This window comes from Reichenbachiella sp. (genome assembly GCF_033344935.1).
Classification (GTDB): Bacteria; Bacteroidota; Bacteroidia; order Cytophagales; family Cyclobacteriaceae; genus Reichenbachiella.
In genome coordinates this window covers 230,687-288,357 of the sequence record NZ_JAWPMM010000001.1, presented here as the reverse complement: position 1 = coordinate 288,357, position 57,671 = coordinate 230,687, and the positions used below count along the sequence as shown (strand labels likewise).

General features: G+C 41.1%; 51 protein-coding genes (2 of these 51 running past the window's edge). 14 read left to right on the top strand and 37 right to left on the bottom strand.

The genetic code is table 11. The features are described 5' to 3' along the window. On the top strand, positions 1–166 hold the 3' end of the coding sequence (locus tag R8N23_RS01225; protein ID WP_318169739.1) for an MBL fold metallo-hydrolase. It extends 725 nt beyond the left edge of the window; only the last 166 of its 891 coding nucleotides appear in the window; its start codon lies off the left edge, out of view; it ends in the stop codon at positions 164–166. An 18-nt stretch (positions 167–184) separates the two neighbouring features. Then, positions 185–904 carry a 3'-5' exonuclease gene (locus tag R8N23_RS01220; RefSeq protein WP_318169738.1) on the top strand — a complete coding sequence of 240 codons (720 nt, stop codon included), beginning with the start codon at positions 185–187 and terminating at the stop codon, positions 902–904. Between the two features lie 8 nt (positions 905–912). On the opposite strand, the gene R8N23_RS01215 is transcribed toward R8N23_RS01220, so the two are convergent. The 4 genes from R8N23_RS01215 to mfd form a co-directional block, all read right to left on the bottom strand. Continuing rightward, positions 913–1,569: a hypothetical protein gene (locus tag R8N23_RS01215; protein WP_318169737.1), complete on the bottom strand. Its 657-nt coding sequence runs from the start codon at positions 1,567–1,569 to the stop codon at positions 913–915. 42 nt (positions 1,570–1,611) lie between these two features. Further along, positions 1,612–2,199, bottom strand: a complete 588-nt coding sequence (locus R8N23_RS01210) for a DUF2867 domain-containing protein (RefSeq protein WP_318169736.1) — start codon at positions 2,197–2,199, stop codon at positions 1,612–1,614. 53 nt (positions 2,200–2,252) lie between these two features. Next, entirely contained in the window at positions 2,253–2,879 is a 627-nt protein-coding gene (locus tag R8N23_RS01205; protein WP_318169735.1) for a 2OG-Fe(II) oxygenase, read from the bottom strand. Positions 2,880–2,956: 77 nt separating this feature from the next. Next, positions 2,957–6,319, bottom strand: a complete 3,363-nt coding sequence (mfd, locus tag R8N23_RS01200; RefSeq protein ID WP_318169734.1) for a transcription-repair coupling factor — start codon at positions 6,317–6,319, stop codon at positions 2,957–2,959. 419 nt (positions 6,320–6,738) lie between these two features. Here mfd and R8N23_RS01195 point away from each other — a divergent pair, with 419 nt between their 5' ends. Then, entirely contained in the window at positions 6,739–8,103 is a 1,365-nt protein-coding gene (locus R8N23_RS01195; protein WP_318169595.1) for an IS4 family transposase, read from the top strand. Positions 8,104–8,595: 492 nt separating this feature from the next. Beyond that, positions 8,596–10,059, top strand: coding sequence for a M64 family metallopeptidase (locus tag R8N23_RS01190; RefSeq protein WP_318169733.1), 1,464 nt, complete (start codon positions 8,596–8,598; stop codon positions 10,057–10,059). Between the two features lie 140 nt (positions 10,060–10,199). Here the strand turns inward: R8N23_RS01190 and R8N23_RS01185 are convergent, their stop codons facing one another. Next, the gene (locus R8N23_RS01185) at positions 10,200–12,122 is read right to left on the bottom strand and encodes a S9 family peptidase (RefSeq protein ID WP_318169732.1); all 1,923 of its coding nucleotides are present in this window, start codon (positions 12,120–12,122) and stop codon (positions 10,200–10,202) included. A gap of 186 nt (positions 12,123–12,308) precedes the next feature. Between R8N23_RS01185 and R8N23_RS01180 the strand changes: the two genes are divergently transcribed. From R8N23_RS01180 to R8N23_RS01170, 3 genes are read left to right on the top strand one after another with little or no spacing between them, the layout of a single operon-like run. Continuing rightward, on the top strand, positions 12,309–14,657 hold the full coding sequence (locus R8N23_RS01180; RefSeq protein ID WP_318169731.1) for a P-loop ATPase, Sll1717 family: 2,349 nt from the start codon (positions 12,309–12,311) through the stop codon (positions 14,655–14,657). Between the two features lie 3 nt (positions 14,658–14,660). After that, positions 14,661–14,870, top strand: a complete 210-nt coding sequence (locus tag R8N23_RS01175) for a hypothetical protein (protein ID WP_318169730.1) — start codon at positions 14,661–14,663, stop codon at positions 14,868–14,870. 34 nt (positions 14,871–14,904) lie between these two features. Next, entirely contained in the window at positions 14,905–15,675 is a 771-nt protein-coding gene (locus R8N23_RS01170; protein WP_318169729.1) for a S1/P1 nuclease, read from the top strand. A gap of 319 nt (positions 15,676–15,994) precedes the next feature. Here the strand turns inward: R8N23_RS01170 and R8N23_RS01165 are convergent, their stop codons facing one another. The 23 genes from R8N23_RS01165 to R8N23_RS01055 all read right to left on the bottom strand — a co-directional run bounded on the left by R8N23_RS01165 (position 15,995) and on the right by R8N23_RS01055 (position 36,707). Beyond that, complete coding sequence (locus R8N23_RS01165) at positions 15,995–16,939, bottom strand: threonine/serine dehydratase (RefSeq protein WP_318169728.1); 945 nt, start codon at positions 16,937–16,939, stop codon at positions 15,995–15,997. A gap of 42 nt (positions 16,940–16,981) precedes the next feature. Continuing rightward, positions 16,982–17,815 (bottom strand): glycerophosphodiester phosphodiesterase family protein, encoded by an 834-nt coding sequence (locus R8N23_RS01160; protein ID WP_318169727.1) that lies wholly within the window; start codon positions 17,813–17,815, stop codon positions 16,982–16,984. Between the two features lie 71 nt (positions 17,816–17,886). Continuing rightward, complete coding sequence (locus R8N23_RS01155; RefSeq protein ID WP_318169726.1) at positions 17,887–18,690, bottom strand: MIP/aquaporin family protein; 804 nt, start codon at positions 18,688–18,690, stop codon at positions 17,887–17,889. Then, entirely contained in the window at positions 18,690–19,193 is a 504-nt protein-coding gene (locus R8N23_RS01150) for a hypothetical protein (protein WP_318169725.1), read from the bottom strand. Before R8N23_RS01150 ends, R8N23_RS01155 begins: the two co-directional genes overlap by 1 nt. A gap of 6 nt (positions 19,194–19,199) precedes the next feature. Further along, positions 19,200–19,958 (bottom strand): exodeoxyribonuclease III, encoded by a 759-nt coding sequence (locus R8N23_RS01145; RefSeq protein ID WP_318169724.1) that lies wholly within the window; start codon positions 19,956–19,958, stop codon positions 19,200–19,202. Between the two features lie 8 nt (positions 19,959–19,966). Beyond that, positions 19,967–20,719, bottom strand: a complete 753-nt coding sequence (locus R8N23_RS01140) for a TMEM175 family protein (protein WP_318169723.1) — start codon at positions 20,717–20,719, stop codon at positions 19,967–19,969. 52 nt (positions 20,720–20,771) lie between these two features. Then, the gene (locus R8N23_RS01135) at positions 20,772–21,668 is read right to left on the bottom strand and encodes an ROK family protein (RefSeq protein ID WP_318169722.1); all 897 of its coding nucleotides are present in this window, start codon (positions 21,666–21,668) and stop codon (positions 20,772–20,774) included. Between the two features lie 11 nt (positions 21,669–21,679). Continuing rightward, complete coding sequence (locus R8N23_RS01130; RefSeq protein WP_318169721.1) at positions 21,680–22,135, bottom strand: hypothetical protein; 456 nt, start codon at positions 22,133–22,135, stop codon at positions 21,680–21,682. A gap of 17 nt (positions 22,136–22,152) precedes the next feature. Beyond that, positions 22,153–23,802: a glycerol-3-phosphate dehydrogenase/oxidase gene (locus tag R8N23_RS01125; RefSeq protein ID WP_318169720.1), complete on the bottom strand. Its 1,650-nt coding sequence runs from the start codon at positions 23,800–23,802 to the stop codon at positions 22,153–22,155. 72 nt (positions 23,803–23,874) lie between these two features. Continuing rightward, positions 23,875–25,359, bottom strand: a complete 1,485-nt coding sequence (glpK, locus tag R8N23_RS01120) for a glycerol kinase GlpK (RefSeq protein ID WP_318169719.1) — start codon at positions 25,357–25,359, stop codon at positions 23,875–23,877. 162 nt (positions 25,360–25,521) lie between these two features. Next, positions 25,522–27,909 carry an ABC transporter permease gene (locus tag R8N23_RS01115; RefSeq protein WP_318169718.1) on the bottom strand — a complete coding sequence of 796 codons (2,388 nt, stop codon included), beginning with the start codon at positions 27,907–27,909 and terminating at the stop codon, positions 25,522–25,524. Positions 27,910–28,049: 140 nt separating this feature from the next. Next, positions 28,050–29,291 carry a PDZ domain-containing protein gene (locus R8N23_RS01110; RefSeq protein WP_318169717.1) on the bottom strand — a complete coding sequence of 414 codons (1,242 nt, stop codon included), beginning with the start codon at positions 29,289–29,291 and terminating at the stop codon, positions 28,050–28,052. 89 nt (positions 29,292–29,380) lie between these two features. Further along, positions 29,381–29,911 carry a dihydrofolate reductase family protein gene (locus tag R8N23_RS01105; RefSeq protein ID WP_318169716.1) on the bottom strand — a complete coding sequence of 177 codons (531 nt, stop codon included), beginning with the start codon at positions 29,909–29,911 and terminating at the stop codon, positions 29,381–29,383. Next, positions 29,908–30,375, bottom strand: coding sequence for a RidA family protein (locus tag R8N23_RS01100; protein ID WP_318169715.1), 468 nt, complete (start codon positions 30,373–30,375; stop codon positions 29,908–29,910). Before R8N23_RS01100 ends, R8N23_RS01105 begins: the two co-directional genes overlap by 4 nt. Positions 30,376–30,434: 59 nt before the next feature. Further along, entirely contained in the window at positions 30,435–31,394 is a 960-nt protein-coding gene (locus R8N23_RS01095) for a hypothetical protein (protein ID WP_318169714.1), read from the bottom strand. Positions 31,395–31,507: 113 nt separating this feature from the next. Next, complete coding sequence (locus R8N23_RS01090) at positions 31,508–31,840, bottom strand: hypothetical protein (protein WP_318169713.1); 333 nt, start codon at positions 31,838–31,840, stop codon at positions 31,508–31,510. Between the two features lie 105 nt (positions 31,841–31,945). Further along, positions 31,946–32,302 (bottom strand): TfoX/Sxy family protein, encoded by a 357-nt coding sequence (locus tag R8N23_RS01085; RefSeq protein WP_318169712.1) that lies wholly within the window; start codon positions 32,300–32,302, stop codon positions 31,946–31,948. Beyond that, a complete protein-coding gene (locus tag R8N23_RS01080) occupies positions 32,302–32,970 on the bottom strand; it encodes a DUF2461 domain-containing protein (protein ID WP_318169711.1) in 669 nt (222 codons plus the stop codon). Before R8N23_RS01080 ends, R8N23_RS01085 begins: the two co-directional genes overlap by 1 nt. A 79-nt stretch (positions 32,971–33,049) precedes the next feature. After that, the gene (locus R8N23_RS01075; protein ID WP_318169710.1) at positions 33,050–33,865 is read right to left on the bottom strand and encodes an RNA polymerase sigma factor; all 816 of its coding nucleotides are present in this window, start codon (positions 33,863–33,865) and stop codon (positions 33,050–33,052) included. 7 nt (positions 33,866–33,872) lie between these two features. After that, positions 33,873–34,289, bottom strand: coding sequence for an MgtC/SapB family protein (locus tag R8N23_RS01070; RefSeq protein ID WP_318169709.1), 417 nt, complete (start codon positions 34,287–34,289; stop codon positions 33,873–33,875). A gap of 140 nt (positions 34,290–34,429) precedes the next feature. Continuing rightward, positions 34,430–34,786, bottom strand: a complete 357-nt coding sequence (locus tag R8N23_RS01065) for a DoxX family protein (protein WP_318169708.1) — start codon at positions 34,784–34,786, stop codon at positions 34,430–34,432. A 105-nt stretch (positions 34,787–34,891) separates the two neighbouring features. Next, a complete protein-coding gene (locus tag R8N23_RS01060) occupies positions 34,892–35,587 on the bottom strand; it encodes a LytTR family DNA-binding domain-containing protein (protein ID WP_318169707.1) in 696 nt (231 codons plus the stop codon). After that, complete coding sequence (locus R8N23_RS01055) at positions 35,580–36,707, bottom strand: sensor histidine kinase (protein WP_318169706.1); 1,128 nt, start codon at positions 36,705–36,707, stop codon at positions 35,580–35,582. Before R8N23_RS01055 ends, R8N23_RS01060 begins: the two co-directional genes overlap by 8 nt. A 207-nt stretch (positions 36,708–36,914) precedes the next feature. On the opposite strand from R8N23_RS01055, the gene R8N23_RS01050 reads away from it, so the two are divergent. Together R8N23_RS01050 and R8N23_RS01045 are read left to right on the top strand one after the other, a co-directional pair. Further along, entirely contained in the window at positions 36,915–37,799 is an 885-nt protein-coding gene (locus R8N23_RS01050; RefSeq protein WP_318169705.1) for an ABC transporter ATP-binding protein, read from the top strand. A gap of 2 nt (positions 37,800–37,801) precedes the next feature. Beyond that, positions 37,802–41,359, top strand: a complete 3,558-nt coding sequence (locus tag R8N23_RS01045; protein ID WP_318169704.1) for an ABC transporter permease/M1 family aminopeptidase — start codon at positions 37,802–37,804, stop codon at positions 41,357–41,359. 44 nt (positions 41,360–41,403) lie between these two features. On the opposite strand, the gene R8N23_RS01040 is transcribed toward R8N23_RS01045, so the two are convergent. Beyond that, a complete protein-coding gene (locus tag R8N23_RS01040) occupies positions 41,404–42,084 on the bottom strand; it encodes a hypothetical protein (protein ID WP_318169703.1) in 681 nt (226 codons plus the stop codon). A 60-nt stretch (positions 42,085–42,144) separates the two neighbouring features. On the opposite strand from R8N23_RS01040, the gene msrB reads away from it, so the two are divergent. Further along, on the top strand, positions 42,145–42,627 hold the full coding sequence (gene msrB, locus R8N23_RS01035) for a peptide-methionine (R)-S-oxide reductase MsrB (protein ID WP_318169702.1): 483 nt from the start codon (positions 42,145–42,147) through the stop codon (positions 42,625–42,627). Here msrB and R8N23_RS01030 read toward each other — a convergent pair whose 3' ends face one another. Further along, on the bottom strand, positions 42,628–43,407 hold the full coding sequence (locus R8N23_RS01030) for an SDR family oxidoreductase (protein ID WP_318169701.1): 780 nt from the start codon (positions 43,405–43,407) through the stop codon (positions 42,628–42,630). Positions 43,408–43,501: 94 nt separating this feature from the next. On the opposite strand from R8N23_RS01030, the gene R8N23_RS01025 reads away from it, so the two are divergent. Continuing rightward, positions 43,502–45,049 (top strand): peptidase, encoded by a 1,548-nt coding sequence (locus R8N23_RS01025; protein ID WP_318169700.1) that lies wholly within the window; start codon positions 43,502–43,504, stop codon positions 45,047–45,049. 116 nt (positions 45,050–45,165) lie between these two features. Continuing rightward, on the top strand, positions 45,166–48,447 hold the full coding sequence (locus tag R8N23_RS01020) for an amidohydrolase family protein (protein ID WP_318169699.1): 3,282 nt from the start codon (positions 45,166–45,168) through the stop codon (positions 48,445–48,447). A 161-nt stretch (positions 48,448–48,608) separates the two neighbouring features. Here R8N23_RS01020 and R8N23_RS01015 read toward each other — a convergent pair whose 3' ends face one another. The 4 genes from R8N23_RS01015 to R8N23_RS01000 are packed head-to-tail and all read right to left on the bottom strand — an operon-like array spanning position 48,609 to position 51,124. After that, positions 48,609–49,022 (bottom strand): VOC family protein, encoded by a 414-nt coding sequence (locus R8N23_RS01015; protein ID WP_318169698.1) that lies wholly within the window; start codon positions 49,020–49,022, stop codon positions 48,609–48,611. Positions 49,023–49,027: 5 nt separating this feature from the next. Next, positions 49,028–49,840 (bottom strand): mechanosensitive ion channel family protein, encoded by an 813-nt coding sequence (locus R8N23_RS01010; protein ID WP_318169697.1) that lies wholly within the window; start codon positions 49,838–49,840, stop codon positions 49,028–49,030. 31 nt (positions 49,841–49,871) lie between these two features. Beyond that, complete coding sequence (locus R8N23_RS01005) at positions 49,872–50,753, bottom strand: hypothetical protein (protein WP_318169696.1); 882 nt, start codon at positions 50,751–50,753, stop codon at positions 49,872–49,874. After that, the gene (locus R8N23_RS01000; protein WP_318169695.1) at positions 50,750–51,124 is read right to left on the bottom strand and encodes a hypothetical protein; all 375 of its coding nucleotides are present in this window, start codon (positions 51,122–51,124) and stop codon (positions 50,750–50,752) included. The genes R8N23_RS01005 and R8N23_RS01000 overlap by 4 nt, the downstream gene beginning before the upstream one ends. 211 nt (positions 51,125–51,335) lie before the next feature. Between R8N23_RS01000 and R8N23_RS00995 the strand changes: the two genes are divergently transcribed. Then, complete coding sequence (locus tag R8N23_RS00995) at positions 51,336–53,561, top strand: PHB depolymerase family esterase (RefSeq protein WP_318169694.1); 2,226 nt, start codon at positions 51,336–51,338, stop codon at positions 53,559–53,561. Positions 53,562–53,617: 56 nt separating this feature from the next. On the opposite strand, the gene R8N23_RS00990 is transcribed toward R8N23_RS00995, so the two are convergent. Together R8N23_RS00990 and carB are read right to left on the bottom strand one after the other, a co-directional pair. Further along, positions 53,618–53,878 carry a DUF4834 family protein gene (locus R8N23_RS00990; protein WP_318169693.1) on the bottom strand — a complete coding sequence of 87 codons (261 nt, stop codon included), beginning with the start codon at positions 53,876–53,878 and terminating at the stop codon, positions 53,618–53,620. 12 nt (positions 53,879–53,890) lie between these two features. Next, a complete protein-coding gene (gene carB / locus R8N23_RS00985; RefSeq protein WP_318169692.1) occupies positions 53,891–56,707 on the bottom strand; it encodes a carbamoyl-phosphate synthase large subunit in 2,817 nt (938 codons plus the stop codon). Positions 56,708–56,883: 176 nt separating this feature from the next. Here carB and R8N23_RS00980 point away from each other — a divergent pair, with 176 nt between their 5' ends. Continuing rightward, entirely contained in the window at positions 56,884–57,306 is a 423-nt protein-coding gene (locus tag R8N23_RS00980; protein WP_318169691.1) for a hypothetical protein, read from the top strand. Between the two features lie 156 nt (positions 57,307–57,462). On the opposite strand, the gene R8N23_RS00975 is transcribed toward R8N23_RS00980, so the two are convergent. Beyond that, positions 57,463–57,671: the end of a pyridoxal phosphate-dependent decarboxylase family protein gene (locus R8N23_RS00975; protein WP_318169690.1), read on the bottom strand. 1,210 nt of this gene lie beyond the right edge of the window; 209 of the gene's 1,419 nt are visible here — the last part of the coding sequence; its start codon lies off the right edge, out of view — the gene reads right to left on this strand; its stop codon occupies positions 57,463–57,465.

Genomic DNA, 57,671 nt, shown 5'->3' with positions numbered 1-57,671 from the left:
TGGTCTGAGCAATGAAGAAATGGTACCACTTTTTATGGCATACACCGCTGATCAATTGCGTGAAGCTGGATTGAGTGAGCCAACAATTGAGTTGTATGAAGCAGCCAATCCATCTTGGATGAGTGTGGCTGGGCTCGTGAGATATTGGACTAAAAAAGAAAGTTAAATGTAAAATCAACCGATCATGAATAACCTAAAGAATCTTGTCTTTCTAGACATTGAAACGGTATCAGGTTCTCCCACCTTTGAAACATTGGAGCCGGCCATGCAAGAATTATGGGAAAAGAAAAGCACTTTTCTGAGAAGAGAAGACGACATTCCGCTGGACAAGCTTTATTTTGATAAGGCAGCTATTTATTCTGAGTTCGGAAAAATCATTTGCATTTCGGTCGGCATACTATACCATGACAAAGAGGATCAATTGAATATTCGAATCAAGGCGATTCGATCAGATGATGAAAAAGAACTGCTAGAAGAGTTTGTTGCTTTAATGCATGACAAAATGGATGAAGATAAAATCCAACTTTGTGGTCACAACGCCAAAGAGTTTGACTTTCCATATATCTGCCGACGCATGTTGATCAACGGTATTGCCTTACCGCCATATCTACAACTCTCTGGGAAAAAGCCCTGGGAAATCAAACATCTTGATACGATGGAAATGTGGAAGTTCGGAGATTACAAGAGCTTTACTTCACTGGCGCTACTCACAGAAGTGTTTAACATTCCCTCTCCGAAAGACGACATAGACGGCAGTGATGTGAACCGGGTGTATTATCATGAGGAGGGATTAGAAAGAATCGCTGAATATTGTAACCGAGATGTTCTAGCTACTGCTCAGGTGTATTTGAAAATCCAAGGTTTGGAATTGATTGAGGAAGACAAAGTTCAGTTTGTGGAATAATGTCCTCATTAATCATGGGGAACATAAAATCGATAGACGGTAGTGGTATCTGTTTGGTTAAGTCTTAAACGATTAGGCGAGGAATTATTATTTTGTTGACTAAGCCGCTGAATACTTTTGATTAATCCCTTAGATGGGTCGGAAGAGAAAAGACTTACTCCCTGTGGCTCTTTCATATAGTTTTTGAAATTGTCCAAACTATTCATTTCGGGCACATAGCCTTTCTTGTACAGTAGGGTCGAAAACGCTACATTCTGAATAGCATTAACCTCTTCCTCCGAATACTTTACTTCATGTTCAACAATTTCCTGTTTGAGTTCTTCTTCAAGTAGATAGTCTCGAATGATTATTTCATCCATCAGATTTTCTTTCTTTTTCATATAGACCCGTATGGGTTGAAGTGGGCTGGCGGCAATGAGCAAGCTATACCTTTCAAAATTGATATGGGAAAAAGTGAGAGTATCACCGATATGCACAGAGATGGAAAAATTTCCATCCGCATCTGCAATGACTTGCGTTTCATTTCCTACAATGTGAGCAAATGATATGGGTAAGAAACGCTCTGCATCCACTATTTGGCCGAACAATATGTTGGAGGTGTTTTGAGCTTCTGCTGGGATACCAAGCAAACCTAGTACTGATATTAAAGTCAGCGTTTTGAGCATTTAGAGGATTGGTTTTTATCCCTAAATGCAAAAAGGACTGAGCTAGGTGTATTTCTGGTTCCATTGATTGGCCAGCATATTCAATAAAGCAGGATACACAATCCAATGTCTAAAGGGTTTGATTACCAGCATATAGACTTGACCAAACAGACCATTCGGTTTTACATAAATCGCCATGCGTGCACTAGCCGCTTGGTCATCCACCACTTTAGCTAAATGTATGGCTGCCTGTACAGTTTTGTTTTCTATTTCCAACATCACCTCGTTTTCTAGTTGGTACACCAAATCGAAGTGCGAAAAACCTCCTTTCGGTAATTCATCTACAGGAGTTTTGGTTTTTTCTGCGAATCGTTTTTTGAGCACGCCAGGTGGAAGTTTTTGGTTTGTTATGTTTGGATCTTCCCAACCAAACACACGGCCGAGCCAGTTACGAAATTGAAACAATAACCCGGCAAATCCTTGAGTGCCTATTTGGCTAATGGCCTCTACGAAAGTATCTTGAATGTTGCGAATCGGAGTAGCGGAATTAATGTGGATGGGAAGAAGCCAGACATCTTCTATTCTAAACCCATTAGTTATTTGGTGCGCCTGCCAAGGTTGGCTTTCATGGCTTGATCGTAGGTTATCCATGTTTCAAGTTTGGTTATTAGGTATTACGATCTAGCTCTGCAGAAGATGTCGTTTTAGGCCAAAAAAGTCAGCCCTGGTGGTTGATATAACAGCCAGCCCGTCAGACTATATCGGTCCACATTTGTTTCTAATACTTCATGCTCTACCAGGTCGCTGCGCATTAATACTACCCGTTTGGCAATTGGTGCTATTTTCCTTTCTTCTCCATTGAGATATACTTTCAGTTCTCCACCGTCCCCCGCTGCCCAATCCTTATTCAGATAAAGAATCATGGAAATCAATCGGTTGCTTCGATGATTGAATTGGTCGAGATGTCTTTTGTAGAAAGTACCTTTTGGGTAGTGCGCCATGTGAAATTCTGAGCCTGACAAACTAAGAAAGCAATATCTATTCAGTCGGGCAATGGCTTCATCTACTCGTGCAAAAAAATCAGAGAGCTCCGTATCCTTTTCACGATTTAACCATCGGATATAGTCTCCCCTTATCTGGCTTTTGAGCTGGAATTCAGTGCCGGTTCCGATACCTGCTTTCTTAAAATCATTCTCGTTCAGGTGGTCCTGAAAATATGAAAGAAAAATATCCAGCTCGCGATCGTTGATGAAATCATCGATCACCAGATAGTTTTCTTCGGACAAAGTATCAACCCAGTCGATCCAAATGTCCTCATGATTGTTTGTCAATGTCTATGTGAAAGAACGGCGCGAAGCTAGCGTGCTTTTACCTAATGGAGGCTGATAATGAAAAAAGAATGCAAAGTCTATTTTCCCTTTAGGCTCACCCAAATATTATTGAGCTGCTCCACTGCCTTGTCGATAGTTTCTATATCGGCCATCACGAGCATCAGTTTGTCTTTGATCTCTTTGAGTTGATAGGTTTTTGGATGCTGCTGTACATAGCCGATGATATGTCCAAAGGCTGCAGACTGATAGTAGGCATCATTGTCCTTTGGCGGGAAGTAGCAACGCATTCGGCCATTTTTCAGTACCAGCTTTTCAAAACCTAAATCAATGGACAACCAGCGAAGTTTTACCGTTTTGAAAAGGTCTATAACAGATTGAGGAATTTTTCCAAACCGGTCTAAAACCGACTGCTCAAAAATATTGAGTTCTGCTTCAGATTTGATATTGTCGATCTGTGTGTAGATACTTAGCCTTTCGGTAATGTTTTTGACGTAATCCTCCGGGATAAGAATTTCCAAATCCGTCTCTATGATGCAATCCGAAACCAGTGCCTTCACATCCACCGCTTGATCTTCGAATAGGTCCTTGAACTCATTTTCTTTAAGATCGTTGACCGCCTCGTCGAGAATTTTGTGGTACATGTCAAAACCGATATCAGAAATGAAACCACTCTGTTCACCCCCGAGCAAATTACCAGCACCACGAATATCCAAATCTCGCATGGCCACTTTAAATCCATCTCCCAAATCAGAAAACTCCTCCAAAGCGCTGAGTCGCTTTCTCGAATCCGACGACAAGTGAGAAGTAGGTGGTGTGATCAGGTAGCAAAAGGCCTTCTTGTTGGATCGCCCAACACGACCACGCATCTGGTGGAGATCTGACAATCCGAAATTTTGCGCATTGTTGATAATGATGGTGTTGGCATTGGGAATGTCGAGCCCACTTTCGATGATATTGGTGGAAACCAGCACATCGTACTCACCCTCGATAAACTTAAGCATGGTTTTTTCCAGCTTCGGCCCTTCCATCTGGCCGTGGGCATAGCCCACCCTCGCGTCTGGCACCAGTCGGTGAATCAGGTTGGCCACACTTTCGATATCGCTGACTTTGTTGTGGACAAAGAAAACCTGTCCACCGCGACGTAATTCATAGCTCACGGCGTCACGCGTCATGGTTTCGCTAAAGACATGAATCTCGGTAGTCACTGGCTGTCGGTTGGGCGGAGGTGTAGAGATCACACTCAAGTCGCGCGCTCCCATCAGCGAAAAGTGCAACGTTCTAGGAATCGGTGTAGCGGTAAGCGTGAGCGTATCCACGTTTACCTTGATTTCTTTGAGTTTGTCTTTGATTTTTACACCAAATTTTTGCTCTTCATCGATGACCAAAAGACCAAGGTCTTTGAAGACTACATCTTTGTTTACAATTCGGTGCGTGCCGATCAGGATATCGACTTTTCCTTCTTTCACTCTGGCGAGAATGTCTTTGATTTCTTTTGTAGTGCGAAAGCGGTTGATATATTCTACCGTCACGGGAAAATTGGCCAATCGTTCGTGGAAGGTGTGGTAATGTTGCATGGCTAAAATCGTGGTAGGCACGAGTACCGCAGCTTGCTTGCCATGAACTGCGGCTTTGAAGGCCGCGCGGATCGCCACTTCCGTTTTCCCAAACCCTACATCGCCACAAACCAGACGATCCATAGGATGTGGCTTTTGCATGTCCACTTTCACATCTTCAGACGCTTTGGCCTGATCAGGCGTATCTTCATAGAGAAACGAAGTTTCCAACTCTGCCTGTAAGTAGCCATCTTCCCCAAAGCTAAAACCCGGAGCGGCTTTTCTTTTCGCATAGAGCGCAATGAGCTCCTTGGCGATGTCTTTGACCTTTCGGCTAACCTTCTTCTTTTTGTTCTCCCATTCGGGCGAACCGAGTTTACTTACTTGTGGAGGCCCGGTTTCTTTGCCGCTATACTTCGAGATTTTGTGCAGCGAGTGAATACTGATATACAGCAAATCATCGTCGCGATATACGAGGCGAACGGCTTCCTGTTTGTTGCCGCTCACGTCGACCATATCCAGACCTGCGAATCGGCCGATCCCGTGATCGATGTGCACCACATAATCTCCAGGATTTAGCGTGCGCAGTTCTTTCAGTGTGAGCGCCTTGGATTTCGAATGCTTCTTACGGACTTTGTAGCGGTGAAACCTTTCGAAAAGCTGATGATCGGTGAAGCAGGTCAGCTGTGTCTGATTATCCACAAACCCTTCTCTTAAACCCAGAATCAAAGAATCGAATTTGATAAATGGATTGATTTCTTCGAAAATCGAAGTGAGTTGTTGAATCGGCTTTTCTGACTCAGACGCAATCAGCGTCGCATATTGCTTTTCCTGAAAGGATTCCAGACTTTCTGCAATCAGGTCAAAGTTTTTATTGAATGACGGTTGAGGATTGGCATCAAAGCTAAAAGCATCTGCCCCATTCAAGTAGAATCGATTTCCAAATTCTATTTTGACATAGTCCTCAATAGCCGCTTCAAACGAAGCACTGGTTTCAAAAAGCTGGTTGGGGTCCATGGCCAGGCTAGCGCCACCGCTGGCTTCTAAGATGGTGTCGAAACTTTCTTTCGCCTTGGCGAAAGACTTGTCCAGTACATCCATGGTATTCTGATAGTCTTTGATCCAGATTTTTGAATTGTTGGGCACGTAGTCCAAAAACGACTGACGAGTCTCTTCCAGCAGTTTGGTCTGGATATTCGGAATGATGTTGATGGTCTTGAGGTTGTCTTTCGACAATTGACTTTCAGGATCGAACGTCCGTATGCTTTCGATTTCATCGCCAAACAATTCGATACGAAATGGCAATTCACCTGCATAGGAGTAGATATCCACAATGCCCCCACGTACAGCAAACTGACCCGGCTCGTATACAAAGTCGTCTTGCACAAAACCGTAGTTGAGCAGCAGTTCGGTGAGAAAATCACTGTCGACTTGCTCGCCCACCTTGGCAGTGAAGGTGTTTTGCACTAAAGATTTTTTGTTGATCACCTTTTCGGTAAGTGCCTCTGGATAGGTCACGATCAGCTCTCCTGCGGAAGATTTGTTGTTGATTCGGTTGAGGATCTCAGCACGCATGAGGATATTGGCATTTTCCGTTTCCTCAAATTCGTAGGCGCGTTTATAAGAAGATGGAAATAGTAGAACTTCTTTATCACCCAGGAGATTCTGAAGATCGTTATAGAAATAAGCCGCTTCTTCTTTTTCGTGCAGAATGAAAATGTGATTCTGGTGGTTGAGCTGGTATGTGGCTGCCGCAGTGATGGCATCAAGGCTTCCTATCAATCCTTTCAAATTGATGTGCTTATTTTCGTTTGGCTTCACGGCTTCCGCCAATGCTTGAACTGTCGCCTGGGATTTGTATAAGGAAAGTAACTCTTTTTGATTCACACCTTGAAATTAAGGCACAAAAGTAAGCGTTTTGTGTTTGGTGAACCTAGCATGTGGATTACAAATTAGAGTGCAAGGAGGCGAAGATCGTATTATTCTATACGTCATCACGAGTGACACGAAGTGATCTTGAAGTTCAGATACGGATTGATTGACGAGATTGCTACACCTTGGTGTCCCGTTCGTTCGCAATGACGAATTATTTTTCTTCATTCTACTATTTGGATTCCTGCCCTTGCCGTACCCGTTGCCATAGCCGTCAAGCTAAGGTTTTCTCGACTGAATTTGTGGTTTGGGCATGGTATCCCAGTTAGGAATACCTAGTGTTCTTCCCCATATTTGTTTGATTTTTAAATGAACAAAAAGGCGGGCTTTTGATGTATTAGTGACCTGCCTTTTTTCTTTCTCAAAAATACTGTTTGGGGAAGAACCGACAAGAAATTTCACAACTAATTGAGGCTAAGGCCAGTTGTTTTTCAGGCTGTTTAAATAAGATTTTTTCTAAAGAGAAACTTGATCTTTTGGCCAGGGAGAGTGGCTTTGTACAGCGTAAGTCACGTTTGGACGCATCTAAGTTCCTTGATCTACTTCTTTTTTGTGATCAGTACCTAGATCAAGTGAGCCTTGAGGATCTGGCCAATGGTTTTGTTGAGCAACATGGTTTGTCTATTTCAAAACAAGCCGTCCAAGAGCGGTTCAATATCAAGGCTGTCGAATTTATGAGTGCTTTGCTTAGCCAATTGCTGGCTGGGCAGCTGAATTTGAACCCATCTGAACAAAACAAATTTAAGCGGTTCAATCGGGTGATGGTCAAAGATTCTACACGGTACACGCTTCCAGAGGCTTATGCCAAAACGTTCAAAGGTCATGGAGGCCAAGGCAGCAAGGCCCAGATCAGTATCCAGTATGAATATGATTTGCTTACCAATGTCACTCAAAGGCTGGAATTGACGGCAGCCTGCCGTAATGATCAAACAGATTCTAGGCAAACCCTGGGCGATATCGAAAAGGGAGACCTCTTGGTTCGGGACTTGGGCTATGTGACCCAGCACTATCTGAAGCATGTTTCCCAACAAGGGGCTTATTTCCTGAACCGCTTAAACAGCAGGTGGGGCGTTCAGGATGTGGACCAGGCTCCAATCGACTTTTCTGCCATATTGAGAAAACTCAACAAACACACATTGCCTGCTTTAGAGCTGGAGGTGAAAATCGCAGATATGCCGATGCGAATGATTGTTGCAAAAGTGCCCGAGCAGGTTTACAAACAACGTTTATTGAGGGCTGAAAGAGCAGCCCATGGTAGACACAAGGTCAGTAAAGAGTATAAAACAAGGGCATGGCTGAACATATTTATAACCAATGTGCCAAAAGCATGGGTTTCCACTTCACAGGTTCAAGGCATATACCGCACCCGCTGGCAAATCGAACTTGTATTCAAAGCCTGGAAATCACAAGCCCGAATTGACAAAATGAAAGCTATGAAACAGGAAAGATTCCAGTGCCAGCTTATTGCCCGCTTTATCTGGATCATGCTCCACTATCAAGCCTTCAGGTTAATAGAACAGGGCTTGCTTGACCAAGGAATGGCTATACGGTGCAGTCAGAATAAATTTTTCAAAACAGCTTTTAGGCTATCTAATGACCTCAAGAAAGTTGTTTTTGAAGACCAACCCCTAGAATACTGGTTTAAAAAATTACTCATCCGATCTGATAGAAAATATCTCACTGAAACCAAAAACGGAAAACAAAATGTGTTTAAGACCATAAACAACTTCTTAACTTGACGGCTATGGTACCCGTTGCGGCATCTACCGTGGTTTCTTCAGGCAGATTGCGGAACAGGCCCGCAAAAGATTTAGTTGGTTGGGAACTATTTCTAATCAAATTCCATTTAAATAAGCAGAGTATAAATCTATTCATGATCGCGCACTCGCGATTCATTGTTTAAGGTTAGGTTGGTGATTATGGCGCGCTTCTCTTCGGGGCGCGCTATTTTTTTGTCGTCACTTCGACCACAGGGAGAAGTCCCCCTCGGAAAGCAGTGCGGAAGGAGGGGTCTCACTTTGCTTCAATGACGGAATCTAGAATTAGCCATCCATCAATTTCCATTTTCTCTTGTCATTTCAAGCGAAACGAGAAATCTTAATATCCACTAATTACGGAAGCTATCTTAACGAGATTTCTCCCATCCGGTCGAAATGACAACTTATATGGAGACTTCTCTTTTTCCGAATCCATCGATTTCCATTAATTTACCCCTTCTTAAAACCTTAAAAATGATGAAAAGACTCTTCCTAATTTCCGCGCTAGTGGTGTGCCTCATGTGCTGTGAACAAAAACCAACAACTACTTTTGAAAAATACTTCACGGACCAGACTTTGCGAATAGACTATTTCCATGAAGGAGATGCTAAGACGGAAACAGTTGAAGTAGATGAGCTCTATTCTTACGAGGGCTGGGCGGGTAGTTTGGTGACCTTAGTCGACTCGCTCAACTACGGTGCATATTATCACAAAGTATATGATCAAGCCTCCGGTAAGTTGATTTATTCTAAAGGTTTTGATAGCTATTTCAAAGAATACCAAACCAGTACACCCGCCATCAATGGCGAAGTGAAGCGGTTTCACGAGTCGGCCATCATCCCAAAACCTTTGAAGTCTGTCGTTTTCGCTTTGGACAAAAGAGATAAAGACGGCAACCTCAATGAAGTCTATCGAACAACTATTGATCCTTCGGAAAGGAAGATCGCAGAGAAAGATGCTGAAGTCAATGTCTATGCTAGTCTGGACAATGGCGATCCACATATAAAAGCCGATATTCTGATTGTAGGGGAAGGTTACGCGGCAGCTGACAACCAAAAATTTCAAAATGACTTGAAGAGATTTACAGAAGTCTTTTTCCAGGCAGAGCCTTGCAAGTCGTATAAAGATAGATTCAATATTCGCGGTGTGTTGAAACCATCGGAAGACAGTGGCATCGATGAGCCAAGAGCAGGTATAGATAAGAACACAGCCGTAAGTGCCACTTTCAATTCTATGGGGTCGGAAAGGTATTTGTTGACCGAGGACAACAAAGCCCTGAGGGATATTGCCGGCCATGCGCCCTACGATGCCTTGTACATTATGGTGAACCACAGCCGATATGGCGGAGGCGGTATTTACAATTTTTACTGTACCTACACCTCAGATAATATCTTTAGTGAGTATCTGATGGTGCATGAGTTCGGCCACTCGTTTTTCGGGTTGGCGGATGAGTATTACACCTCTTCGTCGGCCTACAACGATTTTTATCCGCAAGGCTATGAGCCTGCTGAACCAAACATCACAGCGCTACTCGATCCGGAAAATGTGAAATGGAAACATTTGTTATCCGAGGGCATCGAACTCCCTACATCATGGAACAAAGCTTTCTACGATAGCACTAGCTTGAAATGGCAAGCCGAGCGTCGTATGCTGAACGACAGCATCGCAGCTTTAAAAAAAGCACAAGCACCAGCTGAAGCTATAGCGGCAGCAGAAAAGCTGTATGATGAAAAGGTAACGGCTGAAGATGCTCGAGTACAGGACTTTTTAGAAAATGCGGACTTCTCGAAGAAAGTGGGTGCTTTTGAAGGAGCAGGTTATGCCTCGGTGGGCATTTATCGCTCTTCACCCAATTGCATCATGTTTACCCGTACGGACTATTTTTGTCCGGTTTGTCAGGAGGCGATGATCGATGTGATTGAGTCTTACGCGAAGTGACTTAATTAATACGGCTGTCTCAAAACTGTCCGTCATTGCGAACGGAGTGACGCAATCTCATTCTATTTGGTTGAATTGATTTCAAGGTCGCTTCACTCCGTTCGCGAAGACGTGTTTTTTCTTTTGAGACAGCCCATTATTTAATTCTCCACTCCCTTCAGATGCTTATCTAAGAACTTTAAGACTTCTTTAGAAGCAGTAATATTATTTTCTTTCTTTTTGAATCCGTGTCCTTCGTCGTCGAAGAGTACATATTCTACAGGCACATTGTTTTTTCTGGCTTCTTCTATCATCTCGTCCGATTCTACCTGGAGTACGCGAGGGTCATTTGCCCCTTGCAATACGATGAAAGGCTTGGTGATCTGATGTGCAAAGAACAATGGTGATTTGTTGTACAACGCTACCGAATCTTCAGTGTTGGGATTGCCCATTTCTGTATATAGTGCCTCTCTGAAAGATTCCCACCAAGGTGGAATTGATCTTATGGTTCTCAACCAGTTGGTCACGCCGAAATAATTAACGCCTACGGCAAACTCCTCAGGCGCAAAGGCTAGTGCGGCCATCACCATGTATCCGCCATAACTTCCTCCCATGATTCCGATCTTGTCGGTATCGATGTAGTCGAGCGTAGCTAAAAACTTTTTCGATTCTACACAATCCTGTAAATCATCTTGTCCATGTCTTAAGTCATCGGCTGCATAAAATGTTTTGCCATAGCCAGAACTTCCACGATTGTTTACCGCAAGGAAGGCATATCCATGATTGACATAATATTGAAGTCTTGGTGTGTAATTGAGTCTGGTTTGTCCGCCTGGACCGCCATGAATCATTAGCATGACGGGTACTTTTTCTCCGGGTTTCAAACCTTTGGGTTTGTACAAAATCGAAGGTATTTCCATTCCGTCGAAGGAAGGAAAACGAATCACTTCGCCAGCCACTAGATCATCTGGGTTGATTTCCTGGTTCATGGTGTCGGTTAGCTTTTTGTAAGTACTGGTACGGAAATCATAGACATATAAATTTCGTGGCGTGTTGGAGTTGGTCATATAGAAACTCATCAGATTTTCGCTTTCTGAAATCTTTACACCTGAGATGTCCCCTTCTGGCAGTCCTGAGATCTGGATAGGTTCTCCAGTTTGGCCGTCAAAAAATTTGACTTCGGTTTTCGCATCGTTGTTGATCACGGACACGCGGTATTTGCCCGTTCGGGACAAGTAGGAATAAAAGATGTCCCAGTCTTCTTTTTCTACCACTCTGCTTTCACCTGTTTGGAGGTTGTAAGCTTTCAGGTACATAAATTCGTAACCTTCATTGGTGAGATAGAAGAGCTCGGAGCCATCCAGACTAAAAAATTCCGGGCTGTAGTCTGCATCACCTTCATGTTCGCTGATCAGCTTGGTTTCACCAGTTTCTACACTGTGTAAATACATGTTCGAATTATTGGTGGTGATGGATTGATGCAGCGCAATAAACTTTTCATCATTAGAAACGAGACTGGGGTTGAGTCCTTTTTCATTCTGATAAAATAGCTGTGTTTCGTACATCTTACTTTCGTTGCCGATATCGTCCAGCTTGATCCAGTACAAGTCGAAGAATCTTGGGTCTCTCTTGTTGGAAGTCAAAAACATTTTTGTACGGTCGTAATTCCATCCCCAAAAATTGGCCTTGGCCGCAGAGTCTGGGGTCAGGTCTTTAGTCATACCGTCGAGTTGATTCACATAGATGTGCGTGATTTCATTTCCTCCTTTGTCTGAAGCGAAAATGAAGCGATCGTCTTCAGGGAAATACGACATCGGAAAAACGCCGTCATCTGTAGCTTGCGTCAGCTGTTTTTTCTCTCCTGTTTCCAGAGACACTTCAAAGGCGTTGTACACGCCAGATTCCTTACTACCGATCAGTACTTTGGATTCATCAGGTGAAAAGTACCCGCCATAGATTTCTTTTACATCCATGAATTGCTCGATGGTGTACTGCTGAGGGGGTATTTCTTGTAGGGTTTGCGTACAGCTGTACGCGATCAGGCACAGGCAAATCAATGCCTGCGGGGTCTTGGTGAAGTTCATGTTTAGTATTTATTGGTTTAAGGAAAGAAGATAAACATTATTCTTCGCCAAGAAAAGTTCTGACCTAACGGTTTTGAATGCTGTTATTATTCATTTAATATTATCCTAAGGTCGGTTGTCTAGTTGTCGCTGATCAGGAGCACTTCGAGATTTATATATTCTTTTAATTGTTAATTTTTTTAAATAATGGAAAACGGATTCTTCGCATATGGTTCTCAACCGGCTTCATCTGGGGAAAGTATTTCAAAAGCTGTTTCTGAAATTAACAAAGCTGGAGATGTTCACATTAGGCTTTGGACTGATATGAATGTAAATGGAAAGCGAATTATATCAGAAATTTTCAAAGAAATTAATAACGCTGACTTTCTGTGTGCAGATTTAACAGGCATGAATGAAAATGTCCTGTTTGAAATTGGTTACGCCCTTGCTATTGATAAACCTATCTTTTTAATTTTTGACATATCAATAACTGATTCTTTCAGACTTTATAAGGAGCTGAACTTGCTAGAGAATATTGGGTATCATTCTTATTCGAATAGCGCAGATATTGTTAACGGCTTTTACGAATTCTTAGATAATAATAACAAGGGAATGTTTGATACTCTTGTAAAAACTGTAAAATCTAGTACAGCAAAGAATGCATTATTTTATGTAAAAGGACAATACGTAACGGAGTATTCAAGGTCAATTTCTAACATAATAGGAAAACTTCCGACAATCGTTGATGATGCATTAGAAAATAAGGTGGAAACTCTAAGCTGGTATATAGAACAGCTATTATCGTGTCCAGCTCTTTTGGTTGAGTTTTCTTCATATAGAAGAAATGGATTTAAAATGCAGAATGCAAAATGTTCGTTGATTTCTGGAATTGGAGCAGGCCTTGATAAGGACATATTAATGGTATGTGAAAAACCTCATGACACTCCTATTGATTTGAAGGATTTGATTAGGAAATACAATACTGTTAGTGAATGTGAAAAGATTATCCTTCCTTTTGTTAGTGATTTAAATCAAAGAATAGCCGAGCTTTTATTAAAAACAAGGAAAAAAAAGAGGGTTATAAAAGAACAGTCTGAATTACAAAAAATAAACTTTGGTGAAATTGTAGCCGAGCATGAAAACGACAAATTGTTTAGTTATTTTGTTCAAACCTCCCATTTGGATTCATTAATAAAAAATGAATATAATTTGATTATTGGGAGGAAAGGAACAGGAAAGTCGGCTTCTTTGATCTATTTGAACGAAATTTTATCAGATGACTCTAGAAAATATGTGTGTTTAATTAAGCCCGTAAATTTTGAAATAGACGGAATAACACAATTACTAAAAAAAATGCCAGAAGATTATGAGAAGAGTTTTCTGATTGAATCAGTTTGGAAGTTTCTAATTTATACGGAAATAGCCAAAATGTTATATTTTGAAGTAAAATCTAAACCCATTTATGCTAAGGAGGATGCGGATAATGAATATTTAAGCTTCATTGAAAATAATGAGAACTTATATTTAAATGAGATATCCATAAGGTTAGAAGAACAATTGAATCAACTTGAACAGTATTATGATCATAGTGAAAACTTGTCTCAAAAGGAATTTAAGTTAAAAGTTGCCGAACTACTCCACATAAAGACATTTTCAAATCTTAGAAAGCAGTTTGCGAATATTGTAGAAGATAAAAATGAGATTATTGTTCTGATTGATAATTTAGATAAATCTTGGACAAATTCCAGTACAGTAAATTTACTTAGTAAATGCATTCTTGGCTTGTTAAGCGTTACAGGTAGAATAGCTCAAGAAATTTCTGTGATTAAATCAAAGCAAAAAAATATTCGATTTAGGCTAGCAATATTTCTACGAAGTGACATTTTCAAATATGTTTTAAAATTCGCACGAGAACCGGATAAAATTGAATATACCAAGCTAAAATGGACCGATCCAGAAGCTTTTTTTAGAATTATTGAAGAAAGGTTTGTTCAACTAAACGATTCAAGTGTTGATGGTGCATTGTTGTGGGATAAATATGTAACTAATCACGTGCAGGGAGAAAAAGTCAAGGACTTCATTATGAATAGGGTTTATCCCAGACCCAGAGATATAATTTACTTTTTTAAGAAGGCTCAAGAAAAAGCAATCCTTAGGGGGCATATAAAAATTGAAGAAAACGACCTGCTCGAAGCATACAAAGACTATTCCTCTTGGGTGTTTACTTCTTTAGTGGTTGAAAATGGTATATCGTTTCAGCAAATGGAAGATTTTTTATACTCCTTAATCGGAGTAGATAATGTGATTTCTGAAACACTTTTGATGCATGGCATGGAGGAAGCCAAAATCCAATTGTCCCCGGAAAAGAATAAAGATTTCATAAATCACCTTGTATCATTATCTGTTATAGGACGAGAAATTAGACAGAATGAGTATGCTTTTGAGTTTGATTTTGATGAATCAAAAAAGAATTACTTGATGTCACAAAAACTGGGAACGGATAATTTTAAAATACACCCTGCATTGTACCCTTTTCTGGAGATAAAAGGGTCATAAACCATGACCCTCTTCCGCACTTACCAAGACCCCTTAGAAGCCGAGGCACTGATTGAGATTTTACAAAATCATAATATCCCCTTTGAGCGGACATTCGAAAAATCTGGTGATCTTGATGATTATGTGGGGAGTAATCCTTTCGATTCGGATATAGTCATCAAAATTCGAAAAGAAGACTTTTCTAAATCGGAGGCTTTATTAAAGGGCATTTAGGATTATCTTCACTATTCTTGAATCCAATATTGATATGAAAAAATTTCTTCTATCCACACTCTTCCTTTGTATCACTTATGCTACCGCATTTTCATGGGGACAAACGGGCCACCGCGTAGTTGGACAAATCGCCTATGATCATCTGACAAACAAAGCCAAGAAAAATATACAGACCATTCTAGGCGATGAGCAACTAGGCATGGTGGGTAACTATATGGATTTTATCCGCTCCGACAGCACCAATGATTTTATGTCTCCCTGGCATTACTGTACCATCCCAGACGGCAAAACGTATGAGGAAGCTGGTGTACCTGAAGAAGGAGATGTCATTCAGGCAATTACCAGAATTATGGCTGAATTGAAGACGAAACAGTTTTCTTATGATACTGAGCTTGAGAATTTGAAGTATCTCGTGCACCTCGTGGCTGACATTCATCAACCCTTGCATGTAGGTAATGGCGAAGACTTAGGTGGCAATACCGTCAAGGTCGACTATATGTGGGAGAAAAGCTTCAACCTTCATCGGGTATGGGACGCCGGCATCATAGATAATCAGAAGCTGAGCTATACGGAATATTGCCAATGGATAGATCATGCAACCGATGATCAGATCAGCCAGTGGCAGAGCGAGGGTATTATGGTTTGGGTAGATGAAGCCATGGGCTACAGGAAAAATGTGTACGACTTTCCAGAAGACGGCAAGCTGCGATACGAATACGACTATAAGAACCTCTCAATTGTGAATGAGCGGTTGCTGAAAGCAGGTATTCGATTGGCGGGTATTCTCAATGAGATATATGGGTAGTAAGTGTTTGATGTTGGTCACAAGACCAACATCGGCGTAAAGTCATAGCCCTGCTTGTCGGGCTATCCATGCGGCTCGTAGTTCATTCGTAATAGCCTACTCACCACAGGCGGATCACCCGAACGATGCCGGGTGATGACGAAGACCGGAAGGACAGTGCCTTTCAATCTCCCCAGCCCTCTTCTCCAATGGGGAGTAATTCGCGGGCTTGTCCCGTGATCTGCTTGAATATACAGCTGCTCTATTAGTGAGGGGTGCCGCAATGAATGCGGCAAGTTGCTCAGAAAGGCGTTGAGCGCCTGAATGAGTACGGCATGCACTAGAATGGCAACGCATCCAACTGCACATTGCCTCCGGTAATGATCAATCCGGTTTTCTTGCCAGCAAATTGCTCTTTGTTTTTGAGCATGGCGGCCACGGCCACTGCACTAGACGGCTCGATGATCACTTTCATTCTTTCCCAAATCAGGCGCATGGCATCTACGATCTCTTGCTCTTCTACACGATAGATATCTGATACATGCTGTTTGATGATTTCAAAATTCAGTTTTCCAACAGATACAAGAAGCCCATCAGCGATCGAATCAGGATTATCTACTCCTACAAGTTTGCCAGATTTAAAAGATCTATAAGTATCGTCCACGTTGGACGGTTCGGCCAAGATCATTTTGGTAGTAGGGCTGATGTAGCTTAGCGCCAAAGCAGACCCCGCTGCCAAACCACCGCCACCTACTGGTGAGATCATAAAATCTAGGTCTGGGTGCTCTTCGATAAATTCCTTGGCACAGGTTGCTTGACCAGCAATAATTCTAGGATCGTGAAATGGGTGTACCTGGATAGCATTAGTTTCCTCCATGATTTTGGCACAAGCCGCTACACGCGCTTCTTCTGTTGGTTCACAGAAAGTGATTTCTGCACCATATTCTTTTACTGCATCCTTTTTTACTTGTGGTGCATTTTCTGGCATTACGATGTACGCTTTGGCTCCCGCTACTTTCGATGCCAAAGCCACGGCCTGTGCATGGTTTCCTGAGGAGTGGGTCACGAATCCGTTGACACGCTCCTCTGGTCTGTACGACATGATGATATTAGAAGCACCACGCATTTTGAATGCGCCTACTTTTTGAAAATTTTCACATTTGAAAAACACCTCACCACCGACCATCTCATTGATGGTTTGGGAAGTAATGATTGGTGTTCGTACGATATATTTAGTTATTCGCGTGTGCGCACGCTTGATGTCACTAAGACTTGGTATTTCCATAGTTGATAAATCCGCCCTTTAAAGATTATGCAAGCTTCAAAGTTAATTCGAAATAATTTCTAATACGCGATTTGGGTAGTCAGAAATAATCCCATCTACACCCCAATCAAGTACTTTTTTGATGTCTTCCTGCTCGTTTACCGTCCAGGGAATGACTTGCATCCCTTGAGCTTGAAGCCATTTCACTTTTTCTGCGTCGAGCAAATGGTAATAGCAGCTATAGATTTGTGGAGTAAAGCCGAGATTGGCCAGGTTTTCTTCGATGGGTAAAGGGTTTTCTACCAGCGCAGCCAATTTGATCTCTGGGTAATTCTCATGATAATATTGGAGAATTCTAAAATCAAAAGATTGCACGTTGAGCCTAGCCGTATCCATCTCAGTGGTGATAAATTCGTAGACCAGTTTCGAATACTCTTCTGGTGCTGGGTGATAGACGGAGTCACCCACCGGGTTGCTTTTGATTTCAATATTGTATCGAACAGGAGGTAATTGATTTTTCTCTATATACTCATTAACTGCATCTACTACTTCCTTGAATAGCGGCTTGTGAGCTTTCATCAATTGCTGATCAGGAAATTGTTTTTGAAACTTCGTTCCTACGTCATAGGTTTTGACTTCCTCATAGCTCATTTGATAGATGTTGTGCTCCAACTCATTGTGCTTTTCAATGTGATTGCCTTCGGGTGTGGTCGAAAACTTATGAGACATGAATGGATCATGACTAACCAAAAGCTGCTTGTCTTTGGTTACGGCTAAATCCAATTCCAGCGTAGTGACTCCTAACTCTACGGCTTTGATAAAAGCAGGAATGGTGTTTTCGGGCAGGAGGCCTCGTGCGCCACGGTGGCCCTGTACATCAAGGTTGGCATATTTCATCGTGTTGGAGTTTGATTGACAAAAAGTGAGAGTCAGGCTAAGGCCCAAGGCGAAAAAGTAGTTGACAAGTTTCATTTGGTTTCGGTGTTTGAGCTTTGCTCTTTGACTGCGAGAACAACCAAAACTAATACAGCCAAAGTGCATGGATACAGCGTGAATATTATGTTTTGATTAAATATAGCCTGATAGCTGAGCGCTCCTAGTGCTCCTCCGAACCATGGGCCAATCACAGGAATCCAACTATACCCCCAACCGGACTTTCCTTTGCCGGCAATGGGTAATATAAAATGGGCAATTCTCGGTCCTAGGTCCCTGGCTGGGTTAATGGCAAAACCAGTAGTACCTCCCAAGGCCAGACCAATCATGCAAATGAGGAGTCCGACGACCAAAGGGTTAAGCCCTTCGGTGAATTGGTTTAATCCCAAAAAAGAAAGTGCAAAAATCAGGACAAACGAGCCCGAAACCTCGCTGAATAAATTAGCATATCTAGAGTTCAAAGCAGGGCTGGTACAGAACACGCCTAGCTTAGTCCCTTGGTCATCAGTGGCCTTCCAGTGTGGCAGATAATGTAACCATACCAATGTAGCACCGGCCATTGCACCTAAAAATTGGGCGATAATATAGCCAGGAACGAGAGCCCAATCAAAGCCACCCACCAAAGCAAAACTTAGGGTTACGGCGGGATTGATATGTGCCCCTGAAATACCTCCAACGGCATAAATCGCCATGGCAACGGCCAATCCCCAGCCCACGCAGATGGCTAGCCAGCTACCTCCCTGGAAGTAATTTTTGTGAAGGCTAACACCGGCATTTACCCCTCCCCCAAATAGGATGAGGATGGCAGTACCAATAAACTCTGCTAAGTAGACGCTCATTATTTTTGTGGTTGAGTGATTTTAATTTTCTCTTTAATCAATTGCTTGAGGTCTTGCTTTTGCTCTCTTTCTATTTTTTTAAGGGAAAGTGTCAACCATTTTTCCGGTGACTTTTTAGGATAGAGAAAAGCTACCTGCTCTTCTATTTTGTAATATCCAAAATCTGTCCAAGCCATTGTCTTACACCTTTCTGGGATGTGGTGTTTGATCTCCACACCTTTTTTATTAATGATTAGTTCTGGGTTGGTTTCCTTCTTTTGATTCCAGAGGTTCTTAATCTTTATTTTAAAAATAAAATTCCTTCCTAAGAACACATAGACCAAAGTTAGTACCCCGGCATAGGTCAGCTTTTCGTCCATGGGTGTCGTCTTTAATCCAGTATACAAAAGCAAACCAGCAACAATAGCCAGCAGCATGGACATGGCTCTTTTCTTCGGGTGATCGGCGATTTTTTGTCCTTGAAAAAAGGCCTCGTAATCGTTATTAGATGGAATGGTGATCATATCGACTTAAAGGGTAATGCTGATTGGGCAATGGTCTGACTCTTGATAGTTGGGGTGGATAGCCGCAGATTTTACTTTTGCAGCTAAAGGATTGCTTACCAGAAAGTAATCAATACGCCAGCCAATGTTTTTCTCTCTGGCACCAGCTCGATAGCTCCACCAGCTGTAGGCTACTTCCTCAGGGTGTAGATGTCTGAAGGTGTCCACAAATCCAGCTTCAAGGAAGTTGGTCATGCCGTCGATTTCCACCTGGGTGTAACCAGCCGTTTTATTATAGTTGGATTTTGGTCTGGCGATGTCGATCTCTTGATGTGCGACATTGAAATCACCACAGGCGATTACCGGTTTTTTAGCTTCTAGTCCTTTCAAATAATTTTTAAAGTCCACATCCCATCCTTCTCGATAATCCAACCGTCTGAGTTCGCGACTTGAATTCGGAACATAAACATTGACCAAATAGAAATCTTCAAATTCGCTGGTCAGTACGCGGCCCTCTTGGTCATGGTCTTCGATGCCAATGCCTTTGGTGACAGAAAGCGGAGCCTTTTTACTGATGGTGCAAGTCCCGCTGTAGCCTTTTTTTACCGCACTATTGGAGGATACGTGGTGAGGAAAGTCTTCACCCAAAGCTTCTAGAACCTGATCGTCTTGCGCTTTGGTTTCCTGAAGGCAAATAATGTCGGCTTGCATGTCTTCGAAAGAGTCGAGGAGGCCTTTTTTGATAGCGGCTCGAACGCCGTTTACGTTATATGATACAATTTTCATTGAACGATCTAGTTTGAAATTTTGGACAATAATTTTTTATTTCTGACACCAAAAGGCATCATGACTGCTGGGTAAAGCCAATAAATAAATCCTCCAATCGTGAAGGAGATATTGGGGCTAATAGGTAATAGGCAAAATAAACAAGAAACCAATGGAATAACTCCCATCAGCACATTCGCCCGCATGCTTACTTTAGTCATAAATTTTTCTCTATTATTCAACCCCAGGCTGCTTGCTCGTCTATACGCAATTAAATACATCACGGCCAACGTAAAAAATATGCACGCCGCACCAAAACCATAGATCACCATTAAATGAGGCGTGTTTTCCATTCGGATAACCTCGGTGAAGATATGCTGAAAGGCTTCTTGGTTTTGGGTAAACATAGCCGAAAACATATCATAAAGCAGTTGCATTAAAAATTTGAGCGGATAGATATAAAATAAGATCAAAAAGAGCAGGAGTGTATTGACCGCTACAATGGTGGCATCCTTGAATCCATATCGAATAAAGAAAACGTAGTGTTGATACCAGATGAGCATCAACAAGGCCATGCAGAGAGCAAAAGGCACAAGGTCTTTGAGAAAATGAAGAAGCTCAGCATAGGTCTCTGGTATGGAAGATGAGATAACCAAAAGGGCTGTAGCAATAGCGAATACGCCGTCCGACAAGGCCTCGACACGGGTATTATCTACACCCCGAAAACGAAATGGAACATCGGGGTTGTTGAGCGATTTTTCTTTTAGTGCACTACGAACCAAAACAGGAGGATTTTGGAATGAAAATTAGAGCTTATTAAGCGGAATGCAAAAACTAATTGAGAAAGGCTGCTCCAAACACACCCGCTGAGTCTCCCAGTTTAGGTTTTAATATTTGTGTGGCACAGTCTGGGTTGAAAACGTGTTTTTTGACTTCTTCAATTCCTTTCGAGTATAACAGGTCTATGTTGCCCACTCCGCCTCCAATTACAATTACATCGGGGTCAATGGTATTGATGATTGAAGATAGACCTATGCCGAAAAACTTGACGAGTCTATCTATCGTGGCTTTAGCCAAAGGGTCTGACTGACGATCAGCTACGATCTCTTTTAATGATTTGTACTGGCCAGAGTTCTCGGTATAATATCGTTCTAATGCCGGGCCGGAAATGACGGTTTCTACGCAACCAGTTTTTCCGCAATAACAGGGACCACCTGATTCATGAAGAAAATTGTGCCCCCACTCACCAGCGATACCATTGGCGCCATTGAGGATTTCTCCGTTTACCACCAATCCACCACCCACGCCAGTTCCTATAATTACCCCAAAAACGACTTTTGCATTTGGGGCTATTTCTGGTACAATACCCATCTGAGTTTCGGCCAGGGCGAAACAATTGGCATCATTGGCCATGTAGACAGGTATTTGCAGTAAATTCTGTAGGTCTACTAAAAATGGCTGATCATTGAGATGCTGACTATTAGAGTTTTTCAGATGGCCTGTTGGAGGGTAAATAGATCCTGGCGTTCCAATCCCAATTTGAGAGGGCTTTTGGCCACTTTCTGAGCTGAGCATCTCTACTAGCTTTTTTATTTGAAAGAGGCCATGGTGATAACCTTTGTCTCCTTCCGTGGGGATTCTCTTTCTAGCGATAATTTTATTATCTGCCGAGGAGTCAAGTATTACGCCTTCTATTTTTGTTCCGCCAAGATCTATTCCCCAGTTTATCATATCCGTTCAGTCTAAGGTTTCTTGAAGATAAAACGAGTAATAAAAAGTCCCTTACCATCTTTTGCGCCGGCGTCACTTTCTACTCCGCTTGTTACGAATGCTAGTTCCCAACCTTCCTCCGTTAGTTCATTCAACTTTGAGGTAATCAATGCATCATTTGAAGCCACGTTTTGAAAATTGATACCAGTCAGGCTATAAAAATTAAGCAGTTTGGATTCTTCAAATCGATCTACTTTCGCATCAGCTCGGCTAACATCACTTTGGGAGCTTTTTTTCCCATCGGTCCGCTCGGTAGTGAAGTCATCAATATTGATTTCTGTTTGTCCATCAATGAGCCTGGATCGACCCAATCCTCCAGGAACGATAGATTCAATCACAGTGATGACCTTATAGGAAGGGGTGCTTTGTGATTGGGCATCGAAGACGAATAATGCAATTATAGAAAGTGATAATAGGAGTTTTTTCATTGTGAATTTATTCTGAGTTATTTAAAGTTTGTTGCCTTGTCTATTTCTATCTCCATAGCAACCAATTCTGCCTTCATCTGATCAGCAGACCAATCCAGCCAATGTTTCATCTCAGTGGCGACCATATTCAAATGGTCTTTAACACTTTGGATGTTGAAAAATAAACGCCCAGTTCGGTGGATAAAGAAGTCTGTAAGATGCATGACCATTTCACTTTCAATGCAAAATCGCACCTCTGCTTTCAATATTTTGGTTTCCTCATTTTTGCCGGGCAGCCTTTCAGAAAAGTTCAGAATGGTTTGTGCCTGATCTCCGTAGGTATCCACCAGATACGCGATTTGATTTTTGCTAAACTGTTTGTTTTCGCTTTGAAGTTTCTCCTTATAGCTAGCCACTTCTTTTGTGTTTTTAAAGCTGTTGCCATTGAATTTGACCTTCTTGGTTTTGGATTTAGCTTTCTTGGTAATGCCGGAACGGGAGCTTTTCATTTCCAAAACTAAATCAACCGTCCGCTTAGCCATTTTTCGATAACCAGTCAGCTTGCCGCCGGCAATAGAGATTAGTCCTCTATCCGAAATAAAAATTTCGTCTTTTCTTGAAATTTCTGAGGCTGATTTACCTTCTTCCTGAATCAAAGGACGAACACCGGCCCATGAGGAGAGCACATCTTCTGTTTTTAGTTCAATAGACGGAAAGGCGTCATTAACCGCTTTGATTAGATATTTTACATCTTTTTTCTCCGTACGTGCGTCTCTTGGATTGCCCTTATAGTTGGTGTCTGTGGTACCAATGTAAGTCACGTCATTTTTTGGAATGGCAAAGATCATTCTACCATCTGACACATCGAAATACACCGACTGCTGAACGGGTAGCTTCTCGTAGGGTACTACGATGTGAATGCCTTTGGTGAGGTGGAGTTTCGTTTCTTTTACTTTCTTGTTGAACTTACGAACTTGGTCCACCCATGGTCCAGCTGCATTGACGACATAATCTCCATAGATTTTGAAGTCCTCGCCGGACTCTTCGTCATGTACGGCCACTCCGCATACTTTTCCTCCTTTGGCCAACAAGTCAGTACAAGTGGTATAATTCAAGGTTTGCGCTCCGAACTTTACCGATGTTTTGATCAATTCCATCACCAAACGAAAATCATCAGTTTGGTATTCGGCATAGAGCCCGCCGCCTTCAATTATGCTCGGGTCCAAAAGAGGCTCGCATTTCATGGTCTCATCTACGGAGAGCATTTTGCGCTGGTCTTCTTCTTCTACTCCTGCCAATACATCATAGACCATTAAACCAACGGAGGTAATAATTTTCCCGTAATTGCCATCTTTAATCAAAGGCAAAAGCATTTTTTCTGGTCTCACCAAATGAGTGGCCAATTCGTGAAGAATAGATCGCTCTTTACCGACCTCACGAACCAGACTAAACTCGAACTGCTTGAGATACCTTAGCCCACCATGAATCAGTTTGGTCGATTTGCTGCTTGTTCCGGAGGCAAAATCTTTTTTTTCTATTAAGGCTACCTTAAGTCCTCGAGTGGCAGCATCCAGTGCGATACCCGCTCCTGTTACTCCTCCACCAATGATGATCACATCATAGTACTCATTCCTTAAGTTTTGGATGATGCGTGGTCTGGTTTGATATGAAAAGGAAGGTTGTGACATAATTTTTTTGTGCAAAACAAGACGAAAATAAGCAGTAGCGCCATTTTCGGATTGTTATGAAATGTTTACTTTTTATCTAGCCCAATTCATACATCTCTTCACAGCATTGTGCCAACCTGTGTAGAGGTAGTCTCTGGTAAAATCGTCCATTTTAGGCTTGAATGTTTTTTCTAATGCTTTTTTCTTTCGTACATCGGCCATGTTCCATAGACCACTAGTAATTCCTGCAAGGAAAGCAGCCCCCTGTGCTGTTGATTCCACGTTTTTAGGCCTCTCCACAGGTACATTTAGTATATCTGCCTGAAACTGCATCAGGTAATTATTGGCGGAGGCACCGCCATCTACCTGAAGTGAATCTAGTTTGACCCCTGAGTCATTGGCCATCGCAAACAGTATATCGCGTGTTTGGTAGGCCAGAGATTCTAAGGTGGCCTTTATGATTTCGTCATTGGTGGTGTCTTGCGTTAAGCCGAATATTCCTCCTCGGGCATACATGTCCCAATAAGGAGCGCCAAGTCCCGAAAAAGCCGGAACCATATAAACGCCACTGTCTCCATTAGTCCGCTGAGCAATTCTTTCTGTTTCTTCTGCGGAGTTGATCATTTTCAGTCCATCGCGGAGCCACTGTATGGCTGCTCCGGCCATAAAGATGCTACCTTCAAGCGCGTATTCGATTTTCCCATTAAGTCCCCACGCAATTGTAGTGAGCAGACCATTTTTTGAATATTGAATTTTTTCTCCTGTATTCATTAACAGAAAACATCCTGTTCCGTAGGTGTTTTTGGCCTGACCTGGATCGAAACAACCTTGCCCGAAAAGCGCTGCTTGTTGGTCTCCGGCGACACCCATGATAGGGATGTCTCCGCCTTGCACCTGGGCCATTCCAAAATGAAAACCGGAATGAGTTACATCAGGAAGCATTTGCCTAGGAATTTCGAATCGTTCTAATAGTTCTTCGTCCCAGCTCAGCTCGGAAATATTGAAGAGCATAGTCCTGGAGGCATTGGAAAAGTCCGTGATATGTGAAGCGCCATTGGTAAGATTCCATATCAACCAGGTGTCAACGGTACCAAAAATAAGATCTCCTGCTTCAGCAGCCTTTTTCGCTCCTTTTACATTATTAAGTATCCAGTGCACTTTGGTCGCCGAAAAATAAGAGTCGATGACTAGTCCGGTATTTTCTCTGACATAGTCCTCAAAGTCATCATCATTTTTAAGTTGCTGGCAAAAGTCAGAGGTTCTGGTGTCTTGCCAAACAATAGCATTATATACAGGGTTTCCAGTCTTTTTGTCCCAGACGATGGCGGTTTCTCGTTGGTTGGTAATGCCAATACCTAGAATTTGGGAATTGTTTACTTTACTTTTTTTAATGACTTCGTACATCACATCCAACTGTGATTTTAGGATGTCGTAGGGGTCATGCTCGACCCAGCCATGCTTTGGATAAATCTGCTTGAACTCCTTTTGAGCCATGGTCACAACCTTGCCTTTGTGATCAAAAAGAAGAGCTCTTGAACTTGTGGTTCCCTGGTCAAGCGCCAGTATGTATTGCTTCATGCGGACAAATTTTCATTAAGTTAAGCACAATATTCAAATAATTGAACAGCAATCTTATTTGATGTTAATAATTGTTTTTAACGACAGCGATATTGGCAAAACCGTGATGCAAATCAACAAAAAAAGCGGCCGAAACCGCTTTTCCATTCCATTGATTTTTTATTAGTTATCTCGTATCGCAGACGAAGGGTTGGCTACCGCTGACTTTAGGGAATGATAGAGTACGGTCACAAATGCAATGAACAGTGTAAATACTGCAGATAAAGCGAAACTTGTCCAGCTGAGCTCCATGGCGTAAGCAAAGTCCTCCAGCCATTGATCCATAAAGTAATAGGCAATTGGAAAAGCCACTATCATGGATAAGATGATCAGTTTAAGAAAATCTTTCGACATCATGATGATAATGGTCATTACGCTGGCTCCAACTACCTTTCTTATGCCTATTTCTTTTCGCTTAGTTTCGGCGGTGTAAGAGGCTAAACCGAATAAGCCCAAACAAGCAATCGCAATAGTGAGCATGGAAAATATGGCAAAGACTTCTCCTCTTTTTTCGTCAGCGACGTACTGCTGTTGAAAGCCTTGGTCTAAAAAGGCATATTCAAATGGGCGGTTCGTTACTACTGATTTAAAAGTCTCTTCTACTTCCGACATCGTTGATGTCAGGTTAGCAGCTTTCATTCGGACAATCATTTGTCCATTGTTAATACCATTATAAACCACAAGCGGGGCAATAGGTTCTTGCAAGGAGATGAGGTGATAGTCCTGAACCACTCCGACTACGGTATATTCCTGAGTGTCCAGGTCATCATTGAGAAATCTTCCAAACTTTTTTCCTATTGGGTTTATCCAACCCATTTCACGTACCATTTCTTCGTTCACTATTACGGCTGAAGCCGTATCATTTCCAATGTCAGCCAAAAAATTACGACCTTCAACAATAGGTATTTCTAGAGTCGGAAAGTATTGGTTGTCAACTGTAATGTTTTGAAAAATCTTTTCAATCATTAAGCCATCAGCAGATTCTACTCGAATGCCGCTCATGCTCATTGAGTTGGTGCCAGGTACACCAAAGCCTGAGCCTACAGATTCTACATTTGGATTTTGAAGTAATTGCTGAGAGAGCACATCCAACTTCTCTCTAACTTTTTCTCCTTCTAAAGTGACCGTTACTACTTGCTCTCTATTGAAGCCGAGTTCCTTGTTCCGCAGGAATTCTAACTGATCAAAAACAATCCAGGTGCTCACCACCATTCCTAAAGAAATCGCGAATTGAGCTACAACTAATACTTTACGCAGTGATTCGTTGCCCTTGCTTTTTTGTGATTTGCCTTTGAGAACTTCGGCAGCTTTGAATCTTGATAAATAGAAAGCGGGGTAACTTCCTCCTACTAGTCCGACGAACAATACTACAGCAAATAATATCACCAACATTTTAAGGTTGATAAAATTCTGATCAATGGCAAGATTGGCCAATTCGTTGAAGTGTGGAATTAAAAAGAAGGTTAGAATCAGGCTAATACCAAGAGAGATAAATGCGATGACCACAGACTCGGTCAAAAACTGACCCATGAGTTGCGTTTTATATGAACCCATGGCTTTTCTGATGCCGACTTCCTTCGAACGAGAGACAGATCTTGCGGTCGCCAAATTCATGTAATTGATACAGGCGATAAGCAACATGAAAAATCCAATGGCACTAAAAATGTATAGGTAGCTGATATCGCCTTCGGCGCCAAAGTCCATGTCGAAATTGGAATAAAGGTGAACTTCCTTTAAAGGCTGAAGAGAAAACTCTGCAGAGGCACTAAATTGGTTATAAATAGGAGCCATGTATTTATCATACAATTGGCTCATGACGGGTAATACATCATTGGCCTCAGTGTCTTCGGAAAGCAGTAAAAAAATTTGATCATTCATGTTGCCCCAAGAGTCTTGTCCGGGTGAGTTCATTCCATAAGAAATCAGACCATGTGCACGAATGCTTGAGTTGATTTTAGGGTCAGCCATAATACCCGTAATCAATTTCGTATCTTCTCCATCCGTTTTGACAGATTGACCTATCGCGGAAGCACTGGGGAACCATTTGTTGGCCAGGGATTCAGAAATGACCATGGTATTTGGCTCACTAAGGCAAGTACCTCTATCTCCTTCAAGCAATTCGAAATCGAAAACCTCAAAAAATGAGGAGTCTGTCTGTAGAATATCATTCTCATAAAAGTAGTTTTCCTTGACTGCGATGAGCATTTCTCCTCGACTAGTTACCCTTACGAAGTTTTCTACAGCGCCAAACTCGTTTTTTAATGTTGAGCCGACAAGCGAAGGCGCAAGAGGAACATGGAATTCAGTGTCTTGGACATTGGCTTTTGTCGTGACTCTATAGATATTTTCCATATTGGAATGAAAACTATCGTAGCTTTTTTCAAAATCAATATAGAGGTACAGCAGTAAACTACTCACGATTCCAATCGTCAGGCCAATCACATTGATAGTGGAATAGACCGGGCTATTCTGGATATTGCGAATAGCAATGGTGATATAATTTCTAAGCATAGTCGTATAATTCTGCTTATTTTTTGACAAACGTTGTGCCGAAGTAATTAACCACAAGACTGTCAACTACTTACAAGAATCAGACGACTAAAACGAGTGCTTGAAATGTCCAGTACTGAACAAAAAGGTGTACGCCAAAATTAGATAAATCGAGCTAATCGATAGCTGCATTCAAGTTGTTCCTCCCCGCGCTTCACCACGAAGGTTACTTTTTTACCTTCTTTGGTAAGAAACAGGTTTAGGAATTCTCCATAGTTATCGATGGTGAGTGGTACGTCATTGATCGACAAGATAATATCTCCAGCTTGTATGCCGGATTCTTCTGCAGGAGACCCTTTTCGAAGAGACTTGATAGCAAAGGAATAGTCTTTTTCATTTTTGACTGAGATACTTATTCCACTCATGTCGTATTCAAATAGATCCGAAAAACTGTTGTTCTTTTTGAGGTAAATTTTAGAATGGTGAAAGTCATAGATTACATTAAAGCGTTGTAGAACGCCTTGGCCAATGGACCCATCACCATATTTTTTGGACTCTTCGTTTTGATTAATATGTTCTGGCTTGGCAAAAGTGGCCAAAGGATTTTCCAGCGAAAAGTCATCAATATCCAAACTTCTCAACCTGCCGACATGACCCAATATTTCTCCACCAAATGACTGACCAATTGGTACTTCCAAATTTCTATAAGGAAGAAAGTAATCCACGGAGTCGTCTTCAAAAAACACGGCATGGCTGGCGCCTGATTTGAGCATGAAGTTCATTTTTCGTGTTTCCCAACTTTCCAGCACCACTTCTGTTTCTATATATGGCTTGCGTTCGACGATATTCATCGGCAATTCGGTGTAACCTTTGGGTTTGTCGAATGATTCAGGTTTGTGGAGGGTAAGGATTGACTTGGAATGATCCACCTCTACCACAAAACTTTTGAATACATCATAACCAATGAGACCATGTACTTTAGTCCCGGCCAACCCTGCCAAATTCAGATAATCAGTTTCTAAAACCAACATAGAAGAAACGTCACCTGTCGACACACTATCTGACAAGGACATTTTAGCATCTATGGCTACGTGGCCATAGTAGATCTCGTCTGCATTTTGCCCCAGTTTCATCTTTCGAGCATATCGAAACTCCAAAAAGTCACCAACAGCTTTTTCGGTAAGAATGGTGTGTTCAATGCTGGTATCCAATATGAAATTGACAGCTACTTTGTTTTTGAGGGTAACCTCTAAAACGATTAGGTTATTAAAATTTTGAAATGGAATCTCAACGCTTTCTGCACCTTTCGGTAAGGTAAACCCAAATTGGCCGTGAAGAGATTGAGTAATTGAAAGACTAAAAATTATTGCGACCGTGATCGCATGACGTAACGACTTTTTCATTTTTCTCCTAGCTGAATAATTTAGAAGATAACAATTACCGATAAAATTCCCTTATTTGCTGACCAGTTTTAGGATGAGCGGTAATAGAATTAGTGCCTTTTATAAGTGAGGTTCACGAACCCTGTATCGAAAGCTTCTGTCTTCACTAATTCAAATTGGGTCTCTTTTGGAGAATTGGGGAAAAGCGGAATCCCACTTCCCAGTATCACTGGTGTGATGGTCAATAGCATTTCATCTATCAATCCAAGATCGAGCATAGAGGAAATGAGCACTCCACCACCAACAACCCAGATGTCTTTACCTTCCTCATTTTGCCATTCTTTAATCTTGCTTTCGAGCGGGTCATTAATCAAATAAGTGTTTTCAGTTTTGATTTCAACCTCTTTGGAACTGACAATATAAGTTTTGCAATTAGGATAGGGCCAGTCGACGCCAAACCCCAACACTTCCTCATAAGTTTTTCGACCCATGATTAAAGTGTCGACAGTATCATAAAAGGCATAATACCCATAGTCTAACTTGTCTGGATTGGGTACAGCATCCAACCAATCCAACGAGCCATCGGCTCTGGCGATAAAACCGTCAATGCTGGTGGCGATGTAGAGTTTACATTTTTTCATTTTTCAGAATCATTAAGTGTAAAGGTGGCGGTGAGCCCAACAGAGAAATTTCGAGGTAACTTGTCTACTCCAAAAATAGCTCTCGCATGGGTGCCTTTATCACCTAACACCTTTATAAAAAGGTCAGAGGCTCCATTTACAACAACAGGAGAATCATCCCAGCCTTCTTCCGCTTGAAAATACGCATCGAAATGATTGAGTCCGTCTATATGCTCGAATCCAACTTTATGGTTAATCTGAGCAAGTACATTAAGAGCACAAAGCTCCATGGCCTGATAGCCTTGTTCATTAGTGAGAGTATCACCTAGTCTTCCTTGAAAAAGGTACTCCCCATTTAAAATTGGAAATTGTATGGCAATATAGGCTATGTTCCCACGTATGTTGACGGATGTGTAAGACCCACCTGGCTGGGAAACTTGGGGAAGTTCTAAATTGAGCTGAGATAAGGTAGAAAGAAAGTCCATAAATTTCTGTTTCGTTTCGGTAAAAAAAGGTTTACGAAATTCTCAGAATGATGGTGAGGCTACGACTGAATTCTTTTTTGCCAACCCAAAATGATGGTCTCATTTTTTGCTAGCAACTCATCATGTTTAAATGATAAAAAATAACTTTCATTAGTTATCGACAAGATGACCTTCATCATTTCTTCGCGTGAAAATTTTTGAGCCGCATCCTTCTCGATTTCACCCAGATGATCTTTGAGAGAATTATACCCCAGAATTAAGTCTGAGAAGTTCAGTTGGCAATTGATCAGCTGGATCATCAATAGTTTAGAGTAGCGATAGCTTTCTCTGCGATTTGGAAAATAGAGTTCCATAAAAGCCATGAACGTATCAATATTGAGCTCAGTAGTGGGTGTAAACTCGGTCGATTGGGCAGTGAGAGAAGCTCGAAAGAGATTTTTTTCGAGCTTCAGTGCTTGAAATTGCTCATCGGCCAGCTCTAAAAGGGCACTCAATTGAAACAACTTTCTTCTGAATATTCTGGGCGTGTGCTCTGCTTTTTTATATTCCAGTTTTCCTTGGATATGCGCCCAGGTATGCATCAAAGCCGTTCGAGTTTGGACCTCAATTTTGTAGCCACTGTAAGTGCTGTATTCCGGTTCGTTGGGTAAGGTTACAATGTAGTGATTGGACCGGTAGCCAAAACGATCTGTTTCTGCTTCTTGAATTTTGTCAATGCTGTTTTGTATCTGGAAAGTTTGGCCAATGATGTCCCCAACACTAGGCAGGTCATTGATGTAAAAACAAATGACCCGTAAGCCACAAATATCTTCTGTGTCGCTATAGGGGTCAGTGTACTTTTTACGTGAAATTTTTTCGTAAAATGACTCAAAGGACTTGACTCGATGACTGACATGCAATAGCTCGATGCCCTCGTTATGAAGCGCATCTCTCAATAATTCTTTACCGGTAAGGCAAACCTGTTCATAGGTCTGCTGGTGATCGATGTACTTGGCTTTGAGCTCTTTCTTAGATGCCACGGTGATTTGCTCTTAATATTTAGTATAAATTAAATATTAATTCACTCCGATCACTTTTTTGTAGAAATTATTTTTGACCTAAAATGTACTGAACATAAGCTTATAACATGCTTTTATCCATCGTAGTTGTCATTGTCAGACAAATAATCTGCATCTGAATGTTTGTCTTCATAGTCGTCCCTGACATCGTCACGAAGATTGCCATCATCATCATAATCATCGTCTTCGGCAATCAAATTTTCAGCCTCTGAAATGGACATTCGGATCAAGTAGATTTTTTCGTCTGTTTCAAACCGCAAGGCACTTGTTTTTCCACCCTCTTTATTGGTGAAACTGAAAATGTGTTGGCTATATCCTTCTGGGTATACCAACTTGATTTGCTCTTTTAATTCATCGCTGAGCTTCTCATATTCTTGAGTGACTCGTAGTTTATTTTGATTGTCCATCTTTTCTCTGCTGACGTGATTGTTCAATATAAAAAATGTGTCAGAAATTTTCGCCAAAGAAAAGGATAAAACTTTCAATTTGTCAATAGTGCAATGAAGATTTAGTTAAGTCTTTTTCTCGTCAAGGTTATGATTGAATGCAATGGACAACTTCACCCAATGAGAAAGATTTTTGTCTGAGTCAATTTCCATCTCATAGATGGAAACAAAATCTTTCATCACTTTTCCCGCAGGCTGAAAAGGAAGGCAGTTTTTGTTCTTCAATGCCACTTGTACGGCTTCAGCTCCAATGCGAGCAATGAGTCTGGGTTTGCCATTGGTTTTGTCAATGCTAGTGCCTACACACATTTTTTCGTTCATGACAAAACAAAGACCACCCATGAGTCTTTTAGCTTCTGCTGAAACCCCCTGCTCTTGAAGTTCGCGGGCAATTCTATCGGCGAGGTGTTGATCGTAGGCCATCAGTTGTGAATAATTGAAGTGAGATATTCATTTAGTGGTCGAGCCGCACGCCAGTAATCCATCAGTTCATCGAGCAAATGGTCGGAGGTGATCATCGTAGACTCTCGTCTAGACACAAAATAGAATTGCTTCTTCAGCAGCAATGGGTTCTTTTCAGAGGCTTCTTGAAATTCAACGGGCATTCTTTTACTTTCTTCTCCCTGAATGGTGCCGAACTTGGCTTTGAAACTCTCTTCCTGAATCAATACTTTTAAAGTAGTAGGGTTCTTCTTAATATCTGACCTAAGATTAAAAAGTTGGTCCTTGTTCAACACATAGGCGCCGCCCATGATACCCACTTCTTCTGGCGTAAACCTTAAAAATAAACCCGGTACGCTTTTGTCCTTTCGTCCACCGTTTGATACCACTGCTGAGTAGTGGAGGTTGTAAGGGGTTTTGTCTTTTGAAAACCTCAAACCACGATTGATTCTAAGGATACAGTCCTTTGGAGAAATCGACAAAGAAGGATCTTCTTTTTGAATGGCTGCAATCAGGTGTGACAAGAAAAACTCGAATGGTTTTTTGACCTCTGATTCATACCTTTTCTTATTGGCATGAAACCATTCTTTTTGATTGTTGATGGCGAGCTCATTGAAAAAACTAGTAAAGGATTCCGTAAAGTATTTCATAATTCAATTGAATAGATGTTTGATAACGTTTCCCTTTAGACCAATGAGCGAGACGAAACGGACGAAATATTGCAATTATTTATGAATTTTCTTGTGAAAGGGCCATTTCTACCCATTTTGGGCTGTTTTCTAAAAAGTAAGAATGAAGATGACTACTTGGATTTTCTAAAGGGTCTAAGTTTTTCACCAATTCCATACGCAGGCTTAGGAGTTTTTCTTTGTCTGGATTGGAACCTTCTCGGACCATTTTTATTTGATTGGCTTTGGATTGCTCATTCTGCTCAGGGTTTAGAATTCCTTTCAGTGAAGAGCATTGGTGGCACGTTCCTTTTTGGCTGACAAAGGCGCATTTCTCGTCAAATATTCTCGTCAGGTTTTTTCGAGCATCGGCAATAGCATGTTTCACTTTTCCTTCGCTGAGTCCAGTAATAGTCATGATTTCCGAAACCTTGAAATCATAGACATTCTTTAGCCAAATACAAACCTGCTGATCCACGACTAAGGTTTTAGTCATACAGTTGAAACAGTAGGAAATGTGTTCTTTCAATTCAAAACCTTTGTCTGGATTACTGTTGTAAACACCCCGCATTTTATCAAATAGCTCTTCAGAGTTGATGTGCAGTTTGGCATTAATCTGCTGGGCATCTTCTCTCCACCGTTTCTGCTTGGCTAAATGATTCTTAGCCAAATTATGTGCGATGGTAAATACCCAGGTTTTGAAGGAAGACTCTTTTCGGAAAGTATCTATGTTGTCCACCATCTTTATATAGGTGTCGTGAACTAGGTCTTCCGCCAGCGCACGGTTCGAAACCAATCGGAAAATAAATGAAGTCAGTTCACTCTTGAATTCAAGAAACTCAGATTCATAGGGAGTAAATTCGTCTTTTATCATCATTGATAAGTTATTTTCGGCGATTCAGCAATTTATTCAATGGCATTAGAATCAGGTGAATCGTAATAATGCAGGAAGTAGCAATTAGAGTTTCCATATAAAATCCTGCACCCGCAAAACAACCGATCGCAGAACTGCACCATACTGTAGCTGCTGTAGTTAGTCCATACACATTTGCACCTTCTTTGAAAATGATACCAGCACCAAGAAAACCCACTCCGGTCACTACTTGACCTATGATCCGTGTGACATCTCCTTGCTCTTCAGTAAGCTGAACAGACAACAACACATACAAAGCGGCTCCCATCGCGACTAGTGTATTAGTCCTGAGACCGGCAGATTTGTTTTGCCATTGTCTTTCGAAACCAATGACCATACCAGATGCTGCTGCTACAGCTAAACTTAGAAAAAAATCAAGTGTTGTCATAAATGTATTATTAAGGTAAAGTGCAAGAGACGAGTGAACATCGAATTTGTCTGGTCACAATGTCTTCAATTATCCTTTTATTGTGTTGAATGAAAGGGTAGTTCATACATTAAAGATTTTGTAGTGACAGATCAAGATATTTATATAAAGCTATATACCCAGTAAATCAGCAATGCTTGCAATGGCAAACGAACCAGCGTAGCCATCACTTGTTTACCTTTTTGTTTGGCCAATTGATAATGATAAATGTTGGCTGGAAAAACGGCAATCAACAAAGCAATTATTCCCCATGCCGCTAATGTTCTTGTTTCATCGAAAAATATAGCTGCACCAAGTAAAACCTCAATGGCTCCTACTATTTGATTAACCACTTTTGGACTTGGCACCCACTTTGGCATAATCTTCAAGAAGAATTTTGGACTTATGAAGTGACTGACTCCGGCGAAAACATAAAAAGCCGAAATACTATAAAGAGAGATGTTTTCTATAGTTATCATGTATACAATTCATTTTCTTTTAAGTTAGTCGATTCTGTCCATGATCTATTATAATTGGACGAAGGAGTTGATGAATAGTACTTTCAAAGCAATGGACTAGCTCATCTAAAGATAGAGCCTATTGATGATCGCGCGATAGGTCTGTCCTACAGGAATCTCATGATTTTGAATTTTGATTCTATTTCCTTCGATTAGGTTTATTTTGTCTTTGGCAACCATGAAAGACTTATGTACTCTAATAAATAGTTCATTCGACAGTGAGGACTCATATTCCGAGATCTTTTCGTGACTAATGATTACTTCTGCTCTTAAATGTAGTTTAGTATAGTTGCCATAAGCTTCGATAAATAAGATGTCATCGATTGCGATTTGGTGATATTTTTTATCACCTTTTATAAAGAACCTTTCATTAGACGACGTTGAAAGAGTGTTGGAAATTGAACCTTCCTGCTTGGGTCCTACGGCTTTGTTGATGGCCTTGACCAGCCGATCAAAACTGAACGGCTTCAACAAATAGTCAGCAACATTTAGCTCATAACCCTCCAGTGCAAACTCCTGATATGCTGTGGTAACGATAACCTGGGGTGGGTGAGTTAGCGTTCGCAAAAAATCAAACCCTTTGAGTTTGGGCATATTCAAATCCAGAAATATGATGTCCACAGTTTGTTCATTGAGATATTGCATCGCTTCGAGAGCATTGTAGCAGTTTTTGGCCAGCTCCAGGTGTGGCAGCATGCCACAAAACTCTTCAATTAGCTCATGCGCTAGTGGCTCGTCATCTACAATTATATATCTAATCATTGTGTTCGACTGTTAATTCTACCCTGAAGACGTCGTCCTTTGCAAGGATAGACAAAGTATGTTTGTTGGGGTAGATCAGTTTTAGCCTTTGTTTCAAGTTGTTTAGTCCAATACCAGAGGCCTCACTGACCTCTGCCGGATCGAAATTATTTTGCAGACTAAATTTAAGATGTCCATTGGCACTTGACAAATCGATTCGAATGTAAGCGTTGTCCGATAGTGATTCTACCCCATGTTTCAGCGCATTTTCTAATAGGATGATGAAAAGCAGTGGAGCTACCTGATCATTTTCATCGATGTGGTGATTGAAAGAAATGTCTACTTTTTTCCGATATCTGATTTGATGCAGGTCCAGATAATTCTGAAGATAAATTACTTCGTCCTTTAAAGGAACCCAATCTTTCTTTCCTTCATAGATAGAATAGCGCATCATTTCAGACAACTTCAGAATAACTTTTGGTGCTTCATCCGAGTGTTTGACGGTAAGGGAGTACAGGTTGTTCAGTGTATTAAAGAAAAAATGCGGATTGACTTGAGTTTTTAATAACTCCAACTCCGCTTGAGATTTGTCCGCTTCAAGTGTCTTTAGCCATTTCCATTGCTCATAAAAAAATAGAATGATCAAAACCGGAATAGGAACAAGAAAGAGTAAGAGTGCAAAAGTCTTGTCGTGCTCGACATAATATTCAAAATTCGGAGCGGATAATCTTAAATAGGTGAAATGAATAGATATGAGCGTATAAGCTCCTAAGATATAATACTGGTATTTTTTAAAGAAGCCAGGAAACAAAGTAAAAGCCAAGCCTAAATAAAAAATGAGTAGAAAGCATATTGTAATAGGATTGTCCGGGATGCTTTTATTGGAGTCGTACAATAAGACTAACACAAACAGTATCAAGAGACCAAAAAGCCTCAGCATCGTTTTCTTTTTTTGAATAAAAAATGAAAAGTTGTGGATGACCAGAGACAAGAGCAGCCACCAGATCGCAAAAATGAATATATCGTCAGTGTTCATTTCGCTTGGCAGAATAATGACGCCCAAATAGTCTAGTATATAGAAGAAGGGAACAATGATCAGCCCAATACCAAACGCTTTATATTTTTTGAGGAATTCAATCATAAGTCAAAATTACGCAGCTCACTACCAACTATTTAATATAAATGACAAACGATCCGATTTTTGACATGAACTGGTCTTAAATGCAGTCGAATGTAATACATGCCGTTTTTATACCTGTCTAACCCCAAAATAGGTGGATACGTCAACTTTATTATAAGGTCTGATTTTGAGCTACTAGGTTAGCACTAAATTCAAAATACAGGACTTATGAACACGCTTAAAATTAATCAACTATCAAAGACTTATGGCAATGGAGTCAAGGCACTCAATGACGTATCTCTGACAATTACGAATGGTATGTTTGGATTGCTCGGATCCAATGGTGCTGGAAAATCATCTCTGATGCGAACCATTGCGGCACTTCAAGAGCCAACTTCTGGAACTATTACTTTCAATGATATGGACTTGGTCCAACATCCAGAAGTCATCCGAAAACAATTGGGTTATTTGCCTCAAGAGTTCGGTGTGTATCCTAAAATATCTGCAGAGCGATTGCTAGATCATATGGCTGTTCTGAAAGGAATAGTCGATAAAAAAGAAAGAAAAGAGCAGGTTGAAGCTTTGCTGCAGCAAGTGAATCTGTATCAACACAGAAAAAAGGCAGTTCATACTTTTTCTGGGGGCATGCGCCAGCGCTTTGGAATTGCTCAGGCGCTTTTGGCTAATCCACAAATCATCATCGTCGATGAACCGACAGCTGGATTAGATCCAGAAGAAAGAAATCGATTTCTAAATCTATTGAGTGAGATAGGTGAGAATGTCATTGTCATATTGTCCACACATATCGTGGAAGACGTTCGGGACCTTTGCCCACAGATGGCTATTCTGGCAGAGGGAAAGATCATTACTCAAGGCAGTCCAAAGGAGTTGGTATCCAATCTAGATGGAAAAATCTGGAGTAAGATGATTAAAAAATCAGAACTCGAATCCCATAAAAAAGCATTTAGTGTTATCTCCACCAAACTCATCGCTGGTGAAACTCAGATTCGTGTTTATGCCGATCAAAAACCTGAAGCAGGCTTTGATCTTATTCAAGCTAATCTGGAAGACTTGTATTTCGTCACCCTTTTCAATCAAAATAAAAACGTATAATCATGTTTAGTCAATTACTTCGATTTGAAGCTTTTCTGCAAATGAAGCAGAGAGCGTTTATGATTTTTGCATTCATATTTTTGTTTTATGGGTTGGTGACAGGTGGACAAGGATTTGCTCCTGCAAACGTGAATTTCAATTCTGGATATCAGATTAATTATTACACAGGATTAATTTCATTAGGGTGTGTTTTTGTTATTATGTTTTTATCTATCAGTGGTGTACTGAGGGATAAAAGACATGGGATGGAGCATATAGTTTTTAGCACACCTATAAGTAAGGCCTTATATTTTTGCAGTCGTTTTACTGGATTGTATGTTTTCAGCCTGCTTTCATTTGTTCCTTTTCTTATTGGGTATGCTATTATGATCAACTTTGCAAATCTTGATCCCTCAAGAATAGCAGCATTTGATCTGATGAGGTATATACAGCCTTTTTTATTGATTGTTGTTCCTAATATCTTTTATTGTTCAGCGCTCATTTTTGCAGTGACTCTATTGAGCAAAAGCAATATCACGACTTACGTGAGTGCGTTTTTTATATACATGCTGTACATGTTGAGTTCTATGTTTTTAAACTCACCACTGATGGCACAGTCTGTTCCAGCATCGCCAGAATCTATGGCAATCGCGGCTTTGGCAGATCCATTTGGTTTAGCTGCTTTTTTCGAACAAACGCAATATTGGACGGCCTATCAAAAAAATAACCAGTTACTTTCCTTTTCAGGTCTATTTATGTGGAATAGAATCCTATGGATAGGATTTTCTCTCGTCGTACTTTTTATCACTTATCGACTTTTTTCATTTCGCGTATTAACTCAAAAGAACAAGAAACAAGAGACAGTCGAAGAATTACCATCAATTAAAAAGAGTTATAATCCGGTAGAGGTTTCGATAAGCCCCAAAACTCAACGATCCGCTTTTGTTTCTCTACTGAAGTTAGAGTGGGTATCGGTATTCAAAAGTCTTCCTTTCTTGGCTATTCAGGCGATATGGATGATCATCGTTTTCATGGAGTGTTTTGCACGTATAAACAATGGAGGTGCATATAATGATAGCTGGTATCCATTGACCAACTTATTGATTGATTTGTATGTAGACCCCTTATTCCTTTTCAGCTTTATTATGATTGTCTTTTATAGTGGAGAACTGGTTTGGCGAGAAAGGAGTTTCCGATTCAATACCATCATAGATGCTACTCCAGTTGCCAATTGGACGCTTTTCTTATCTAAGTTCTTGGTGTTGATTTCGCTGCCTATGACTTTGATTGCTTCTTCTATCCTATTATCCATTGGATTTCAATTGAGTATGGGCTATTCGGACATTGAGTTTACTCAATATTTGGCCCTATTTTATTTCTATGGATTACGCTTTTTCATTTTTTGTTTGATCGCATTATTTATTCAAAGCTTCGCGCGAAATAAGTTTTTGGGCATGGGGCTCACGATGATGATGATCCTATTTAGTTTTTTAGCTCCAAAAGTTGGCGTAGAACATTTGATGCTTCGTCCTGGAAATCTAACACTTCCAACGTATACCAATATGACTGGTTATTCGGCTGAAACCTTACAGTTTGCTCATCAAGCTATTTTTTGGCTGGCTTTTTCTGCAATTCTCACCTTATTTACTTTCAAGTTTTGGCAACGAAGAGTAGATACGAATTTGAGAATGCATTTGAGCCATGCTTTGTCAAACTGGAAAAATTGGGAACGCATTTCGATATCACTTGGCCTAGCCATTTTTATTGGCATAGGGAGTTTGATATGGTATAATACGCACGTGGTCAATGAATACTTTACAGCGGATGATGCTTTAGATTATCGTGAAGGTTATGAAAGAAAGTTCAAAAAGTATGAATCGCTGACACGACTTTATCATACAGATATGAGAGTTGAAGTGGACTTGTATCCAAAGGAACACCGCTATCTGGTCAAAGCCGATTATATCATGATCAATAAAGAGGAAGAGCCCATGACACAGTTGTTCATCACAGAAAACGAACCCTTATCTGAAATTAGAATAGAGAATGCTGAATTGGTTGAACAAGATGAATATTATGGGACATATTTATATGCATTTGAAAGTCCGATCATGCCCAATGAAAAAGTAAAAATGAGTTTTAAAATTGACCGAGAGTTTAAGGGTTATGAAACCAGTCAAGAGCTTGTAGAGAATGGCACTTATATCATGCATAGAAGCTTTGAACCAGTTCTCAAGTATCGTGAGAGTTTGGAAATTTCAGACAATTTTGAGCGGGCTAAAAGAGGATTGCCGCACAAAGAGGTAGAAGAAGTTTCAGATTTACATTTGTCAGAGGAAAACTACAAAATTGGAAGAGTAAATTATGAAACGGTCATTTCCACAAGCGTAGATGAAATGGCGATTGGTACGGGGACTTTAATCAACCAATGGAGTGAATCTGATCGGAACTACTTTCATTTCAAATCTGATCAATTAGTTATGCCAACAGTGGCTTACTTTTCGTCTGCTTACGAAGTACGAAAAGAAAGAATAGAAGGCATTGACTTTGAACAATATTATTTCCCAAAACATGATTTCAATATTGATTCGATCAGTTCTAGTGTTCAAAAAGCTTTGGCCTATTGTAATGCTAATTTTGGGACCTATCCTTTTGATCATTTGCGCTTAGCAGAAATTCCAAGTCATTGGCAAATGGGTGGATTTGCGCATCCAGGAGTCATCAGTATGGTGGAGGACAATCTGTATTTGATTGATATTAGAGATGCAGATGAATTTAATCTGGTCGCAAAGCGCACGATACACGAAGTGGCTCATCAATGGTGGGGTCATTATTTGGCGCCAAAAGTGGCTCCTGGAGCTAGCTTTTTTATTGAAGGATTGGCTAAGTATACAGAGGCAGTAGTGATGAATCAAGTGTATGGTAAAAGTGCATGGATTCAACTGGCACAAACTGCGCGAAGTAGGTATTTTAATGGAAGAGCTTACAATGGTGATCAGGAACAACCATTGTATTTGGTGGATGGACAAAGTCATTTGGTTTATGGAAAAGCGCTCACGGTTATGCTGGGTTTGCAAGAACTCATAGGAGAAAACACCATTAATACGATTTTAAAAGGATTGGTTGATGAGCATGGAGGGAAAGAGCCGTTTGAATTAACCACACCTATGTTCTTGGAAAGACTCTATGAAGTTTCAACCATTGACCAAAAAGTACTGATCGATGATTGGTTTAAAAGAGTGATAACTTATGAAATGTCTATCAAAGAAGCTGAAGTGGAGGCCTTAAATAATGGTCAATTTGAAATAACCATTCAGGTTCAAGTAAATCGTTTCGAAACCAATTCAGAAGGAGAAGAAGAACCGATTGGTATTGATGAAGCAATAACCATTGGTGTCTTTAGTGAGGATCCTTCCATTATCAAAAATGAAAGGGATGTTTTATACCTAAAGCCACATGCTTTCAATCAAGACAAATCTGAGATTAAAATTATTGTAGATGAAAAGCCACTATTCGTTGCCATTGATCCTTATGGCGCAAGAGTAGAAGAAAAAGTAGTGGATAACATGAAGCGATTGTAAGGTGAAATATGGAAGGCCTGGCGTAAGCTGGGCTTTTTTTTATTTTATTCCTTCTTCCCTATCCTAACCCAAACCATAGCATCTAATATTTTTTCCGGCCATTGGCTGTGGAGTGCAGAATCGATTTTTATGGACTCGTACAATTCAGTATAAAACACCTTTTCAACGGAAGTACCTGTAACTGCCATGTCATAAGGAGCAAAGATTTGATCAAAATCACGTCCGAGTTGTGAAGCAGCCAAGAAGCTAGCAATGGTGTCATATTCAGATGTAGCTGTAGAAGTATAACCACCAAAATCATTCAGATATTCATTTGTGACCTGTATGGCGAGATCACCGGTTTGCACCAAGCGACCCACAAACACACCAGACAATGAATCAAAGTTGTAATCCTTAGACGCATATGGCAAAATGGTTTTAAGATGCTTCATTTGTTCATGATAGGTTAATGACGGGTGAAGGCCCAGGATCAAGTTGACTCGTCCCTCCTTTTTGCTTTTGGTAAAAGCTGGAAAAAATAAAGTACTGTCTCCATCCAACACCATCAAGTAACCCGTAGCCTTTTCGCGGTAAGCGGACCCTGCCAATTCTTCATTGACATTAAAGCGTAAAATGATGGATTCGGTTTCGACAGGAGAACTTTCACTGACTTCTTCTTTTGTTGATTTTTCTTTTGGCTCACAAGCCCAAAGGAAGATCAAAAGGGCAAAGATTGGTTTTAACATAACATCTGAATTTATTGGGTTAAATTTATGTTGTACCTACCAAAAGGGAAAAGAATCATTATGAAACTATTTATTTCAGTATTAGCTATTTTATTTGTGACTGCTTGTCAAACACAAGGACAAGATCAGAATAAATCCACCTCATCCATCAAACAAAAAGTGATCAAAACGGAAACCGAATGGAAGGCAGAATTGACGCCTATGCAATATAATGTCCTTAGAGAAAAAGGAACGGAAAGGCCTTGGACAGGTGAGCTAAATAAAGAAAAACGTGAGGGAATGTTTTACTGCGCCGGATGTGGCAATCCCTTGTTCGAATCTAAAACTAAGTTTGAATCCGGCAGTGGCTGGCCAAGTTTTTACACTTATGCTACAGATACCAGTTTGCTGGATTTGGCAGATTATAAATATGGGATGGTGCGTACCGAGGTGATTTGTGCTAAATGCGAGGGCCATCTAGGTCATGTATTTGAAGACGGCCCAAAGCCTACTGGCTTGCGCTATTGTATCAATTCCGCGAGTATGATTTTTAAGGAAGATTAGTTAGTGTTTAAACCTATATTCCGTCTCCTTCTCCAACTTTTTCGAACTCACTTTTTTAAAGGGCGCAGATTCGTCGGAAAAGGTAGGAGCTTCAATGCCCAATTCCTCAGCAGCTTTTTCATAGAAGGATTGTCTGGTCTCCTCAGAAGGAGTACATGCATTGAAAATTTCTCCCCAATGGTTTTGTTTAATGATGGTCTGGATCACCCCGATGCAATCTTCGAGATGAATCATATTTACTGGGTTGTTTGCACCCGCCAAATTTTTCTTTCCGGCCAAGAATCTTCCGGGATGTCTATCTGGTCCGTATAGTCCCCCAAAACGGATTACTGTTGTGTCAATGGCCGAGTTTTTTGTAAATAGCTGTTCCATTTTTAGCAGAGGGATACCCCCGCGAGTGACACACGAAGAATCCGCATCGACTTCAAATACGGTCTTATTGTTCGAAGGATATACAGCCGTAGAACTAATAAAAATGACCTGCTTTGACCGGTTGTTTTTGAGAATAGACTTGAGCTGGTTTTCATGAAAATGCTCTTCACCGTTTCTATTTCTTGGGGGCAAATTGATGAGCAATATGTCCGCATCGAAAAACTCGGCTGATTCCCCTTCAACCTCTGGGTTAAGGCTCAACAGGAAGGGCTTTATGCCAGCCTTTTCTAGTAAAGGCAATTTGTCTTCAAGGGTTGTAGATCCTTGAACCTGATAGCCCGCTTGGGCTAAGTGCCTGCCTAGTGGAAGTCCCAACCAACCACACCCTAAAATACTAATCGATCGCATGTCGCGAATTTAAGCTATTCCGTTTATCACAAACCTATTCAATCTTATAGACTCAAAGGTTATATTGCCTTTTCAAAGTCAAAAAACTCATATAATGAAAAAACTATTTATTACAAGCTGGATGATTGCAGGAGTGATTCTCATTTCCTGCGGTCAAAAAACGAGTCTCAATTACAGTATCAACTTAAATGATCGAAGCAATGACGAGTTTAAAGTCACGCTGGATGTAAAAGGGCTTTCGGATGAAAACAATATTTATCAATTTGCTGCTACCGCCCCCGGTACTTACCAGACGATGAATATTGGTCGCTTTGTCAGAGGTTTTAAAGCCTTTGATAAAAAAGGAAATGAAATTGCGACGAAAAAGAAAGGTGAAAACCAATGGATACTTACAACTCCTAAGAAGATTGATAAAATCGAGTATCGCGTAGCTGAAACGTGGGACACCCCAGTGGAAGAAATGGAGATGTACAAAATGTGTGGCACGTCTATGGAGGACGACCACGTGTTATTCAATGCCCATTGTGTGATTGGTTATCCACAAGGCATGCAGGGAGAGCCATTGTCGATTTCGCTCGCCTATCCGGACGATTGGAAAATAGGGACGGCGCTTTCTAAAAACGAGCAAGGCGCGTATGCCGCAAAAAACTTTGACCATGCGGTGGATTCCCCCATCTTGCTGGGCAGGTTATCAGAAGCGAGTGCAGATTTCAACGGCACTAAGGTAGAACTATATACCTATAGCAAAACGGACAAGATTAAATCAGCAGATCTTTTGGAAAGCATGAGTGCCATGCTTGAGGCGGCCAACAAATTTGTGGTGGAATTTCCAGTTGATAGATATACTTTCTTATTCCATTTTGAAGATTTCAACGCGGGTGCTTGGGAGCATTCGTACAGCTCAGAATACGTCTATGTAGAAGACGATTACGCAGTGGATGGCGGCCCAAAAATTACAAGTACGGCTGCGCACGAATTTTTTCATATTATCACTCCACTCAATATTCATAGTGAGATCATCCAGCAATTCAACTTTGTGACACCTACGCCATCTGCGCATCTCTGGCTATATGAATCCACTACCGAATGGGCATCAGACATGATGCAAGTGAGAGGTGGATTAATGACACTGGAAGAACTTTTGGGTCAACTGAATTACAAGTTGAGAGTGAATGATTACTATTTTGATGCTGACTATAGCTTAACAAAAATTGCTGAAACCTCCTTTATGGAATCTGGTAGAAAAAACTATGGTAATGTCTACTACAAGGGAGCAGTTATCATTAACCTATTGGATATTCTGCTACTCGAAAAATCAGAAGGCAAACGAGGGATGCGAGAAGTGGTCAACGAATTATCGAAAAAGTATGGTCCGGAGAAAGCCTTTCCCGAAGATGAGTTCTTCAACATTTTTGTGGATATGACTTACCCAGAAGTAGCGGACTTTTTTGAAAAGTATATAAAAAATGATGAGTCATTGCCGCTAGCTGAATTTTATGCTAAAGTAGGTATTTCTTATGCTGCAGAAAGAACAGTAGGTGAAGGAGAAGAAGCCAAAATGGAGAAGTTTGTATTTGAGGTAGATGAAGAGGCTTCTGAAAAACAATTGGCCTTGCGTAAAGCATGGCTTACCAATATGTAATTGACAAATTAAAATAGAAAAGGCTGACTGAGTATTTTTGGTCAGCCTTTTTTTCTACTGTATAGAGGAAAAAGATAATTGATTATTGAATGATTTTAGACAACAAATAATTGACCATGAATAAACTATTGACAGCGCTAATCGTCTTTGGTGTCCTATTTGGAATCAAAGCACAGGAAAAAGACGAAAAGGAATGGAAAGTGTCGGAGCCGACCTTACCCTTTCAAGAAACAACAATAACCACAGATGAAGGCACCTGGATGAGTGTGGATGTGAGCCCTAATGGATCGCTTCTGGTTTTTGACTTGCTGGGAGATATATATACGCTGCCAATCACCGGAGGAAAAGCAACTGTGATTCGAGAAGGCCATGCCTTCGAAGTACAGCCGAGATTTAGCCCTGATGGCAAGCAAATCAGTTTTACTAGTGATGCCGGTGGAGGAGACAATATCTGGGTCATGAACGTCGACGGGTCTGACGCCAAACAAGTAACCAAGGAAGATTTTAGGTTATTGAATAATGCAATCTGGTCTGCCGATGGCAATTATTTGTATGCTAGAAAACACTTTACTTCTCAGCGTTCGGCTGGTGCTGGCGAAATCTGGATGTATCACAAATCAGGTGGTGCTGGCATTCAACTGGTAGAAAAGAAGAACGATCAGCAAGATATTGGAGAGCCTTGGGCGTCTTCAGATGGTAAATATGTCTACTATAGCGAAGACATGTATCCAGGTGGCTATTTTCAATACAACAAAGATCCAAACAGTCAGATCTACGCCATCAAAAGATATGATCTGGAGAAAGGAAAAACAGAAAGAGTCACCGGAGGAGCTGGCGGTGCAATTCGTCCGGTTACCTCACACAAAGGGGATAAACTGGCTTTCGTTCGTCGTGTAAGAGAAAAGACCGTGCTCTATTTGCATGATCTCAAGTCTGGTGCCGAATGGCCGATTTATGATGATTTGACTAAAGATCAGCAAGAGGCATGGGCCATTTTCGGTCCATTTGTTGGTTTCAATTGGACGCCAGACGACCAGCACATTGTGGTTTGGTCTAAAGGCAAAATCAGAAAAATCAATGTGGCTTCTATGGAAGTTACTACGATTCCATTCGAAGCTACCGCTACACACAAGGTCGTGGATGCACTGAAGTTCAAAAATGATGCAGCTCCTGATCAATTCACGGCAAAGGCCATTCGTCAGGCCGTGACTTCTCCTGATGGCAAAACTTTGGTGTTTAATGCAGCAGGCTATTTATGGAAAAAGAGTTTGCCCAGCGGCACACCTGGCAGATTGACTTCTGGTACAGACTTGGAGTTCGAACCCGCTTATTCACGTGATGGAAAATATCTGACCTATGTGACATGGAATGATGACAACATGGGAGCGATCCATCGACTGGAAATGACTTCTTCAAAATCGAAGCCTGTAAAGCTGACTACCGAGAAAGCCATTTATCGGGAGCCCGCTTTTCATCCTAATGACATCAACACGATTGTCTATAGAAAAGAAGGAGGCAACGGGCATCAAGGCTATGTGAATACCAAAGAACCTGGGTTGTACCTCTTGAAGGTTAGCACTTCAAAAAGAACACCAACCACAGCTACTAAAATCACAGACGAGGGCGCCTATCCAACTTTCAATCAAGCGGGTGATCGCATTTATTACCAAACGGGTGGTTATCTATTTGGCTCACTCGAAAAAACCTTAAAGTCATCGAAATTGGATGGAACTGATGTAAGAGAAATTGTAAAATCGAAATATGGACAACGGATCATCCCGAGTCCAGATGAGAAATGGGTAGCTTTTTCAAACCTGTACAAGGTGTATATCGCAGCTATGCCTTTGGCAGGAAAAACTATTACGCTCGACGGAAAGTCTACCAACGTACCTGTGGCTCAGGTGGCTAAAGACGCTGGAATCAATATCCAATGGTCAAACGATTCAAAAAGGTTGAACTGGACGCTAGGGGATGAATACTTTAGCAACGCAATCAACGATAGATTCTTGTTTGTGGAGGGTGCGCCAGACAGTATTCCACCTATGGATTCAGTAGGTATTAAAATTGATCTTCAATTACCTATTGACAAACCTCAGGGCAAAGTGGCGTTTACCAATGCCAGAATCATTACCATGAATGGTGATCAAGTGATTGAAAGTGGCACGGTAGTGGTTGAGTCTAACAAAATCATCGCGGTAGGAGCGAACGTTGAAGTTCCTTCTGATGCTAAAGTGATAGACGCCGCAGGCAAAACTATTATGCCAGGTCTAGTCGATGTGCATGCTCACTTAGGGGCCTTCAGATATGGGCTCAGTCCACAGCAGCACTGGCAGTATCATACGAATTTGGCTTACGGTGTGACCACTACGCATGACCCTTCTTCCAATACAGAAATGGTTTTCTCTCAATCTGAAATGGTAAAGACAGGGGCTATGGTGGGACCGAGAATATTCTCTACCGGAGTGATTCTTTATGGAGCAGATGGTGATTTCAAAGCTCTGGTAAATAGTTTGGATGATGCACGATCAGCAATCACTCGGACCAAAGCTTTTGGTGCGTTTTCTGTAAAAAGTTATAATCAGCCAAGAAGAGACCAGCGTCAGCAAGTCATTCAAGCAGCACATGAGCAGCAAGTGGAGGTTGTACCTGAAGGTGGCTCTAACTTCTTTCATAATCTCACGATGATCTTAGATGGACACACAGGCGTAGAGCACAATTTACCTGTTGGCGAATTGCACAATGATGTGATCCAACTTTGGAAAGCGAGTAAGACAGGATACACACCAACCTTGTTGGTGAGCTATGGATCTGTAAGTGGTGAATATTATTGGTATCAGACTACCAATGTTTGGGAAGATGAAAAGCTGTTGAATTTCACACCGAGGAGCATCATTGATTCCAGGTCGAGGCACAGAACCATGATTCCTATGAAAGAGTATGATAACGGACATATTCTCGCCTCTCAAAGCTGTAAGAAGCTGACAGATGTAGGCGTAAAAGTGAACCTCGGAGCGCATGGCCAGCTGCAAGGGTTAGGTGCTCACTGGGAGCTTTGGGAATTGGCTCACGGTGGAATGACACCGCTAGAAGCCATCAGATCGGCCACTTTGAACGGAGCCAATTACATCGGAATGGATGATCAGATTGGTTCGATTGAAGAGGGTAAGTTGGCCGATTTGATTGTATTGGATAAGAATCCTTTGGAAGATATTCAAAACTCAAACTCTGTGGTATACACTATGATCAACGGTCGTCTGTATGACGCCACTACCATGAATGAAATTGGCAATTACAATAAACCAAGAGGCAAATTTTATTGGGAGCAAACGGGATATGCGCCAGCATTTGACTGGCATGGCGCGAGTGACACAGGTTGTTCTTGTAGAGCTGGGCATTGATGTGAAAAAGAGGCTGTCTTAAAAATCCAGTTTATCCAACCTGTCACATTGAGCTACCTCGAAATGTCTGTCTGCGTATAGCAGCAAGGTTTCGAGAACCTCAGCCTGACAGTTTGTTTGACTTTTAAGACAGCCTCTTTCTTCATTTTGGCTCTTCTTATTCAGGAGGAAAAAACTTCATTGTCATCCTTGAATGATTTAAACTCTAGTGGATTCCCACTCAAATCAAAAACAAACATGGTGTGTTGTTCGCCAGTTTGTCCTTTGTATCTTTCTTGAGGTTTGACCAGAAATTCAACTTGTGCTGCTTCCAATTGCTGTCTTACTTTTTGAAAATCTGCTGGACTTAGCAAACATCCAAAGTGAGGAATGGGCACATTGATTCCATCTACTTTTCCACAGTAATCAAGCGGAGGAATATCATCACTTAGATGAGCGGATAGCTGGTGGCCAAAAAAGTTGAAATCAATCCAGGTCTCTGTAGATCGCCCTTCTTCGCAGCCTAAAATATCAACATAGAACTTTCTTGTAGACTCAATGTCTTTGACTTTGAATGCATAGTGAAAGGAATTCATTTTCTTCAGTCTTTATGTACATGCACATCCATCTGTGGGAAAGGAATGTTGAGGCCTTCTTTGGCGAAAGTCTTATAGATTTTTTCGTTCATATCGAAATGAACGGGCCAGTAGTTGGCCGTATCTACCCAAGCGCGTACCGTAAAATTGACTGAACTGTCTGCAAGCGCAGATACCGCTATAAACACCTCCGGATCTTTGTGAATTCTTTCATCTTCGTCAGCCAATCGTTTGATAACCGCCCTTGCTTTATCTACGTCATCTCCGTACCCGATCCCAAAGGTCCAATCTACCCTTCGGGTGGGTTCAGTAGTATAGTTGGTCATGCTGCTAGTGGACAAGCCGCCATTAGGTATGATGATGGTTTTATTATCGCCGGTTTTCACAATGGTATTGAAAATATGAATGGCTTTGACTGATCCTAGGTAACCTTGAGCTTCTATCACATCGCCAACCTTGAATGGTTTAAATAGTAATATCATTACGCCACCAGCAAAGTTTTGAAGAGTTCCCGATAAAGCCATACCAATGGCCAATCCTGCAGCACCTAATATGGCGACTAGCGAGGTCATTTCTATACCCATCGTAGTCAAAACAGAAATAACTAAGATCACCTTGAGCAGCATTGAAACCAGGCTGACTAAGAAAGGTTTGAGTGAGGCATCAATATCTCGGGCGTTTAGCAGTTTTTTGAACCCATTGGACAAAGCTTTGACTACCCAGAATCCAACAATGAGGACGAGTATAGCACCAACTAGTTTTGGACCATAAGCAAAAATCAAATCAAGAACTTTAGGCATTAAATCTTCAAGAGTCATAATTAGCTATTTAAATTCAAAATGAAATTAATCAATTCTTGTTTAATCTCAGACAGTCTGATAGACCTTTCCATTTTATGCGCTTGATTATCCATCTTCGTGGAACTCCAGTTTCAGTAAATTCACCTGATGCATAATAAAGGTGATCGGAATCAGCACTGACGTGTGGGTTTGCTTTATTGTTGGTGTTTACTACATCTGGTAATCGGATGGGCTTTTGCCAATTGCCATTTCTGTTTTGACTATAGTACATAGCTTCCTGTCCATCCTGAACATGGCCAAAAAGCAAGTAGGATTCTGTCGCACCTACATAAGGAGTAATCGTTGGCCCATTTAATCCACCCTCAAAAGAAACCTGTTTTGGAATTGAAAATTGGCCATCTACTTGATCAGAATAATAGATGGTTAGGTTGCTATAATCGACTTCACCAGCATGAAAATACATTCTGCCGCTTTGCGTCAAAGATGGGTGCGAGACGAGATTCTGGGACATGGAAGGAATATTGATAAACTCTGGTTTACCCCAGCCATCAGTTGATTTTGTAGAGCGCCATATATGCCAAGTTTGAGGAATGCTATCGATACCGGTGGGTCTGGTCGAACTGAAGTAGAGTTGATTTTCATTAGGGGAAAAGGAAACCCCATGTTCATCAAATTCGGAATTAAAAAAGGCGGGTTCAAGCGGTTGCCATTGATCATTTTTCTTTTGAGAAACCATGACTTCAAAATTTTGAAACAGAGTATCTGAAAGGGTGACATAAAATTGTTTGCCATTTGGGGAAAGCACTCCGCCATGAGCTAGTTGATTTTTTGGAATATGCTCAGCGAGAAACCCTTCTGGCTCTATTTGGGTTTTAGCATCTGGTCGGCATCCGATGATGAGAAAAGTGGAAAGAAGTAAAAATGCTTTCATTTCTCTTTAAATGGATGAGTGAAAGCTACATAGCCAAATGAAAAGCCAAGCAACATGGAGATGCCGGCGATGCTCCAAGTGAATGAGTTGTCTGCTGCTTTCAGGTAGCTCATACCTGATGCAAAGAAAAATAGGAAATTGGCCATCATCAATGGTTTGCCGTAGATGCCTCCCAGGATATTCGATCTCGTCATCCAGTTGAGCAAGGCGAAGGCTAACAACGCAGCACCCAACGTTTGAGAAATCAGAACAGCCATCCCTTCAGAATTGATATTAAAATAAGTATTGACTTCTTGAGGCAAGAAGGTGAGTACTATGCCTTGTGTAGCCAAGTAGACCACGCTTAAGACCATGAGAACTTTGGTATTCATATCAGATTTGATCAAGTCATGCAATAAAAAGTGTCAATAATTACAAAAATAGTCAGCAATTTGATTTTTGATCAAAATAGACAAATAGGTGGCCCTATTCACATTTTTATAAAATAATGACTGATAAGTCAACCCGGACTATTTTTAAAAAAGCACACATACCACATAGATAATCGATGAAATTCATAGGTATGATACAAAAAAAGGCCCTATGAAAAAACTACTAAACTTATTATTCTTTTGTCTGACGATGAGCACAGCTCATAGTCAGCTGACCAGCATTCCCAACTTCGGTTCAAATCCTGGGAATTTATCAATGTACATCCATACCCCTAGCAACATGCCAAGCGAAGCACCACTGGTTTTGGTGATGCATGGTTGTACACAAACTGCGAGTTCATACTCGAATGAAAGTGATTGGAATTCTTTGGCAGACACTTACAAATTTTATGTTATTCATGCTCAACAAAAAGGTGCCAATAATTCATCTGAATGTTTCAATTGGTTTGAAAATGGAGACATTAATCGCGGTTATGGCGAAGCGGCATCTCTGAAAAACATGACGGATTATATGAAAAACAATTACTCTATTGATGATGGAGAGGTATTCGTGACTGGTTTTTCTGGTGGAGGCGCCATGACCACAGTGATGCTCGCCACCTATCCAGACATTTTCAGTGGAGGAGCTGTCATGTCAGGTCTGCCGTACAAAGTGGCTACCACTAGCAATGCTGCCTTCATGGCCATGTTTGGCAATGTGAACCAATCACCTTCCCAATTGGGAAATAGTGTCCGCAATGCTTCTAATCATAATGGCCCTTGGCCAAAAGTGGTCTCCTTTCATGGTACATCTGATTATACGGTCTACTACATGAACCAGAATGAAATCATGGAGCAATGGACAAATGTTCATAGCATAGATCAAACCGCAGATGTGATTGAAAATTCGTTCATGGGAAATTCAGCTATTACAAAAAGTCAATATCAAGACCCCTATGGAAACACACAAGTTGTTTCCTATTCGATTAATGGAATGGGGCATACCATAGCTATTGATCCAGGAAATGGTGAAACGCAAGGAGGGAACACTGGTTCATATACAAATGACGTCGATTTTTTCTCCTCTTATTGGGCTGCAGAATTTTTCGGTATTCTTGAAAACACAACGCCCAGCTTGAATCCACCAACTAACGTAAATGCCATCGCCATTTCGTCCTCACAAATTAATTTGAGTTGGACCGACAACGAATCCACAGAAACCGCTTATCATGTAGAACGAGCTTTATCCTCTAACGGAAGCTATAACACAATTGCAACCTTATCCGCCAATGCATCTAGCTACAACGATGAATCTTTGACCCCTGCTACTACTTACTTTTATAAAATCAAAGTGACCGATGAAAGTACAAGTGCAAGTAGCATAGAGGTAAGTGCTACCACGCAGCAAGAAGGTACAAACTCACCACCAGCAGCCCCTTCGTCATTGAGTACGACTACCACTGGAATGTCATCGATACAGCTAAGTTGGCAAGACAATGCTGATAATGAAAATGCTTATATTATCGAACGTTCAGAAGGAAATGAATCCAATTATGTAGTAATCACCAATTTATCCGCCAATGTCGAAAGTTATTCAGACAATGGTCTTAGTGCCTCCACGACCTACTTCTATCGAGTTAAAGCTTCAAATACCGAAGGTAATTCTGGTTACAGCAATTCTTCTCATGCTACCACTGAAAGCCAAGCCACTATTGTGACTATTGGCAACACTTCAGGTAACGGTATTTTGAGTTACTCCAATAGTAACACTATGGGACAGTCATTCACGGCAACCGCCGATGGACAAGTGGTAGAAATTAATGTAAAGTTGGTTTACGGTATTTCAGGTTCTTCACTAAAAATATTTCAAGGAAATACTGTTTCAGGAACACCTGTCTATGAGCAGACAGGCATTAGCGCAGGAAGTGGATGGCAAACCATATCCCTTAGTACTCCATTCAGCATTAACAATGGTCAGATTTACACTTTTGTGATCACTAATTCATCCATTAGATATACTTATTCAAACACATACAATGGTGGCAATTTTTGGTACAATACGATTTCGTATGGCGTATTCGATGCTGCATTTACCATTTCAGTAAGTACCTTATCTGGTTCGGCACGGTTTGCTGAATCACCAAATAGTACTGCTCATTTAGGTAAACCATTCATTATTTACCCCAATCCTAGTTTTGGAAGAATTAAGGTGCGTATTGGTGAAGAAGCAACATTGGGAAAGTTAGAGCTGATCACCACTTCTGGTCAGGTCTTGATGCGAAAAGACCTAAATGCCAACCTTTCTGAAGTAAATTTGGAAGGGATTAAGTCAGGATTATACATTTTGTATATCAAAACTCAAGATCAAATATTTAAGAGTCAATTGGTTGTTAGATAGAAAAAAGGCCAACTATATAATAGTTGGCCTTTCATTAATTCTTCATTTTCTCGAGATTACTCCACCTCCTCATAGTTCACATAGTCACCACCCTTGAAGTTACCACTATCTTTAGATTGCTGTCTATCTCGAGGGTTGAAATCTATGCTCACATTGCCATCCCTCGGTTGTCTTTGCTGACTACGTTGCCCTTGAGACTGGTAGGTCTGTTGACGTGCCTGTGTAGTGAAACCTCCAAACAACGTCCGAAGAATAAAGCCACCCAGCTTGGCAATGACCCAAATAAATACAAATAAGAGGAGTAAAAACTTAAACATATTGTCTTTTACTTATCGACTGAGATATAGGTTTCGTTCTGAATACAATTCCATGAAATAATCGTCCATCAAGTCGTCAATAAAGTAGATCGACTCACCAGTTGATTTCATCTCAGGCCCTAATTCCTTATTTACATTCGGGAACTTGTGGAAAGAGAAAACCGGTTCTTTGATGGCATATCCTTCTTTCTTAGGATTGAATTTGAAGTCAGTCACTTTTTTATCTCCTAGCATCACTTTCACCGCATAATTTACATACGGCTCTTGGTAAGCTTTGCAGATGAACGGAACCGTTCTTGACGCTCTTGGATTCGCTTCAATGATAAATACTTCATCGTTTTTCACAGCAAACTGAATGTTGATCAAGCCAACAGTATCTAGCGCTATCGCAATTTTTCTAGTGTAGTCTTCGATCTTTCTGATGACCAAATCACCTAGATTGAATGGAGGCAATACGGCAAACGAATCGCCAGAGTGGATTCCAGCTGGTTCGATGTGCTGCATGATTCCGATAATGTGTACATTTTCTCCGTCGCAAATGGCATCTGCCTCAGCTTCTACAGCACCGTCAAGGAAGTGATCGAGCATGACTCTGTTTCCAGGAATTTGTCTGAACAATTCCACCACATGTGATTCCAGTTCTTCCTCGTTGATCACGATTTTCATACCCTGACCACCGAGTACGTACGATGGTCTAACTAACAATGGGAAACCAAGTTCCTTAGAAAGCTCCAAAGCCTCATCTGCAGTTTCGATCACACCAAACTTAGGATAAGGGATGTCGTTTTCTTTAAGCAAAGTTGAGAACGAACCTCTATCTTCGGCTAAATCAAGCGCTTTGAAACTCGTACCAATAATTTTGATACCATATCGCTCTAGCTTTTCAGCCAATTTCAAAGCAGTCTGCCCGCCCAGCTGAACGATCACACCCTCTGGCTTTTCCAAAAGGATAATTTCATAAATATGCTCCCAGAATACAGGTTCGAAATACAGCTTGTCTGCAATGTCAAAGTCTGTCGAGACCGTCTCAGGGTTACAGTTGATCATGATGGTTTCGTAGCCACATTCTTTTGCAGCGAGGATGCCATGTACACATGAGTAGTCAAACTCAATGCCCTGACCAATTCTGTTTGGCCCGGAACCTAGGACAATAATTTTCTTTTTATCTGAAGCGACAGACTCATTTTCCTCTTCAAAAGTAGAGTAGTAGTATGGCGTCTTAGCATCAAACTCAGCAGCACAAGTGTCTACTAGCTTGTAAGTACGCTTGATACCCATTTCTTGCCTTTTGGCAAAAACTTCACTTTCCAGACAGTCTAGCAAATGTGCTATTTGTCGATCAGCATAACCTTTTTTCTTCGCCGTCATCATCATGGGCTTCGGCAAAGTGTCGAGTTTGTATCGGCCTATTTCTTTTTCAAATAAGATCAGTTCTTCAATCTGGTTTAAGAACCACGGGTCGATCTTAGTTAAATTATGAATTGTCTTGAACGGTATGCCCAACTTGAAAGAATCATACACATGAAACAGTCGATTCCAGCTTGGGTGTTTCAAACTGTACAACAACTCATCGTGGCTTTTTAGCTCTCTACCATCAGCTCCCAATCCATTTCTTTTGATCTCCAAAGACTGACAGGCTTTCTGCAAAGCTTCCTGGAAGTTTCGGCCGATACCCATAGCCTCTCCAACAGATTTCATCTGCAAGCCCAAGTGTCTGTCAGAGCCTTTGAATTTATCAAAGTTCCAACGCGGCACTTTTACGATTACATAGTCGATTGTAGGTTCAAAGAACGCGGAAGTAGTCTTCGTAATTTGGTTATTCAATTCATCCAAATTGTAACCAACAGCCAGCTTCGCTGCGATTTTCGCAATTGGATATCCAGTCGCTTTTGACGCTAACGCTGAAGAACGAGAAACTCTTGGGTTAATTTCGATACCGATGATTTCATCAGTCTCTGGGTGCACGGCAAACTGCACATTACACCCTCCTGCAAATTGACCAATACCATCCAGCATCTTGATGGCAAGGTTTCTCATATGTTGATAAACCGTATCTGGAAGGGTCATGGCTGGGGCTACCGTAATGGAGTCTCCGGTATGTACACCCATTGGATCGAAGTTTTCAATCGAACAGATGACAATGAAGTTTCCAATATTGTCCCGCATCACTTCCAGCTCGTATTCCTTCCATCCGAGAATACTTTGCTCAATCAATACTTCGTGAATTGGCGAAGCATGAAGTCCAGCATTTAGGGCTTTATCAAAATCTTCTGGTTTTTCAACAAAACCTCCACCGGCACCACCGAGGGTATAAGAAGATCGAATGATCAATGGAAAACCAATTTCTTGTGCGATTTCTTTTCCTTCTAAGAAAGAGGTCGCTGTTCTTCCCTTACAAACGCCTACATTCAGCTTTTGCATCAGCAGTCTGAATTTTTCTCTATCCTCTGTAGTTTCGATCGCATCGAAATTTGAACCTAAGATTCGCACATTGTGCTTCTTCCATATGCCTGCTTTGTCGCAGTCCATGGCTAGGTTCAATGCGGTCTGTCCACCCATGGTAGGCAGCACTGCATCGATGTTATCATGTTTTTCGAGGATTTCTCGAATGGATTGTTTTGTAAGGGGCTTGAGGTAAATGTTGTCCGCTGTTACTTCATCAGTCATGATGGTTGCCGGATTCGAATTGATCAACGTCACTTCGATTCCTTCTTCCCTAAGTGATCTTGCCGCTTGCGATCCTGAATAATCGAATTCACAAGCCTGACCGATAACGATAGGGCCGCTTCCAATGATGAGTACTGATTTGATGCTATTGTCCTTTGGCATTGCGGATGTTTTTTATTTGATAGTATGGATACTCTAAAATTGCGCAAATCTAGATGCTATTCAGCGTAATAAAAAGGTTTAAGTGCATTGTCTCGTTTTTTTCTTACCCTCCTTTCTCCTGCTTGTTGATCTTTAAAGAAATATGGTGTTAAATTTATCCCTCAATTGAAAATGCTATGAAGAAAATAAGACTAACCTTGGTGCTTTTTTGTGCACTTGTTACCATCAATTCTTGTGAATCAACCAAAGAAAAGACCGCTGAAATTTCTGAAGGTCTAGTAGGCGACTGGCAAGTACAATGGGTGACTTACCCAGACAAAAATGCTCCAGCTAATGATTCTATCAACTACACCATGAATGGTGAAATGAATATCAAGGCCAATGGTAAAATCACCATTAATGCATTCGGTTACAAGAACTGCATTTTCGGTGCGGATACTTTAATCCATACGCTGAATTGGGAAGTTCCATCGGATACAATTTTAAACCTGACTAATGATGGAGATAAATATGGTATCCCATATACGATCTTAGATTTATCGGATAACAAAGTGAAGCTACAATTGGTCGAGGATGTGTATCTGTTTTTGACGAAATAGATTTATAAAATGAAATTGGGTTTCTACAAGTTGTATCAATGGATTAAACCTTTATTCAAGGAAAAGGAGATCAATTGTGTTGATGAAACAGCATACGAATGTTCTTCAATAAAAAACAGGCAACGATTAGAATCCGGCATTCGATCACTAGATAAATCAGGCTAACAACTCCCTCATCACTTCAAATAAGTAATCAATATCTTTCTTAGTTCGTCGGTGGTTGGTGAGACTGATTCTCAAAGACACTTTATCATTGATCTTTGTTCCGGCAAAAAATATGCGTCCATCTGCCTCTATGGCATTTAGCAAATTCGTGTTGATTTCATCTAGCTCATTTTCACTTAAAGAGCGATTCCCTACATAAC

Bases quoted from the DNA above. Each gene is read 5' to 3' on its own strand.
- R8N23_RS01220 (WP_318169738.1), top strand. From the start codon at position 185: ATGAATAACCTAAAGAATCTTGTCTTTCTAGACATTGAAACGGTATCA.
- R8N23_RS01215 (WP_318169737.1), bottom strand. From the start codon at position 1,569: ATGCTCAAAACGCTGACTTTAATATCAGTACTAGGTTTGCTTGGTATC.
- R8N23_RS01210 (WP_318169736.1), bottom strand. From the start codon at position 2,199: ATGGATAACCTACGATCAAGCCATGAAAGCCAACCTTGGCAGGCGCAC.
- R8N23_RS01190 (WP_318169733.1), top strand. From the start codon at position 8,596: ATGATGAAAAGACTCTTCCTAATTTCCGCGCTAGTGGTGTGCCTCATG.
- R8N23_RS01185 (WP_318169732.1), bottom strand. From the start codon at position 12,122: ATGAACTTCACCAAGACCCCGCAGGCATTGATTTGCCTGTGCCTGATC.
- R8N23_RS01180 (WP_318169731.1), top strand. From the start codon at position 12,309: ATGGAAAACGGATTCTTCGCATATGGTTCTCAACCGGCTTCATCTGGG.
- R8N23_RS01175 (WP_318169730.1), top strand. From the start codon at position 14,661: ATGACCCTCTTCCGCACTTACCAAGACCCCTTAGAAGCCGAGGCACTG.
- R8N23_RS01170 (WP_318169729.1), top strand. From the start codon at position 14,905: ATGAAAAAATTTCTTCTATCCACACTCTTCCTTTGTATCACTTATGCT.
- R8N23_RS01165 (WP_318169728.1), bottom strand. From the start codon at position 16,939: ATGGAAATACCAAGTCTTAGTGACATCAAGCGTGCGCACACGCGAATA.
- R8N23_RS01160 (WP_318169727.1), bottom strand. From the start codon at position 17,815: ATGAAATATGCCAACCTTGATGTACAGGGCCACCGTGGCGCACGAGGC.
- R8N23_RS01155 (WP_318169726.1), bottom strand. From the start codon at position 18,690: ATGAGCGTCTACTTAGCAGAGTTTATTGGTACTGCCATCCTCATCCTA.
- R8N23_RS01150 (WP_318169725.1), bottom strand. From the start codon at position 19,193: ATGATCACCATTCCATCTAATAACGATTACGAGGCCTTTTTTCAAGGA.
- R8N23_RS01145 (WP_318169724.1), bottom strand. From the start codon at position 19,958: ATGAAAATTGTATCATATAACGTAAACGGCGTTCGAGCCGCTATCAAA.
- R8N23_RS01135 (WP_318169722.1), bottom strand. From the start codon at position 21,668: ATGATAAACTGGGGAATAGATCTTGGCGGAACAAAAATAGAAGGCGTA.
- R8N23_RS01130 (WP_318169721.1), bottom strand. From the start codon at position 22,135: ATGAAAAAACTCCTATTATCACTTTCTATAATTGCATTATTCGTCTTC.
- R8N23_RS01125 (WP_318169720.1), bottom strand. From the start codon at position 23,802: ATGTCACAACCTTCCTTTTCATATCAAACCAGACCACGCATCATCCAA.
- glpK (WP_318169719.1), bottom strand. From the start codon at position 25,359: ATGAAGCAATACATACTGGCGCTTGACCAGGGAACCACAAGTTCAAGA.
- R8N23_RS01115 (WP_318169718.1), bottom strand. From the start codon at position 27,909: ATGCTTAGAAATTATATCACCATTGCTATTCGCAATATCCAGAATAGC.
- R8N23_RS01110 (WP_318169717.1), bottom strand. From the start codon at position 29,291: ATGAAAAAGTCGTTACGTCATGCGATCACGGTCGCAATAATTTTTAGT.
- R8N23_RS01105 (WP_318169716.1), bottom strand. From the start codon at position 29,911: ATGAAAAAATGTAAACTCTACATCGCCACCAGCATTGACGGTTTTATC.
- R8N23_RS01100 (WP_318169715.1), bottom strand. From the start codon at position 30,375: ATGGACTTTCTTTCTACCTTATCTCAGCTCAATTTAGAACTTCCCCAA.
- R8N23_RS01090 (WP_318169713.1), bottom strand. From the start codon at position 31,840: ATGGACAATCAAAATAAACTACGAGTCACTCAAGAATATGAGAAGCTC.
- R8N23_RS01085 (WP_318169712.1), bottom strand. From the start codon at position 32,302: ATGGCCTACGATCAACACCTCGCCGATAGAATTGCCCGCGAACTTCAA.
- R8N23_RS01080 (WP_318169711.1), bottom strand. From the start codon at position 32,970: ATGAAATACTTTACGGAATCCTTTACTAGTTTTTTCAATGAGCTCGCC.
- R8N23_RS01075 (WP_318169710.1), bottom strand. From the start codon at position 33,865: ATGATGATAAAAGACGAATTTACTCCCTATGAATCTGAGTTTCTTGAA.
- R8N23_RS01070 (WP_318169709.1), bottom strand. From the start codon at position 34,289: ATGACAACACTTGATTTTTTTCTAAGTTTAGCTGTAGCAGCAGCATCT.
- R8N23_RS01065 (WP_318169708.1), bottom strand. From the start codon at position 34,786: ATGATAACTATAGAAAACATCTCTCTTTATAGTATTTCGGCTTTTTAT.
- R8N23_RS01060 (WP_318169707.1), bottom strand. From the start codon at position 35,587: ATGATTAGATATATAATTGTAGATGACGAGCCACTAGCGCATGAGCTA.
- R8N23_RS01055 (WP_318169706.1), bottom strand. From the start codon at position 36,707: ATGATTGAATTCCTCAAAAAATATAAAGCGTTTGGTATTGGGCTGATC.
- R8N23_RS01050 (WP_318169705.1), top strand. From the start codon at position 36,915: ATGAACACGCTTAAAATTAATCAACTATCAAAGACTTATGGCAATGGA.
- R8N23_RS01045 (WP_318169704.1), top strand. From the start codon at position 37,802: ATGTTTAGTCAATTACTTCGATTTGAAGCTTTTCTGCAAATGAAGCAG.
- R8N23_RS01040 (WP_318169703.1), bottom strand. From the start codon at position 42,084: ATGTTAAAACCAATCTTTGCCCTTTTGATCTTCCTTTGGGCTTGTGAG.
- msrB (WP_318169702.1), top strand. From the start codon at position 42,145: ATGAAACTATTTATTTCAGTATTAGCTATTTTATTTGTGACTGCTTGT.
- R8N23_RS01030 (WP_318169701.1), bottom strand. From the start codon at position 43,407: ATGCGATCGATTAGTATTTTAGGGTGTGGTTGGTTGGGACTTCCACTA.
- R8N23_RS01025 (WP_318169700.1), top strand. From the start codon at position 43,502: ATGAAAAAACTATTTATTACAAGCTGGATGATTGCAGGAGTGATTCTC.
- R8N23_RS01020 (WP_318169699.1), top strand. From the start codon at position 45,166: ATGAATAAACTATTGACAGCGCTAATCGTCTTTGGTGTCCTATTTGGA.
- R8N23_RS01015 (WP_318169698.1), bottom strand. From the start codon at position 49,022: ATGAATTCCTTTCACTATGCATTCAAAGTCAAAGACATTGAGTCTACA.
- R8N23_RS01010 (WP_318169697.1), bottom strand. From the start codon at position 49,840: ATGACTCTTGAAGATTTAATGCCTAAAGTTCTTGATTTGATTTTTGCT.
- R8N23_RS01005 (WP_318169696.1), bottom strand. From the start codon at position 50,753: ATGAAAGCATTTTTACTTCTTTCCACTTTTCTCATCATCGGATGCCGA.
- R8N23_RS01000 (WP_318169695.1), bottom strand. From the start codon at position 51,124: ATGAATACCAAAGTTCTCATGGTCTTAAGCGTGGTCTACTTGGCTACA.
- R8N23_RS00995 (WP_318169694.1), top strand. From the start codon at position 51,336: ATGAAAAAACTACTAAACTTATTATTCTTTTGTCTGACGATGAGCACA.
- R8N23_RS00990 (WP_318169693.1), bottom strand. From the start codon at position 53,878: ATGTTTAAGTTTTTACTCCTCTTATTTGTATTTATTTGGGTCATTGCC.
- carB (WP_318169692.1), bottom strand. From the start codon at position 56,707: ATGCCAAAGGACAATAGCATCAAATCAGTACTCATCATTGGAAGCGGC.
- R8N23_RS00980 (WP_318169691.1), top strand. From the start codon at position 56,884: ATGAAGAAAATAAGACTAACCTTGGTGCTTTTTTGTGCACTTGTTACC.